This is a genomic window from Mycobacterium sp. KBS0706 (genome assembly GCF_005938675.2).
GTDB lineage: Bacteria > Pseudomonadota > Alphaproteobacteria > DSM-16000 > Inquilinaceae > Inquilinus.
This window is the reverse complement of record NZ_VCCH02000022.1, coordinates 55678-102321: the sequence shown is the minus strand read 5'-3', so window position 1 is coordinate 102321 and position 46644 is coordinate 55678. Positions and strand designations below refer to the sequence as shown.

Annotated in this window: 44 protein-coding genes (1 of these 44 only partly in view); 19 read left to right on the top strand and 25 right to left on the bottom strand. The window is 68.8% G+C overall.

The window, feature by feature from the left end:
* Positions 1-113 precede the first annotated feature (113 nt).
* On the bottom strand, positions 114-854 hold the full coding sequence (locus FFK22_RS14620) for a CDP-alcohol phosphatidyltransferase family protein (RefSeq protein WP_138889406.1): 741 nt from the start codon (positions 852-854) through the stop codon (positions 114-116).
* A gap of 137 nt (positions 855-991) precedes the next feature.
* On the opposite strand from FFK22_RS14620, the gene FFK22_RS14615 reads away from it, so the two are divergent.
* Entirely contained in the window at positions 992-1981 is a 990-nt protein-coding gene (locus tag FFK22_RS14615; RefSeq protein WP_138889407.1) for a D-glycerate dehydrogenase, read from the top strand.
* Positions 1982-2109: 128 nt separating this feature from the next.
* Here FFK22_RS14615 and FFK22_RS14610 read toward each other — a convergent pair whose 3' ends face one another.
* From FFK22_RS14610 to FFK22_RS14590, 5 genes are all read right to left on the bottom strand, one after another.
* A complete protein-coding gene (locus FFK22_RS14610) occupies positions 2110-2922 on the bottom strand; it encodes a tellurite resistance TerB family protein (protein WP_138889408.1) in 813 nt (270 codons plus the stop codon).
* A gap of 53 nt (positions 2923-2975) precedes the next feature.
* Complete coding sequence (locus FFK22_RS14605) at positions 2976-4139, bottom strand: GNAT family N-acetyltransferase (RefSeq protein ID WP_138889409.1); 1164 nt, start codon at positions 4137-4139, stop codon at positions 2976-2978.
* Between the two features lie 83 nt (positions 4140-4222).
* Complete coding sequence (locus tag FFK22_RS14600) at positions 4223-5125, bottom strand: polysaccharide deacetylase family protein (RefSeq protein ID WP_138889410.1); 903 nt, start codon at positions 5123-5125, stop codon at positions 4223-4225.
* Positions 5126-5134: 9 nt separating this feature from the next.
* Positions 5135-5779 (bottom strand): CoA transferase subunit B, encoded by a 645-nt coding sequence (locus tag FFK22_RS14595; protein WP_138889411.1) that lies wholly within the window; start codon positions 5777-5779, stop codon positions 5135-5137.
* A gap of 106 nt (positions 5780-5885) precedes the next feature.
* Complete coding sequence (locus FFK22_RS14590; protein ID WP_138889412.1) at positions 5886-6590, bottom strand: CoA transferase subunit A; 705 nt, start codon at positions 6588-6590, stop codon at positions 5886-5888.
* Between the two features lie 259 nt (positions 6591-6849).
* Between FFK22_RS14590 and FFK22_RS14585 the strand changes: the two genes are divergently transcribed.
* The 3 genes from FFK22_RS14585 to FFK22_RS14575 all read left to right on the top strand — a co-directional run bounded on the left by FFK22_RS14585 (position 6850) and on the right by FFK22_RS14575 (position 10512).
* Positions 6850-8010, top strand: a complete 1161-nt coding sequence (locus tag FFK22_RS14585) for a TRAP transporter substrate-binding protein (RefSeq protein WP_138889413.1) — start codon at positions 6850-6852, stop codon at positions 8008-8010.
* A gap of 82 nt (positions 8011-8092) precedes the next feature.
* Positions 8093-8761, top strand: a complete 669-nt coding sequence (locus FFK22_RS14580; RefSeq protein WP_138889414.1) for a TRAP transporter small permease subunit — start codon at positions 8093-8095, stop codon at positions 8759-8761.
* Positions 8758-10512 (top strand): TRAP transporter large permease subunit, encoded by a 1755-nt coding sequence (locus tag FFK22_RS14575; RefSeq protein WP_138889415.1) that lies wholly within the window; start codon positions 8758-8760, stop codon positions 10510-10512. The genes FFK22_RS14580 and FFK22_RS14575 overlap by 4 nt, the downstream gene beginning before the upstream one ends.
* A gap of 7 nt (positions 10513-10519) precedes the next feature.
* On the opposite strand, the gene FFK22_RS14570 is transcribed toward FFK22_RS14575, so the two are convergent.
* From FFK22_RS14570 to FFK22_RS14560, 3 genes are all read right to left on the bottom strand, one after another.
* Positions 10520-12406: a potassium transporter Kup gene (locus FFK22_RS14570; RefSeq protein WP_138889416.1), complete on the bottom strand. Its 1887-nt coding sequence runs from the start codon at positions 12404-12406 to the stop codon at positions 10520-10522.
* A 134-nt stretch (positions 12407-12540) separates the two neighbouring features.
* Positions 12541-13293: a glucose 1-dehydrogenase gene (locus tag FFK22_RS14565; RefSeq protein WP_138889417.1), complete on the bottom strand. Its 753-nt coding sequence runs from the start codon at positions 13291-13293 to the stop codon at positions 12541-12543.
* A 203-nt stretch (positions 13294-13496) separates the two neighbouring features.
* Positions 13497-14942, bottom strand: coding sequence for an aldehyde dehydrogenase family protein (locus FFK22_RS14560; protein ID WP_138889418.1), 1446 nt, complete (start codon positions 14940-14942; stop codon positions 13497-13499).
* Positions 14943-15067: 125 nt separating this feature from the next.
* On the opposite strand from FFK22_RS14560, the gene FFK22_RS14555 reads away from it, so the two are divergent.
* Positions 15068-16492, top strand: a complete 1425-nt coding sequence (locus FFK22_RS14555; protein WP_138889419.1) for a sigma-54 dependent transcriptional regulator — start codon at positions 15068-15070, stop codon at positions 16490-16492.
* On the opposite strand, the gene FFK22_RS14550 is transcribed toward FFK22_RS14555, so the two are convergent.
* From FFK22_RS14550 to FFK22_RS14540, 3 genes are all read right to left on the bottom strand, one after another.
* Entirely contained in the window at positions 16489-16950 is a 462-nt protein-coding gene (locus FFK22_RS14550) for an ASCH domain-containing protein (RefSeq protein ID WP_138889420.1), read from the bottom strand. The two genes, FFK22_RS14555 and FFK22_RS14550, sit on opposite strands and share 4 nt — an antisense overlap.
* A 28-nt stretch (positions 16951-16978) precedes the next feature.
* The gene (locus tag FFK22_RS14545; protein ID WP_221938597.1) at positions 16979-18190 is read right to left on the bottom strand and encodes an MFS transporter; all 1212 of its coding nucleotides are present in this window, start codon (positions 18188-18190) and stop codon (positions 16979-16981) included.
* A 238-nt stretch (positions 18191-18428) separates the two neighbouring features.
* A complete protein-coding gene (locus FFK22_RS14540; protein ID WP_138889421.1) occupies positions 18429-19283 on the bottom strand; it encodes a helix-turn-helix domain-containing protein in 855 nt (284 codons plus the stop codon).
* A 138-nt stretch (positions 19284-19421) separates the two neighbouring features.
* On the opposite strand from FFK22_RS14540, the gene FFK22_RS14535 reads away from it, so the two are divergent.
* Both FFK22_RS14535 and FFK22_RS14530 read left to right on the top strand, forming a co-directional pair.
* Complete coding sequence (locus tag FFK22_RS14535; RefSeq protein ID WP_138889422.1) at positions 19422-20333, top strand: fatty acid desaturase; 912 nt, start codon at positions 19422-19424, stop codon at positions 20331-20333.
* Between the two features lie 11 nt (positions 20334-20344).
* A complete protein-coding gene (locus tag FFK22_RS14530) occupies positions 20345-21166 on the top strand; it encodes a phosphate/phosphite/phosphonate ABC transporter substrate-binding protein (RefSeq protein WP_138889423.1) in 822 nt (273 codons plus the stop codon).
* Here the strand turns inward: FFK22_RS14530 and FFK22_RS14525 are convergent.
* Positions 21108-21488 (bottom strand): Hpt domain-containing protein, encoded by a 381-nt coding sequence (locus FFK22_RS14525; RefSeq protein WP_138889424.1) that lies wholly within the window; start codon positions 21486-21488, stop codon positions 21108-21110. The two genes, FFK22_RS14530 and FFK22_RS14525, sit on opposite strands and share 59 nt — an antisense overlap.
* A gap of 103 nt (positions 21489-21591) precedes the next feature.
* On the opposite strand from FFK22_RS14525, the gene FFK22_RS14520 reads away from it, so the two are divergent.
* The gene (locus tag FFK22_RS14520) at positions 21592-22164 is read left to right on the top strand and encodes a TetR/AcrR family transcriptional regulator (protein ID WP_138889425.1); all 573 of its coding nucleotides are present in this window, start codon (positions 21592-21594) and stop codon (positions 22162-22164) included.
* 83 nt (positions 22165-22247) lie between these two features.
* The gene (locus tag FFK22_RS14515) at positions 22248-23345 is read left to right on the top strand and encodes an alkene reductase (RefSeq protein WP_138889426.1); all 1098 of its coding nucleotides are present in this window, start codon (positions 22248-22250) and stop codon (positions 23343-23345) included.
* Positions 23346-23349: 4 nt separating this feature from the next.
* Here the strand turns inward: FFK22_RS14515 and FFK22_RS42950 are convergent, their stop codons facing one another.
* Both FFK22_RS42950 and FFK22_RS14510 read right to left on the bottom strand, forming a co-directional pair.
* Positions 23350-23511 carry a hypothetical protein gene (locus tag FFK22_RS42950; RefSeq protein ID WP_186002468.1) on the bottom strand — a complete coding sequence of 54 codons (162 nt, stop codon included), beginning with the start codon at positions 23509-23511 and terminating at the stop codon, positions 23350-23352.
* An 8-nt stretch (positions 23512-23519) separates the two neighbouring features.
* Complete coding sequence (locus FFK22_RS14510) at positions 23520-25421, bottom strand: ABC transporter ATP-binding protein (RefSeq protein ID WP_221938596.1); 1902 nt, start codon at positions 25419-25421, stop codon at positions 23520-23522.
* 47 nt (positions 25422-25468) lie between these two features.
* On the opposite strand from FFK22_RS14510, the gene FFK22_RS14505 reads away from it, so the two are divergent.
* From FFK22_RS14505 to FFK22_RS14470, 8 genes are all read left to right on the top strand, one after another.
* Complete coding sequence (locus FFK22_RS14505; RefSeq protein ID WP_138889427.1) at positions 25469-27196, top strand: long-chain fatty acid--CoA ligase; 1728 nt, start codon at positions 25469-25471, stop codon at positions 27194-27196.
* A gap of 86 nt (positions 27197-27282) precedes the next feature.
* A complete protein-coding gene (locus tag FFK22_RS14500; RefSeq protein WP_138889428.1) occupies positions 27283-27708 on the top strand; it encodes a MerR family DNA-binding transcriptional regulator in 426 nt (141 codons plus the stop codon).
* Positions 27709-27767: 59 nt separating this feature from the next.
* Positions 27768-28907: a thiolase family protein gene (locus FFK22_RS14495; protein WP_138889429.1), complete on the top strand. Its 1140-nt coding sequence runs from the start codon at positions 27768-27770 to the stop codon at positions 28905-28907.
* A gap of 160 nt (positions 28908-29067) precedes the next feature.
* Complete coding sequence (locus FFK22_RS14490) at positions 29068-31398, top strand: 3-hydroxyacyl-CoA dehydrogenase/enoyl-CoA hydratase family protein (protein WP_138889430.1); 2331 nt, start codon at positions 29068-29070, stop codon at positions 31396-31398.
* A 12-nt stretch (positions 31399-31410) separates the two neighbouring features.
* Positions 31411-33210 carry an acyl-CoA dehydrogenase C-terminal domain-containing protein gene (locus FFK22_RS14485; RefSeq protein WP_138889431.1) on the top strand — a complete coding sequence of 600 codons (1800 nt, stop codon included), beginning with the start codon at positions 31411-31413 and terminating at the stop codon, positions 33208-33210.
* Positions 33211-33512: 302 nt separating this feature from the next.
* Positions 33513-34799 carry a tyrosine-type recombinase/integrase gene (locus FFK22_RS14480; RefSeq protein WP_138889432.1) on the top strand — a complete coding sequence of 429 codons (1287 nt, stop codon included), beginning with the start codon at positions 33513-33515 and terminating at the stop codon, positions 34797-34799.
* A gap of 278 nt (positions 34800-35077) precedes the next feature.
* Entirely contained in the window at positions 35078-35539 is a 462-nt protein-coding gene (locus tag FFK22_RS14475; RefSeq protein WP_138889433.1) for a hypothetical protein, read from the top strand.
* A gap of 206 nt (positions 35540-35745) precedes the next feature.
* Positions 35746-36609, top strand: a complete 864-nt coding sequence (locus FFK22_RS14470) for a hypothetical protein (RefSeq protein WP_138889434.1) — start codon at positions 35746-35748, stop codon at positions 36607-36609.
* Between the two features lie 108 nt (positions 36610-36717).
* On the opposite strand, the gene FFK22_RS14465 is transcribed toward FFK22_RS14470, so the two are convergent.
* The 9 genes from FFK22_RS14465 to FFK22_RS14425 form a co-directional block, all read right to left on the bottom strand.
* Positions 36718-37275: a P27 family phage terminase small subunit gene (locus tag FFK22_RS14465; protein ID WP_138889435.1), complete on the bottom strand. Its 558-nt coding sequence runs from the start codon at positions 37273-37275 to the stop codon at positions 36718-36720.
* A 330-nt stretch (positions 37276-37605) separates the two neighbouring features.
* Positions 37606-38007, bottom strand: a complete 402-nt coding sequence (locus FFK22_RS42945) for a hypothetical protein (RefSeq protein WP_186002467.1) — start codon at positions 38005-38007, stop codon at positions 37606-37608.
* Complete coding sequence (locus FFK22_RS14455) at positions 38004-39071, bottom strand: hypothetical protein (protein ID WP_138889436.1); 1068 nt, start codon at positions 39069-39071, stop codon at positions 38004-38006. Before FFK22_RS14455 ends, FFK22_RS42945 begins: the two co-directional genes overlap by 4 nt.
* Positions 39072-39181: 110 nt before the next feature.
* Positions 39182-39469, bottom strand: coding sequence for a hypothetical protein (locus FFK22_RS14450; protein ID WP_138889437.1), 288 nt, complete (start codon positions 39467-39469; stop codon positions 39182-39184).
* Positions 39470-39734: 265 nt separating this feature from the next.
* Positions 39735-40985: an AAA family ATPase gene (locus tag FFK22_RS14445; protein ID WP_186002466.1), complete on the bottom strand. Its 1251-nt coding sequence runs from the start codon at positions 40983-40985 to the stop codon at positions 39735-39737.
* Entirely contained in the window at positions 40972-42120 is a 1149-nt protein-coding gene (locus FFK22_RS14440; protein WP_138889439.1) for a CHC2 zinc finger domain-containing protein, read from the bottom strand. Before FFK22_RS14440 ends, FFK22_RS14445 begins: the two co-directional genes overlap by 14 nt.
* Before the next feature lie 3 nt (positions 42121-42123).
* Positions 42124-42504 (bottom strand): hypothetical protein, encoded by a 381-nt coding sequence (locus tag FFK22_RS14435; protein WP_138889440.1) that lies wholly within the window; start codon positions 42502-42504, stop codon positions 42124-42126.
* Position 42505: 1 nt separating this feature from the next.
* Positions 42506-42748 (bottom strand): helix-turn-helix domain-containing protein, encoded by a 243-nt coding sequence (locus tag FFK22_RS14430; RefSeq protein WP_138889441.1) that lies wholly within the window; start codon positions 42746-42748, stop codon positions 42506-42508.
* A 177-nt stretch (positions 42749-42925) separates the two neighbouring features.
* Positions 42926-43525: a hypothetical protein gene (locus FFK22_RS14425; protein WP_138889442.1), complete on the bottom strand. Its 600-nt coding sequence runs from the start codon at positions 43523-43525 to the stop codon at positions 42926-42928.
* Between the two features lie 206 nt (positions 43526-43731).
* Between FFK22_RS14425 and FFK22_RS14420 the strand changes: the two genes are divergently transcribed.
* Positions 43732-44280, top strand: a complete 549-nt coding sequence (locus FFK22_RS14420; protein ID WP_138889443.1) for a thioesterase family protein — start codon at positions 43732-43734, stop codon at positions 44278-44280.
* 67 nt (positions 44281-44347) lie between these two features.
* Entirely contained in the window at positions 44348-46345 is a 1998-nt protein-coding gene (locus FFK22_RS14415) for a hypothetical protein (RefSeq protein WP_138889444.1), read from the top strand.
* Positions 46346-46490: 145 nt separating this feature from the next.
* Here FFK22_RS14415 and def read toward each other — a convergent pair whose 3' ends face one another.
* Positions 46491-46644: the 3' portion of a peptide deformylase gene (def, locus tag FFK22_RS14410; RefSeq protein ID WP_138889445.1), read on the bottom strand. The gene runs 362 nt beyond the window's last position; 154 of the gene's 516 nt are visible here — the last part of the coding sequence; its start codon lies off the right edge, out of view; it ends in the stop codon at positions 46491-46493.

Sequence of the window (46644 nt, the reverse complement as noted above, 5' to 3'; positions counted from 1 at the left end):
GACAGGGTGCGTCGAACGGCTTGCCCGATGCATAAGCATCGCGCTGCGCCGCTCTCCTGCCCTGTCGGCATTTTGAACCGGCGCAGGACGCAAGGGGGGTGGGAAATGGGGGTTCATGCCGGCACCCGCCGCCGGCGCCACAGCCAGACCACGTCGCGGCCGAAGGACCAGCCCAGCAGCGCCAGAGCGCCCGCCGCCAGCACGGCGGTCAGCGGGTGCGGCACCGGCGGTGCCAGGCAGGCGATCAGCGCCAGGATCTGGATCACGCAGACGGCCTTGCGGGCGGTACTGTCCGGCACCGGCGCGCGCAGCCAAGGCCAGGCGGCGCCGGCCAGGACGTAGAGATAGCGCATCGCCCCGATCAGCAGCACCCAGGCCCCGACCTTGTCCCATTGCCAGGCCAGCACGGACAGGACCAAGACGAAGAAGGCATCGGCCTCCATGTCGAATCGGGCGCCGAAGCGGGAGGCCAGGCCGCAGCGCCGCGCCGCCCAGCCGTCGACGCCGTCCAGCGCCAGCGCCAGCGTAGCGAATCCGGCGATCAGCCACAGGCAGTCCTCATCCGGCGCCGCCGTGCCCATCAGCGCGGCCAGCAGGCAGATCAGCACGATGCGGGCCAGCGTCACCGTGTTGGCCGCGCCGAAGCGGCGATGCGGGGCGTGGGCGGCGAGGCCGGCCAGGATCAGCGTGGCGATGCCGCCATACAGCAGCTCGGCCCGCGCCACGAAAGTGGCGCCGAGCGCGGGATCGACGGCGAGCGGCACCGCCAGCGCGGCGAGCGCAAGCGCTCCCGCCATCAGGGGCCATCGCGCCTGCCGCTGCAGCACGCCGCGTAAATCGGTCTCGTCCCGCATGATCCTTCCGCCGGTCTCCGGCACTATCCTACGCGACTCTTCGGCCGAACCGTGACGCAGGTCACAGCCGGGCACTGGACAATCGCGCGGCCGGCTTGCTCTATGGCGCAAACGGGGTTGCCGGGACTGGTTCCGCCATGGCCGAGAGAAAACGTCCGCTCGTCATCGTCACGCGCAAGCTGCCGGATGTCATCGAGACCCGGATGATGGAGCTGTTCGAGACCCGGCTGAACCACGACGACGTGGCGCTGGACCGGGAGCAGATGGTCGCCGCGATGGCCGAGGCCGACGTGCTGGTGCCGACCGTGACCGACCGGATCGACGCCGACCTCCTGGCCAAGTCCGGGCCGCAGCTGAGGCTGATCGCCAGCTTCGGCACCGGCGTCGACCACATCGACCTGACGGCGGCCAAGGCGCGCGGGCTGACCGTGACCAACACCCCCGGCGTCTTGACCGAGGACACCGCCGACATGACCATGGCCCTGATCCTGGCCGTGGCCCGCCGGCTGGCGGAGGGCGAGCGGCTGGTCCGCGGCGGGCAATGGACCGGCTGGAGCCCGACCGGCATGCTCGGCGCCCGGCTCGGCGGCAAGCGCCTCGGCATCATCGGCATGGGCCGGATCGGCCAGGCGGTGGCACGCCGGGCCCGCGCCTTCGGCCTGTCGGTGCATTACCACAACCGCAACCGCGTGCATCCGGAGGTGGAGGCCGAGCTGGACGCGACCTTCTGGCCCAGCCTGGACCAGATGCTGTCGCGGATGGACATCGTCTCGGTCAACTGCCCGCGCACCCCGGCGACCTTCCACCTGCTGTCGGCCCGGCGGCTGAAGCTGCTGAAGCGCGACGCGCTGATCGTGAACACCTCGCGCGGCGAGGTGATCGACGAGACGGCGCTGGCGCAGATGCTGAAGCAGGGCGAGCTGGCCGGGGCCGGGCTCGACGTGTTCGAGCGCGAGCCGAACGTCAACCCGAAGCTGCTGAAGCTTCCGAACGTGGTGCTGCTGCCGCATATGGGCTCGGCCACGCTCGAGGGCCGCATCGACATGGGGCAGAAGGTGATCGTCAACATCCGCAGCTTCGCCGACGGCCATGTGCCGCCGGACCGGGTGCTGGAGACCGAGTTCTAGGAGGGGATGGGCTTCCCTCCACCTGTCATCGCCGGGCTTGACCCGGCGATCCAGGGGCCACCTAGAGTAGGTTCGACATCTCTGGATGCCCGGGTCAAGCCCGGGCATGACAGAATGGGGGAACGCCCCTATCCCTGCCGCACCGTCTGGTGCAGCGAAGCGATGGTCTGGGCGTCGAGACCCAGGGCCAGAGCCAGCTGCTTCAGGAAGCGGCTCTCCTCCGGCGAATCCATGGTCACGGTCAGCAGCGCCGCGGTGTAGACCTGCGCCGCCTCCTGCGGGCCGCCGACCCCGTCCGCCAGCTGCTCCGGCGTCGCCGGGTTGTTCAGCTCCTGCTCGATGAAGGCGCGCTCCTCCGCGTCATCCTCGCCGAGATGGCCCTGGATCGCGGTGGCCTCGGCCTCGTCGATGGTGCCGTCGGCGGCCGCCGCGGCGATCATGGTGCGGATGATGCGCTGCGCGGTGTCCTGCCCCATCAGCGGCGCCGCCCGGGTCCCGCCGCCGACCGAATCGGCCATATCGAGGAACCCGCCGCCACCCGAGCCCGGGGCCACGTCATTGGAGGCCGACGCGGGCGGAGCACTGAGGCTCGCGGCGCCGCCGCCCCGATTCTGCAGCGCCTGCATGGCGATCGTGGCGATGATCGCCATCAGCCCGCCGCCCATGCCTCCCCCCAGGCCACCGCCGCCGCCTCTCTGGCCACCCGCAAGCCCGCCGAGGATGCCGCCGAGACCGCCACCGGACGAGCCGCCGCCACCCAGCCCCTCGAGCAGCCCGCCGAGCCCGCCCATGCCGCCGCCCGATCGACCCGCCGGCGCGGCGGCCATGCCGCCCCCGCCCAGCACTTGGCTGAGGATGCCGCCGATGTCGACGCCAGCCCCGCCTGAAGCGCGGCCCATGCCGCTCTGCGCCAACGCCCCCAAGAGCTTGTCGAGATTCATCGTCTCTCTCCCTCGGTTCGCGGCTGCCTGCCGGCCGTCGCGTCGTGATGCCGCTAGGAACAATCCTGCCGGAAGGGTAGGTGTTCCGCGAGGTCTTCGATGCCGGCTTCGACCGCGCGGGTCTCGCGGACCAGGAAATCGGCCACGGCGCGGCGGAAGCCGGGGTCGCGGATCCAATGCGCGCTGTAGGTGCGCACCGGGCGGTAGCCGCGCATCACCTTGTGCTCGCCCTGGGCGCCAGCCTCGACCCGCTTCAGGCCGCGGGCGATGGCGAAATCGATCGCCTGGTAGTAGCAGGCCTCGAAATGCAGGAAGGGATAGTCGCAGCCATCGCAGCCCCAGTTGCGGCCGTAGATCGTGTCGGTGCCGATCAGGTTCAGGGCGCCGGCGATCCAGCGTCCGTCCTTCTCCGCCATCACCAGGGCGATGCGGTCGGCCATGGTCTCGCCGATCCGGGCGAAGAACTCCCGCGTCAGATACGGGTCGCCCCATTTCCGATCGCTGGTGTTGATGTAGAAGCGGAAGAAGGCGTCCCAGTGCCGCGGCTTGAGGTCGTCGCCGGTCAGCACGGTCAGGCGGATGTCGCCGTCGACCGCGCGCTGCCGTTCCTTGCGGATGTCCTTGCGCCGGCGGCTGTTCAGCGTGGCCAGGAAGTCGTCGAAGCTGCCGAAGCCGTCATTCTCCCAATGGTACTGCTCGCCGATCCGCTGCAGCCAGCCGGCTTCGCCGAAGCGCGACCAGTCGGCCTCGGTCGGGAAGGTGACGTGCAGCGACGACACCTTGTGCGCCAGCGCCGCCTGCTCCAGCCCGTGGATCAGCAGGTCGGCGGTTTGCGCCGGCGCGCCGGGGCGGACCAGCAGGCGCCGGCCGGTGACCGGGGTGAAAGGCACGGCCGATTGCAGCTTCGGATAATAGTGGCCGCCCGCCTGCTCATAGGCGCGTGCCCAGCTGTGGTCGAACACGTATTCGCCGTGGGAATGGCCCTTGAGGTAGAGCGGCACGGCGCCCAGCAGCCGCCCGTCCGGCTCCTCCAGCACCAAATGCTGGGGCAGCCAGCCGGCCTCGGCGGTGGCCGACCCGCTCTGCTCCAGCGCCGACAGGAAGGCGTGCGACAGGAACGGGTTGTCCGGCCCGGCGCAGGCGTCCCAGGCGTCTGCGTCGAGGACCGAGATATCGGCGACGAGCTTGAGGCTTGCCTCGGGGATGCCGTCGGGCATGGGGCCGGTGTCTCGCATGTGCGAAAACCCTAATCTGGTCCCGACGCCCGGCAGGGGCAAGCGCGACGATCGGGCGCTGCCCGTCAGCCCGGCACCGCCCCGGGCGGCAGGGCGGCGGCATGGGCGGCGATGGCGCCGGCGGTGGTGATCCAGACCTCGCCGCGCCGGGCGGCAATATGGGCCAGGGCACGGCGCAGCTGGCGCAGCCGATAGGGCTGGCCGACGATATAGGGATGCAGCGCCACGCCCATCACCAGGGCCTGGCCGTGCGCCTGCTGCTCCAGCATCTCGTCGAACTGGCCGATCACCATGTCGGCGAAGGCGTCGGCATTCATCTTCCGGGCCACGATCGCCGGGATGTCGTTCAACTCCTGCGGGTAGGGCACCGACAGGATGCGCCCCGTCCGGGTGCGCATCCACACCGGCTGGTCGTCATGGCACCAGTCCAGCAGGTAGTCGTAGCCCGCCTCCTGAAGCAGGTCGGGGGTGCGCAGGCTCTGCGAGATCCAGGGGCCCAGCCAGCCCTTCGGCGGCGCCCCGGCATGGCGGCCGATGGCGTCGGTGGCACGGCGGATCAGCGCCGCCTCCTCGGCCTCCGGCAGCACGCCCTGGCGCTCGGAGTTGCTGTGGCCGTGGCCGACGATCTCGTCGCCGCGCGCCTGGAAGGCGGCCGGCAGCTCCGGGCAATGGTCGTAGATCGACGCGTTGACGATGGCGGAACAGGGCAGGGCCAGGCTGTCGAACAGCTCCAGCAGGCGCCAGGCGCCGACCCGGTTGCCGTAGTCGCGCCAGGCGTAGTTCAGCACGTCCGGGTGCGGCCCACCCGGCGCCAACTCGGCCCCCAGGCCCTCGCCGAACGCGAAATGCTCGAGGTTGAGGCCGAGATAGACGGCGAGGCGCGTCCCGTCCGGCCAGGCCGTGGCCGGCCGGCGGGTGATCGCGCTGTAGCCGTAGCGGTCATGGCCCGCCAGCGGCGTCTCCGCCATCGGGCGGGGTCAGGCCAGGCCGGGCCGGGTGGCGAAGGGGGCTTCGGTCTTGGCCCGGATCTCCTCGACCGTGACGCCGTCGGCGACCTCGGTCAGGGTCAGGCCCTGCGGCCCGATCTCGAACACGCCGAGCTCCGTGATCACCAGGTCGACCACGGCCTTGCCGGTCAGCGGCAGGTCGCAGGCGTCCAGCAGCTTCGGCGTGCCGTCCTTGGCGTTGTGCTCCATGATCACGACGACGCGCTTGACGCCGGCGACCAGGTCCATCGCCCCGCCCATCCCCTTCACCATCTTGCCGGGGATCATCCAGTTGGCGAGGTCGCCCTCCTTCGACACCTGCATGGCGCCGAGGATCGACAGGTCGATGTGGCCGCCGCGGATCATGGCGAACGAATCGGCCGAGCTGAAATAGCTCGACTGCGGCAGCTCGGTGATCGTCTGCTTGCCGGCGTTGATCAGGTCCGGGTCCTCCTCGCCCTCATAGGGGAAGGGGCCCATGCCCAGCATGCCGTTCTCGCTCTGCAGCGCCACGGTGATGCCGTCGGGAATGTAGTTCGCCACCAGCGTCGGGATGCCGATGCCGAGATTGACGTAGAAGCCGTCCTCCAGCTCCTTCGCGGCGCGGGCGGCCATCTGCTCACGGGTCCAGGCCATGGTCTGTCTCCTGTTCCGGGTGGATCAAACCAGACGCTTGGCTTCCAAGCGTCTGGATAATTTGATCCACAACTTAATGGTTCGTGGTTCGACCTCGGTCGAACCACTAGGCCGCGCGCGGGCGGGTGGTGCGCTGCTCGATGCGCTTCTCGTAATCCCGGCCCTGAAGGATGCGCTTCACATAGATGCCAGGAGTGTGGACCTGGTTCGGGTCCAGCCCGCCGACATCGACCAGCTCCTCGACCTCGGCGACCGTCACCTTGGCGGCGGTGGCCATCATCGGGTTGAAGTTCCGGGCGGTCATCCGGTAGATCAGGTTGCCCTCGGTGTCGCCCTTCCAGGCCTTGACGATGGCCAGGTCGGCGAACAGCCCGCGCTCCATCACATACTGGGCGCCGTCGAACTCGCGCACCTCCTTGCCGTCGGCGACGATGGTGCCGACGCCGGTCTTGGTGAAGAAGGCGGGGATGCCGGCGCCGCCGGCGCGGATGCGCTCGGCCAGCGTGCCCTGCGGGTTGAACTCCAGCTCCAGCTGGCCGGACAGGTATTGCTGGGCGAACAGCTTGTTCTCGCCGACATAGGACGAGATCATCTTCTTGATCTGGCCGCGATCGAGCAGCTTGCCGAGGCCGACGCCGTCGATGCCGCAATTGTTCGAGATCACCGTCAGGCCGGTGACGCCGCTGAGCGCGATGGCGTCGATCAGCTTCTCCGGGATGCCGCACAGGCCGAAGCCGCCGGCCATCACCATCATCCCGTCGCGCAGCACGCCGGCCAGCGCCGCCGTGGCGTCCGGATAGACCTTCTTCATCCCGTCACTCCCGTCAGCATCAACTGGGCGCCGAGGGACTAAAGCGGGGCGGCGGGCGGGAGTCAATCGAGGCCGCGCCGCACCCCGGCCGGTTTGCGGCAGGGGCCGGCGGCGGATCCCGCGACTGCGACGAAGGTCGAATCTGTGACACCAATCCTGCCGGATGATTCTTGCCATCATCTGTGACAAGCTGTGGCTTTGTTGCGCATCGAAGGCCGCCGGCTGAAGCGTCCCAAGCGCCCAACAGGGGGAGATTTCAATGACCGCCCATGATCGGGATTCCACGCCGCCCGTTGCGGCATCCAAGGGCTCGCGCCGCCGGTTCCTCAGCGGCGCGGCCGTGGCCGCCGCGGCGACCGTCGCCGCGCCGGCCATCGTCAAGGCGCAGGGGCCTGTGCATATGCGCTGGCAGAGCACCTGGCCGTCGAAGGACATCTTCCACGAATTCGCGCTCGACTTCGCCAAGAAGGTCAATGACATGACCGGCGGCGACCTCGCCATCGAGGTGCTGCCGGCCGGCGCGGTGGTGCCCGCCTTCGGCCTGCTCGACGCGGTGTCGCAGGGCACGCTCGACGGCGGCCATGGCGTGATGGTCTACCACTACGGCAAGCAGACGGCGCTCGCGCTCTGGGGATCCGGCCCCGGCTTCGCGATGGACGCCAACACGCTGCTGGCCTGGCACAAATACGGCGGCGGCAAGGATCTGCTGGAAAAGCTCTACGCCTCGATCGGCGCCAATGTCGTCTCCTTCCCCTACGGGCCGATGCCGACCCAGCCACTCGGCTGGTTCAAGAAGCCGATCGCCAAGGTCGAAGACCTGCAGGGACTGAAGTTCCGCACCGTCGGCATCTCGATCGACGTATTCACCGGCCTGGGGGCTGCGGTCAACGCGCTGCCAGGCGGCGAGATCGTGTCGGCGCTGGACCGCGGCCTGCTCGACGCCGCCGAGTTCAACAACGCCTCCTCCGACCGGGTGCTCGGCTTCCCGGACGTGTCCAAGATCTGCATGCTGCAGAGCTACCACCAGAATGCCGAACAGTTCGAGGTCCTGTTCAACAAGGCCAAGTACGACGCGCTGCCCGACAAGGTGAAGGCCATCGTCGCTAATGCGGCCGAGGCGGCATCGCAGGACATGCAGTGGAAAGCGATCGATCGCTACTCCAAGGATTACCTGGAGATGCAGAGCCAGGACGGAGTCAAGTTCTACAAGACGCCGGAAGCGATCCTGAAGCGGCAGCTCGAGGTCTATGACGAGGTAGTGAAGAAGAAGGCCGGGGAGAACCCGCTGTTCAAGGAGATCCTCGAATCGCAGATCGCCTTCGCCCAGCGGGCGACGCGGTGGGAGCAGGACACGGTGGTCAACCGGCGGCTGGCCTTCGACCACTACTTCGGAGCGAACGCGGCGGCCACCAAGCTCTGATCCCGCAGCGGAGCCCGGCGCCGTCGGACGGGTCCGCGGCGCCGTGGTTTCGTCCGAATCCTCCGGCAGCGGGCGGCATGGCATGAGCCTTCAGCGATTCCTGCATCTGGTCGACGCCATCAGCACCTGGATCGGCAAGGCCGCGGCGTGGCTGATCATCGGGCTGATGGTGCTGATCTGCGTCGAGGTGGTGAAGCGCTACCTGCTGAACGCGCCGACGGCGTGGATCTTCGACGCCAGCAACATGTTCTACGGCAGCCTGTTCATGCTGGCCGGGGCCTACACCCTGGCTCAGAACGGCCATGTCCGCGGCGACTTCCTGTACGGCTCGATGCGGCCGCGGACCCAGGCGGCGTTCGACCTGGTGCTCTACATCCTGTTCTTCCTGCCCGGCATCGCCGCCCTGGTCTATGCCGGCTACAGCTATGCCGAGCTGTCCTGGCGCATCGGCGAGCATTCGACGGTCACCGCGGAAGGGCCGCCGATCTACCATTTCAAGGCGGTGATCCCGGTGGCCGGGGCGCTGGTGATGCTGCAGGGCCTGGCCGAGATCCTGCGCTGCGTCGCCTGCCTGCGCACCGGGGTCTGGCCCAGCCGGCTCAGGGACGTCGCCGAGATCGACGTGGTCGAGGAGCAGCTGGCGCATAGCGAGCATGTGGACGAGGCGACGCGCCGGGACGCGATCGAGCGGGCGCAGAAGATCGACGAGGCGGCGCGCCAGCGCGGGGCGGGGGGAGATCTGCAGACATGAGCGACGCGGCGCTCGGACTCGCGATGCTCGGGCTCATCGTGGTCGTCATCATGATGGGCTTCCCGACGGCCTTCACGCTGATGGGCCTCGGCATGTTCTTCGGCTTTTACGCCTTCTACGACCCGTCCGAGCCGTGGTGGGACAACCGGGTGTTCGACCTGATGGTCCAGCGCACCTACGGGGCGATGACCAACGACGTGCTGGTGTCGATCCCGCTATTCGTGCTGATGGGCTATGTGATGGAGCGCGGGGCGCTGGTGGACAAGATGTTCTACAGCATCCAGCTCTCGGCCCGGCGGGTGCCGGCCTCGCTGGCTGTCGCCACCCTCATCGTCTGCACCTTCTGGGGCATCGCCAGCGGCCTGGTCGGCGCCGTGGTGGTGCTGATGGGGGTGATCGCGCTCAATCCGATGCTGCGCGCCGGCTACGACGTCCGGCTCGCCTCCGGCGTGATCACCGCCGGCGGCACGCTGGGCATCCTGATCCCGCCTTCGGTGATGATCATCGTCTATGCCGCGGTGGCCGGGCAGTCGGTGGTCAAGCTCTACGCCGCGGCGATGTTCCCGGGGTTCTTCCTGGCCCTCTTGTACCTCGTCTACATCGTCGGCTGGGCGCTGCTGCAGCCGAAGGTCGCGCCGCGCCTGCCGGAGGAGCAGACCCGGGTGCCGGTGCCGGGCTGGATGCGGGACTTCCAGGCCGCCTATTCGCGCAACATGCTGGTCGGGCTGGCGAAGTCCCTGGTCTCGCCGTCCCGCGCGACCGCGCTCGACACCGGGACCGGGCGCCTGACCTATGGCCGCCTGGCCGGCAATTTCGCCACCGCGCTGGTGCCGCTGGCGCTGACGGCGGTGACCCTGGTCGGGATCTGGTGGTACGTCGTGATCTATCCGCAGGCCTCGGCCGAGGCGGAGGCCGTGCCGGAGGGGCTGGAGCAGCTCGGCGCGCCGGTCGCCGCCGACGCGCCGGCCGCCGCCGCGGAGATGGGGCCAGGCACCGGCTTCACCATCGCCTTCGGTCTGGTCGCCGCGGCCGCGGCGGTGCTGCTGTTCCGCTACTACCGGCGCATGACCGCCGAGCGCTTCGAGATGCTGAAGCTGCTGGCCTCGTCGGTGATGCCGCTCGGCATCCTCACCGTCCTGGTGCTGGCGGTGATCCTGTTCGGCATCACCACCGCGACCGAATCCGCCGCCGTCGGCGCGGCCGGCGCCTTCCTGCTGGCGCTCCAGGCCCGCACCCTGAACTGGAAGCGGACCAAGGAGGCGGTGTTCCTGACCGCCAAGACCACCGCCATGGTGTGCTGGCTGTTCGTCGGCTCGGCGCTGTTCTCTGCCGTTTTTGCGCTCCTCGGCGGGCAGGCGCTGATCGAGCATTGGGTGCTGTCGCTCGACCTGTCGCCGGTTCAGTTCATGATCCTGTCGCAGGCGATCATCTTCCTGCTCGGCTGGCCGCTGGAATGGACCGAGATCATCATCATCTTCGTGCCGATCTTCCTGCCGCTCCTGAAGCATTTCAGCATCGACCCGGTGCTGTGGGGGGTGCTGGTGTTCGTCAACCTGCAGGCGGCCTTCCTGTCGCCGCCGGTGGCGATGTCGGCCTTCTACCTGAAGGGCGTGGCGCCGCCGCACGTCACCCTCAACCAGATCTTCGCCGGCATGATGCCGTACATGCTGGTCGTGATCCTGTGCATGGTGCTGATGTATCTCTGGCCCGGCATCGTGCTGTGGCTGCCGGAGTATCTGTACGGCAACTGACGCCCGCTCAGATCTCCAGATGCGAGCCCAGCTCGACCGCGCGGTTGGCCGGGATGCGGAAGAACTCGGTGGCGCTCAGCGCGTTGTTCGACATCAGGATGAACAGCCATTCCTGCCAGGGCGGCAGCTCCGGCCGGGCCGACGGCACGAAATACTCCCGGCTCATGAAGAAGGACGTGTCGGCCATGTTGAAGCCCAGGCCCTTGGCGGCGCAGGCTGCCAGCGCGCGGGGCACGTCCGGCTGCTGCTGGAAGCCGTAGCGCACGATCACCGTGTAGAAGCCGTCGCCGAGATCCTTGATCTCGATGCGCTGGTCGTCGTCGACCCGCGGCTCGTCGGTGGTCTCGACCTTCAGCAGCACCACGCGCTCGTGGATGATCTTGTTGTGCTTCAGGTTGTGCAGCAGGGCGAAGGGCACGACGCCGACGTTGCCGGTCATGAAGATGCCGGTGCCGGGCACCCGGTGCGCCCGCTTGTACATCTTGCCGTCGACGAAGGTGGCCAGCGGGATGGCGTCGCGGTAGCGCCGCCGGTACAGGATCTCGCGGCCCTTGCGCCACACCCACATCAGCGTCGTCAGCGCCACCGCCAGCACCAGCGGGAACCAGCCGCCATGCAGGATCTTGATGGTGTTGGCGCCGAAGAAGGCGAGGTCGATGAACAGGAACATCGCGAACAGCGGCGCCGCGGTCCAGCGGCTCCAGCCCCAGCGGTGGCGGGCCACCAGATAGGCCAGCACGCTGGTCACCGCCATGGTGCCGGTCACGGCGATGCCGTAGGCCCCGGCCAGGGCGCTGGACGAGCCGAAGCCGACCACCAGGATGACCACCGCGGCGTAAAGCGACCAGTTGATCCGCGAGATGTAGATCTGGCCCTTCTCCTCGGCCGAGGTGTGGCGCACCTCCAGCCGCGGCATGTAGCCGAGCTGGGCCGCCTGCTGGCTGACCGAGAAGGCGCCGGAGATCACGGCCTGGGAGGCGATCACCGTGGCCATGGTGGACAGGATCACCATCGGGTACAGGCCCCAGGAGGGCGTCAGCAGGTAGAACGGCGATTCGATCGCCGCCGGGTTCTCGATCAGCAGCGCGCCCTGGCCGAAATAATTCAGCAGCAGGGCCGGCCAGACGAAGCCGAGCCAGGCGATGCGGATCGGGGCACGGCCGAAATGGCCCATATCGGCGTACAGCGCCTCGCCGCCGGTGACCGCCAGCACCACCGAGCCCAGCACGACGATCGCGGCCCAGGGGCTGGTGTAGAACAGCTCGACCGCATGGTTCGGCCAGATCGCCGCCAGCACGTCGGGGCGGTTCACGATCTGGGCTGCGCCGAGCAGGCCGATGACCAGGAACCAGATGCACATGATCGGCCCGAAGGCCTGCCCGACCTTGGCTGTGCCATGCGCCTGGACCATGAAGATCAGGGTCAGGATGATCAGCGTCAGCGGGATGATGTAGGGGTCGAACACCGGCGTCGCGATCTTCAGGCCCTCCACGGCGCTCAGCACCGAGATCGCCGGGGTGATCACGCCGTCGCCGTAGAACAGCGCCGCACCGACGATGCCCAGGAGGACGATGAAATGGCCCCATCTCTTGCCGCGGCGGGCCCGGAAGGCCAGGGCGGTCAGGGCCAGCACGCCGCCTTCGCCGCGGTTGTCGGCGCGCATCACGAAGGAGACGTATTTGATCGTGATGATCAGGGTCGTCGCCCAGAAAATCAGCGACAGCACGCCCAGCACCGCCCCCTCGGAGACGCCGGGCGCCCCCGGATGGGTGAAGCACTCCCGGATGGTATAGAGCGGGCTGGTGCCGATGTCGCCATACACGACGCCGATGACGCCGAGCAGCTTGGGGGCGAGCGATTGGCTGTCGCGCGAGTCGGTAGCGAGGGTCGTCATCGCGCCTTCCTAGTCGGATGGCGCGCCGTCGACAACCCGGCCGTTGCTGGCATGCCCAATCGTCCCCTCGCTGCCTTCAGGGCCGAGGGTGCGGGGATCGCGGCGCCGAGGCAAGCCCCGCTGCGTTTGGCCTCTCAGATACAGCGGCCGCCGTCGACCTCCAGCGCCACGCCGGTGACCATCGAGGCCTCGTCGGAGGACAGGTACAGCGCGGCGTTGGCGATGTCCTCCGGCGTGCTCATCCGGCCGAGCGGGATGGTGGCCAGGAACTGGGCCCGCCGCTCCGGCGTGTCGTCGCCGAGGAAGGTCGAGGTCAGGCCGGTCTGGCCCAGAACCGGGCACAGGCAGTTGACCCGGATCTTCGGCGCCAGCTCGACCGCCATCGATTTGCTGGCGGTGATCACCGCGCCCTTCGAGGCGTTGTACCAGGTCAGGCCGGGCCGCGGCCGCAGGCCCGCGGTCGAGGCGATGTTGAGGATCGAGCCGCCCTTGGCCTGGAGATAAGGCGTGGCGTGCCGCACCGACAGGAAGATCGCCTTCACATTGACCGCGAAGATGCGGTCGAACTCGTCCTCGGTGACCTCGGCCATCGGCTTGTTGCGATGGGTGGTGCCGGCGTTGTTGACGACGATGTCGAGCCCCCCGAAGGCCTCGACCGCGGTGGCGATGGCGACCGCGGTGTCGGCGTCGCGCGACACGTCGGTGCGGACGAAACGGGCGGCGCCCGGCCGCGCCCGGTTCAGCGCTTCGGCCACGGCTTCGCCGGCTTCGGTCGACAGATCGGCGATCAGCACGCTGGCGCCTTCCTGCACGAAGCGCTCGGCGATGCCCTTGCCGAAGCCTGACGCCGCGCCGGTGACGATGGCCACCTTGCCTTCGAGCCGCATGCCCTGTCCCTCTGTCCTGGTCGTTTGGTCGTGCCGCGGGAGAGGCGCCGCTCGATGCCTGGCGCCCGGCCCGCCGTCTTTTCCGGTGAAGTCCCGGACCGTCCGAATGGCCGGACTATAGGGGCAGGGCGGCCGGGGCAGCAGGCCAATGTCCGCCGAGGAGGTATGAGCCGGGCGCGGATCTTCGGCCGCGCCCGGTCCCACTAACCGTGCCGGATCGCGATGGTCTTGGTCACGCTGAAATGGTCCAGCCCCTCCATCGCCTTCTCGCGGCCGAAGCCGGAGCGCTTCATGCCGCCGAAGGGCAGCTCGACGCCGCCGCCGGCGCCGTAGTTGTTGACGAAGACCTGGCCGGCTCGGACCCGGCGGGCGCAGCGCAGCTGGCGGGCGCCGTCGCGGGTCCAGACCCCGGCGACCAGGCCGAACTCGGTGCCGTTGGCGAGAAGGATCGCCTCCTCCTCGTCGCGGAAGCGCAGCACCGCCAGCACCGGGCCGAACACCTCCTCCTGTGCCAGCGGATGGCCGGGCGGTACCCCGCCGACCAGCGTCGGCACCTGGTAGAAGCCGCCGGCCGGGGCATTCGGGCTCAGCCGTCCCTCGGCCAGCACCGGCAGCCCGTCGGCCCGGGCCCGGTCGAGATGGCCGCGCACCCGCTCCTGCTGCCGGGCGCTGATCAGCGGGCCGCAATCCGGGTCGCGGTCCCAGGGACCGGTCTCCAGCGCCCTGAAGCGCTCTCCCAAGGCCGCCAGGAAGTCGTCGGCGATGCCGTCCTGCAGCAGCAGGCGGCTGCCGGCCGAGCAGGTCTGGCCGGCATTCTGCACGATCGCCGCGGTGACGAAGGGCAGGGCGGCCTCGGCATCGGCGTCGTCGAACACCAGCTGCGGCGACTTGCCCCCCAGCTCCATCGTCACCGGCCGGTTGAACCTGGCCGCGGCTGCCTGGATCGCGGCGCCGGTGGCGGGCGATCCGGTGAAGCTGATGTGATCGATGCCGGGATGCGATGCCAGCGCCGCCCCTGCCTCGGCGCCCAGGCCGGTGACGACGTTCAGCGCGCCTGGCGGCAGCCCGGCTTCCAGCGCCAGCTGGGCGATGCGCAGCGGCGTCAGGCAGGCATCCTCGGCCGGCTTCAGCACGCAGGCATTGCCGGCGGCAAGGGCGCCGCCGATGGTGCGGCCGAAGATCTGCGCCGGATAGTTCCACGGGATCACATGGCCGGTGACGCCGTAAGGCTCCTTCACCGTCAGCACGGTGTAGCCGTCGAGATAGGGCAGGGTGGTGCCGTGGTGCTTGTCGCAGGCGCCGCCGTAGAACTCGAAATAGCGGGCGCAGGCGGTGATGTCGGCCTTGGCCTGCTTGACCGGCTTGCCGGCATCGGCCGCCTCGAGCCGCCACAGCGTCTCGAAATCGGCCTCGATGGCGCGGCCGATCCGGGTCAGGATGCGGCCGCGCTCGACCGCCGGCATCCGGCCCCACGGCCCGTCATCGAAGGCACGCCGGGCGGCCCGCACCGCGGCGTCGATCTCGGCCGCGCCGCCGCGGGCCAGGCTGTCGAACGCCGCCCCGGTCGACGGGTCGATCACCGGAATGGTGCGGCCGTCCTCCGCGCCGTTCCAAATTCCATCGATCAGAATCGTTTTCGGACCTATCATGATTTTCTTTCCGTCTCCGGACCGTTCGTCGTGATGGGCAGGCTCGACATGTCGTTGCGCTTAAGACGAATTCTTGTTGCGGGCTATCGTTGAAGATGGATGCCTCCCTGGGCCACGATACCGCCATGGCTTCCCTTGCTGAACCGTCGGCGGCCGATCCCGCGGCCGTGCTCCTGGTCGAGGACATGCCGGCCCTGGCGCGGCTCTACATCGAGACCCTGTCCAAGGTCGGCATCACCGTCGATCATGCCGAGACGGGGGCCGATGCGCTCGCGGCGCTGGCGCGGGGGCGCTATGCGACTGTGCTGCTCGACCTGAACCTGCCCGACATGAACGGCATGGAGATCCTGCAGCACATCCGCGAGCAGCAGATCCCGGTCGCGCCGATCGTCATCACCGCCCATGGCTCGGTCAACATCGCGGTCGAGGCGATGCGGCTCGGCGCTTTCGACTTCCTGGTCAAGCCGTTCCCTGGCGACCGGCTGACCGTGACCGTGCGCAACACGCTGGAGCGGATGCGGCTGCAGCGCGAGGTCGAAGCCTGGCGCGAGGACCTCGGCCGCGACCGCTACTACGGCTTCATCGGCCGGTCGCTGGCGATGCAGGCGGTGTACCGGATCATCGATTCGGCGGCGGCGTCGAAGGCCACCGTGTTCGTCACCGGCGAAAGCGGCACCGGCAAGGAGCTGTGCGCCGAGGCCGTGCATCGCCGCAGCCCGCGCCGCGACGAGCCTTTCGTGGCGCTGAACTGCGGCGCCATCCCGCGCGACCTGATGGAATCGGAGATCTTCGGCCATGTGAAGGGCGCCTTCACCGGCGCGGTGGCCGACCGCGAGGGCGCCGCGATCCGGGCCGATGGCGGCACCCTGTTCCTGGACGAGATCTGCGAGCTGCCGCCGGAGCTGCAGACCAAGCTGCTGCGCTTCCTGCAGACCGGGCAGGTCACGGCGGTCGGCGGCAGCCGCGAGCGCAAGGTCGACCTGCGCATCGTCTGCGCCACCAACCGCGACCCGGCCGAGGAGGTGCGGCTGGGCCGGTTCCGCGAAGACCTGTACTACCGCCTGCTGGTGATCCCGGTCACCCTGCCGCCGCTGCGCGAGCGTGAGGACGACGTGCTGCTGATCGCGCATCAGTTCCTGCGCGACTATGCGGCGGAGGAGGGCAAGAGCTTCAGCGATTTCGACCTGGAGGTGGCGGAGGACCTGCAGCGCTACGCCTGGCCGGGCAATGTCCGCCAGCTGCAGAACGTGATCCGCAACATCGTGGTGCTGCATGACGGGCCGCTGGTGACCCGGGCGATGCTGCCGCCGCCGGTGCGCACCCTGATCCCGGCGGCACAGCCCAGCCGCCCGGCCGCCGAGCCGCCGCTGGCCGCCCCGAACGGCAAGGGGGCGGCGGTCCGACCGCTCTGGATGATCGAGAAGGATGCGATCGAGGACGCGATCACGGCCTGCGCCGGCAATGTGCCGCGGGCCGCGGCGCTGCTCGGCATCAGCGCCTCGACCATCTACCGCAAGCGCCTGAATTGGGAGGCCGAGGGTCGCGGCTAGCCGCGCTCCGGATAGACCAGGCGGAAGCGCTCGCAGAACACCGGCATGTCGAACGTCGGCTGGCGGCCGATCTCGGCGCAGCGGCGGCCGAAATAGTCCCAATGCGCCTCGCGCCAGAAGGCGAGCGAGCGGTCGCCTTCGCCCTCGTCATGGGCGAAGGCGGCGTCGACCCGGTCGAAGGGCAGCACCCGCACCTCGACCGTCTGCAGCACGCAATGCGGCGTGCCGGCGAAGTCGGTGATCAGGCTGTAGCCGCCCGGCTTCGGCGTGCCGGCCTCGTCGGCGCCCCAGACCAGCCCGGCGGTGGCGGTCTTGATGCCGGCCAGCACCAGGTCCAGGAGCTCGCGCGCCAGCGCCTCGCTGTCGCCGAAATGCCAGCGGTCGTGGCGCTCGGGCAGGCCGAGCTCCGGCCGGGTGCGGCGGAGGTCGCGCCACCAGGCATCGGCGATGTCGGTCATGGGCTGATCCTCCGGTGCAGGCCGGCCGTCAGGCGCGGCGCGGCACCGGCCGGCGGCAGAACAGCTCGGTCGTATACAGCAGCAGTGCCGCGGCGGGGAAGGCGAGGCCGACCCAGCTGACCAGCGACCAGCCGCCGGCGCTGAAGGTGCCGCTGGCGATGGCGGAGCCGATGGCACCGCCGGCGAAGGCGCTGGCGACGTAGAGCCCGTTCATCCGGCCGCGCGCCTCCGGCGCCAGGGCGTAGATGGCGCGCTGGCCCAGCACCATGTTGGCCTGCACCCCGAAGTCGAGCAGCACGCCGGCAGCGGCCAGCAGCACCACCGACCCGGCGGCGCCGCCAGCCCAGGCCATGGCGTAGGCGGCGGCGACCGAGGCCAGGGCGCCGAAGGTGGCGGGGCGGGTCCAGCCGCGATCGGCGATGCGCCCGGCCAGGGGTGCCGCCAGGGCGCCGGCGGCGCCGACCAGGGCGAAGACGGCGATGCCGGCCTGGCTATAGCCGAAGCGCGGGCCGGCCAGCTCCAGCGGCACCGCGGTCCAGAACAGGCTGAAGCCGGCGAACAGCGCGGCCTGGTAGGCGGCGCGGCGCTGCAGGATCGGCGTGCGGCGGAACAGGGTGGCGAGCGAGCGCAGCACCTGGCCGTAGCTCGGCCCCGGTGCCGGCCGGTACTGCGGCAGGCGCCAGGCCAGGACCGCCAGCAGGCCGGCCATCAGCAGGGTGGAGAGGAAGAAGATGGCGCGCCAGCCGAACAGCTCGGCCACCACGCTGGCGACCGGCCGGGCCAGCAGGATGCCCAGCAGCAGGCCGCTCATGATGTTGCCGACGACCCGGCCGCGGATCGCGTCGGGCGCCATATGCGCCGCCATCGGGATCAGGACCTGCGCCGCGACCGAGCTGAGGCCGATCAGCAGCGCCGCGAACAGGAAGATGCCGGCGGTCGGCGCCAGGGCGGCGATCAGCAGCGCGACCACCGTGCCCGACAGGGTCAGCACCACCAGCCGCCGATTCTCGACCATGTCGGCCAGCGGCACCAGCAGGATCAGCCCGACGCCGTAGCCGATCTGGGTCAGGGTGACCACCAGGCTGGCGGCGACGGTGCCGAGCCCGACCGACGGCGCGATCAGCGCGATCAGCGGCTGTGCGTAGTACAGGTTGGCGACGATGGCGCCGCAGGCGACCGCCATCAGGAACATCATCGCCGGCGTGATCGCCGGGACGGCAGGATGTGCGCGCTCGCCCATGGCGACGCCTCTTCGGCAACGGAAGCGGTCAGGGAAGGATCAAATATAGAACGCCCGGCGCTGCTGCGGTGCACAAAAGTCCGACATGGCTGAGTTGAGCGATCGGCGCGGCTGACAACGGCTGATACCAATGGCCTCTGAGATCGACCCTCCGGCTCTCTTCCGTCATGGCGAGGCGCGCAACGCCACGCCCCTTCGGGGCTCGCCATGACGGATCAATGGATTGAGTTCGCTGTCCTTACCCCAGCCGGGCCCGCAGCCGGCGCAGCAGCTTGGGCACGTCGGGCGGCTGGACGATGGCGCCGCGGATCAGGCTGTCGAAATGCTCCGACAGGGCGCGAATATGTTCGGTCGAGTTGAACAGGAAGTACATGCCGCCGAGATAGATCACGGCCCTGAGCGGCCCGAACACCGTCACCGGCACGGAATAGTGCTGCCTTCCGTCATAGAAGAACCAGCGGAAGGTCGGGTACAGCTCTTCCACCAGCGCGATCATGTGGTCCAACTGGCGGGCCCGGACCGAGGTGTCGAGATCGTGCCAGATGCCTTCGCCGCGGGCGAAGCCCTCGATCGCCTGGATCGAGTTGCAGGCCTCCATGTCGGTTTCCGGCCGGCGCTGATAGGCCAGGCGGGCGGCCGCGGTCTCGATCCGCTGCTCCGGCCCCGCCCCGGCGAAATGCTCCAGCTCGTGCCGGATCACGTCGCGGTTCTTCAACAGGTCGGGCAGGGTGGTCGCGACATGGCGGATCTTGTAGCCGATCGCCTCGCGGTGCCAGGCGACCAGCCGCTCGTCATCGGCCCATTGCGCGTCGCGCTCGATGGCCATGCGCTCCGGCAGGATATCGGCGGAGAGCGGGCCGCGCTGGCTCAGCCCCAGCAGCCAGTCGATGCTGACCTGGCGGGCGGCCGCGATCGCCGCCAGGGTCTCGGCCCGCGGCAGCCGGTCATTCGCCGGCGACAGGATCTGCGACAGGGTCGACCGGTCCATCCCGGCCGCGGCCGCGAAGGCGCTGCGGCTCTGGCCGGAGGCGGCGATGATCTCCTCCAGCCGGGCGCGGAAGGTCTCGATCATATCGTGGCGGGACTGCGCCATTGCGGGGTTTCCAAAACAATTTGTGCGGTTTCACAACAGTCTGGATGAGACTACATCAACCGCGTCGTTTTGTGCGCATTATCGCATTGTCCGACATGACCGTTTTGCGAGAGCCTGAATCCGAAAGGGATCGGGACGATGGCAGAAACGGTAAAGCGAGCGAATTTCGAAGGACCGACCTGGGCGGTGGCCGTCGCGACCTATGGCGGCTGGGCGGCGCTTCTGTGGTTCCATGCGGCGCTGCCGGCGCCGCTGTTCATCGCCATCGGCGCCGTGCTGCTGGCCTGGCACGGGTCGCTGCAGCACGAGACCATCCACGGGCACCCGACCCGGTCGCGCCGGATCAACACGGCGGTCGGCTGGATACCCCTGTCGCTGTGGCTGCCCTATGCCAGCTATCGCGACCTGCATCTGCGCCATCACCGCGACGCGCATCTGACCTCGCCGGTCGAGGATCCGGAAAGCTACTACGTCACCGACGACCATTGGTCGGCGCTCAGCCCGGCCGGGCGGGCGGTGCTGTACTTCAACCGCACGCTGCTGGGTCGCTTCCTGATCGGCCCGGCCCTGGCCTGGTACGGGCTGTGGGCGGAAGAGCTGCCGAAGCTGCGGCACGACCGCGAGGCGCGCATCGTCTGGGCGGCGCATCTGGCCGGTGCTGCCGTTGTGCTGGCCGTGGTCACCATCGGCTTCGGCATCTCGCCGATCCTCTACGTCGCCACCTGCTACGCCGGCACGTCGGTGTCGCTGCTGCGGTCCTTCGCCGAGCACCGCGCCGGGCCGGAAGGGCTGCGCACCGCCGTGGTGTCGTCCGGATCGTTCTTCTCGCTCTTGTTCCTCAACAACAACCTGCATGTGGCGCATCACGCCCGGCCGGGCCTAGCCTGGTACCGGCTGCCGCGCTTCGCCGCCGCCAATGACTCCGCCGGCGTCGCCGCCCGCGGGGCCGGCCACTACCACGGCTATGGCGAGATCGCCCGGCGCTACCTGTTCCGCCCGGTCGACACGCCGGTGCATCCCGATTTCGACGTCGAGCGGCGCGCCAAGTGACGGCAGCGACCATGGCCGTACCCGGCACGGTCAGCCTTCCGATGTACGATCTGCCGGAAATCCGCTGGGCCACCGATGCGCTGTGGTCGGCGGTCGCCGCGCGTCTGTCGGTCGCCGGTGTGGCGGCGCCACCGGCCCTGAGCCGCGGCCCGACGACGCATGATCTGTGGGCGGACCCGGCGCTGCTGCTCAGCCAGACCTGCGGCAACCCTTATGTCCGGACTTACCGCGACCGGCTGCGGCTGGTGGCGACGCCCCGCTACGCCGCGCCGGGCTGCGACGGCCCGCGCTATTGCAGCCAACTGGTGGTGCGCGCGGCTGCGCCGGGCGGCGGGCTGGCGGATTTCCGCGGTGCTGTCTGTGCCGTCAACGGCTGGGACAGCCTGTCCGGCTGGGTGGCTTTCGCTGCGGTGCTGCCGGAGCCGCAGTTCTTCCGCGCCGCCCTGGTCACCGGCGCCCATGCCGACAGCGTCGCGGCCGTGGCGGTGGGGGAGGCGGACATCGCCGCGATCGACTGCGTCACCTATGCGCTGCTGCAGCGGCACCGCCCCGCTTCGACGGCCGGGCTGCGCGTGATCGGCCGCACCGCGCTCGCGCCGAGCCTGCCCCTGGTGACCCGCCGCGACGTGGATGACGCGACGGTCGCGGCGCTGCAATCGGCCCTGCGCGGCGCCCTGGCCGATCCGGCGCTGGCCGAGGTCCGCGCGGCGCTGCTGATCGATGGCATCGAGATCCTGGGCGAGGCCGATTACGACGCGATCCCGCCGCAGCCGGTCAGCATTCCTCCGGTCTCCGCTCCGTCTCGCCGCTGCGCCACAGCTCCAGCGCCCTGACGGTCTCGGCCACCCGGGCCTTGGCCACCTTGGCCAGCTCCTGGGGCCGGCCCGGCCGGTTGCCCTTGTCGCCGAGCGATTCGGCGATGTCGATCAAGGCGCGGGCGCCGCAGATCGCGGCGCAGGAGCGCAGGGCATAGGCCTCCAGCGCCAGGGCCTCGCGGTCTCCGGCACCGGCTGCGGCGGCGATCGCTTCGGCGCGCTCGCGCAGCTCCTCGAGCAGGTCGTCGACCATCGCCCGGCGGGCGCCGTCGTCGAATCCGGACAGGTTGCGCTCCAGCGCCGCCGGGTCGAACTGGTATCGCGGACCGTTGCCGGTCATCCGTGCCTCCACCACCCTCTCTCATATCGCTTCGCCGGACCCCGACTTCCAGGCGCGAAGCGACGCGTCTTGTATTCCGGAACGGGCGGTCCATATTCCAGCCATGGTTTCCCCACCCGGCCGTCCCCGCGAATTCGACAAGGACACCGCGCTCGACGCGGCGATGGCTCTGTTCTGGCGCCAGGGCTACGAGGCGACGTCGCTGGACGACCTGACCCGGGCGATGGATCTCAGCCGCAGCAGCTTCTATGGCAGCTTCGGCTCCAAGCACGACGTGCTGCTGGCGGCGATCCAGCGCTACAACGACTCGCGCTTCGCCCAGCTTGAGCAGCGGGTGGCGGCCGAGCCCGACCCCGGCCGCGCCTTGCGCCTTGCGGTCGCCGGCATCTCCGGTGCCCGCGGCAGCCGCGACGGCTGCTTCCTGATCAACAGCGCGGTCGAGCTGGCGCCGCACGACCCAGAGGTCGAGGCCCTGAGCCGCCGCCATCTCGAGCGGCTGGAGGCGTTGCTGGCCGGGCTGCTGGCGCGGCAGGGCGGCGGCGACGCCGCGGCGATGGCCGCCCGGGCCCGCAGCCTGCTGGCGATCGCCTTCGGCGCCTGCGTTATGCACAAGGCGGGCACTGCACCTGCCGCGATCGACGACCTCCTGGCCGCCTCCGAGCCGCTGATGCGGTGAGGCCGGCCGGACCCCACCCTCGTGTTTTTCGGCTCGATTTTGGACCGAACAGTCCCGAATCTAGCCTTCAACCGGAGAGAATGATGACTGTCCCGAAGCTGTTCACGCCGACCCGGATCGGCGACCTGGAGCTGCCGAACCGGATCGTGATGGCGCCGCTGACGCGCAACCGGGCGCGGCCCGACGGCGACGTGCCGCACGCGCTGAACGCCGAATACTACGCCCAGCGGACCACGGCCGGCCTGCTGATCACCGAGGGCACGCAGATCTCGCCGGAGGGCAAGGGCTATGCCTGGACCCCGGGCATCCACAGCCCGGAGCAGGTGGCCGGCTGGCGGCAGGTGACCGACGCCGTGCACAAGGCCGGCGGCCGGATCGCGGCGCAGCTGTGGCATGTCGGCCGGATCTCGCACGCGGTGCTGCAGCCGGGTCGCGCGGCGCCGGTCGCACCGTCGGCGATCGCCGCCGACAGCCGGGTCTTCGACGGCGAGGGCTTCGTCCAGCCCTCGACGCCGCGGGCGCTGGAGACGGATGAGCTGCCGCGGATCGTCCGCGACTACGCCCAGGCCGCACGCAACGCCAGGGAGGCCGGCTTCGACGCGGTCGAGATCCACGCCGCCAACGGCTACCTGCTGCACCAGTTCCTGGCCGACGGCACCAACAAGCGGACCGACGCCTATGGCGGCCCGGTCGCCAACCGGGCCCGGCTGCTGCTCGAGGTGTCGGAGGCGGTGGCCGAGGTGTGGACGCCTGGCCGGGTCGGCGTCCGCCTGTCGCCCTTCTCCAATTTCGGCGACATCGCCGACAGCGACCCGATGGCGACCTTCGGCCACGCCATCGAGGGGCTGAGCGGGCTCGGCCTCGGCTTCCTGCACCTGGTCGAGGGCCAGACCGGCGGCACCCGCGAGCTGCCGCCCGGCGCCGACCTCCAGGCCCTGCGCCGGCTGTTCAAGGGCAGCTACATCGCCAACAACGGCTATGACCGCGGCCTGGCGATCAAGGCGGTGGAGACCGGCCGCGCCGACCTCGTCGCCTTCGGCAAGCTGTTCATCGCCAACCCGGACCTGGTCGAGCGGCTGCGCCGCGATGCGCCGCTGAACACGCCGGACCAGGCCACCTTCTACGGCGGCGACGCCCGCGGCTACACCGACTATCCTGCGCTGCAGCAGGCGGCCGCCTGATTGTCTAGCCCGCCTTCGGCGCCGTCACCGCGGCGGCGTCGCGGGCGGTGTCGACGCCCAGGGTGAAGCCGGCATAGAAGCCGATTCCCAGGCCGAAGATCAGCGCCCAGACGGCGAACCAGCGCATCCCGCGCAGGCGCTGCTGCAGCTTATCGGTCTCGCTCATCGGCATTCTCACATCGGCTCGGCCGCCATCGCGGCCAGCTCATCGTCATCGGCGGTCTGCATCGCCCACAGCCGGGCGTACAGGCCGCCGCCGGCGATCAGCTCCGCATGGCTGCCGACCTCGGCCACGCGGCCATGGTCCAGCACATAGATCAGGTCGGCATTGCGCACCGTCGACAGGCGGTGCGCGATCATCAGCGTGGTGCGCCCGGCCATCAGCTGGGTCAGCGCCGCCTGCACCTGCCGCTCGCTTTCGGTATCCAGCGCCGAGGTCGCCTCATCCAGCAGCAGGATCGGCGCGTTCTTCAGCATCGCCCGGGCGATCGAGAGGCGCTGGCGCTGCCCGCCCGACAGCTTCACCCCCTGCTCCCCGACCATGGTGTCGTAGCCCTTGGGCAGGCGCTGGATGAACTCGTGCGCCGCCGCCGCCCTGGCGGCATCCTCGATCTCGTCCTGGCTGGCACCGGGGCGGGAATAGCCGATGTTGGCGCGCACCGTGTCGTCGAACAGGGTCACTTCCTGGCTGACCAGCGCCATGTGGTCGCGCAGCGAATGCAGGGTCAGGCCGCGGACGTCGTGACCGTCGATCGCGACCGTGCCCTCGGTGGCGTCATAGAAGCGCGGGATCAGGTTCAGGATCGTCGACTTGCCGGCGCCCGACGGCCCGACCAGCGCCGCCGTCTTGCCGGCCGGCACTTCCAGCGTCACGCCGCGCAGCGCCGGGATCCTCGCACTGTAGGAGAAGTGGACGTCGGCCAGGGTGATGCGGCCCCGGCACTGGGTCAGCGCCATCGCGTCCGGCGCGTCGCGGATGGTCGGCACCGAATCGATCGTCTCGAACACCCGCTCGGCCGCCGCGAAGCCGGAGGACAGGGTGTTGTGCAGGTTGGCCAGCCGCTTCAGCGGCTCATAGACCATCAAGAGCGCGGCGATGAAGGCGAAGAACGACCCGGTGGTGCGCGACCCGGTGATGACCTCGTTGCCGCCATAGAGGATGACGATGACGATGGCCACGCCCGACAGGATCTCCAGGATCGGGTTGGTGGCCGAGCTGATCCGCATCGCCTTCTGCCGCAGCCGCGAGACCTCGTTGATGATCTTGGCGGCGCGGCCGGTCTCGCGCTCCTCGGCGTTGTAGGCCTTGACGTGGCGGATGCCCTGGAAGACCTGGCCGAGATGGTTGTTCAGCGAGCCGTACTGGGTGAAGGTCTTGCCGGTGATCTTGCGGATGCGCTTGCCGATCTGCATCACCGGCAGCACGGTCAGCGGGAAGATGATGAAGGTGACCGCCGCCAGCTCGATATCGGTGTAGAACATCACCGCGACCAGCGCGACCAGCGACAGCAGGTCGCGGCCGAAGCCGGTGATGCCGGTCGCCACCGCGCCGTACATCGCCTGCACGTCGTTGGTGAAGTGGCTGACCATCCGGCCCGAGGTGGTCTCATGGAAGGTGGCGAGGTCGGCCCGCACCCGGTTGCGGAACATCCGCACCTGCAGCTCGGCGATGATCAGCCGGCCGACATTGTTCAGGATCACGCCCTGGGCGTAGCCGGTGGCGGCCTTGACCACGAAGATCGTCATCACCGCGGTGGCCAGCGGCCACAGCAGGGCGCCGTTCCGGTCGGTGAAGATGCCGTCGATGACCGGTTTCATCACCCAGGCGGAGGCTGCTGTCGCGGCGGCCGTCAGCGCCATGCACAGCAGCGCCAGCGCCACCTTAGGCCAATGCGGCCGGATGTAGTTGCGCAGCAGCCGCTGGCTGATCTCGCGGTCGCTCATCCGCCGCGGCTGCGGCTTCTTGTCCTTGTGCTTGGCCAAGGTGATCCGGACTCTGGTGTCGGGCGCGCCGTTAAACCACGGCCCCGGCTCCGCATCAACCTTGCGGCCGGTTCCGCTGATCGGCACCATCATGCGATAAGGCCGTGCTGCGGCCCGAGAAAGTCCGTGGGGAGACCGAAATGACGGAGGCGTTTGCCTCGGGACGCCCGAATGCCTGGGCCAAGCTGTACCCGCCGGCCATCGACTGGAAGCAGCCGATCGAGCCGCGGCCGCTCTACGCCATCCTCGACGACGCCGTGGCGCGGTTCGCCGACCGCCCCTGCGCCACCTTCATGGACAAGACCCTGACCTACGGCCAGATCGGCGACCTGGTCGCCCGCGCCGCCAAGGGCTTTCAGGCCGCCGGCATCGGCAAGGGCAGCCGGGTCGGGCTGTTCCTGCCGAACTGCCCGTATTTCGTGATCTGCTACTTTGCGCTGCTCAAGTGCGGCGCCGTGGTGGTCAATTTCAACCCGCTCTATGCCGAGCGCGAGCTGATCACCAATATCGACGACAGCGGCACCGAGCTGATGGTGACGCTCGACCTGGCGCAGCTGCACGACAAGCTGCTGCCGCTGCTCGGCCGCACCGCGCTGAAGCGGATCCTGGTCTGCCCGATGGCGGGCGTGCTGCCCTTCCCGAAGAACCTGCTGTTCCCGATCGTCAAGCGGCGCGAGGTGGCGAAGGTCCCGAAGGACGGCCGGCACCTGCGCTGGAACGACCTGGTGCGCAACGACGGCCGCTTTGCCCCGGTGCCGATTGCGCCGCAGGAGGATCTGGCGGTGCTGCAATACACCGGCGGCACCACCGGCACGCCCAAGGGGGCGATGCTGACCCATTTCAACCTCTACGCCAACGCGGTGCAGGCCGGCTGCTGGTTCGAGGGCATGACTCCGGGCCAGGACCGGATGCTGGCCGTGCTGCCCTTCTTCCACGTCTTCGCCATGACCGTGGCGATGAACCTGGCGATCTGGGCGGGGGCGGAGATCATCATGCTGCCGCGCTTCGAGCTCGAGACCGTCATGAAGACGATCCACGACAGGAAGCCGACCCTGTTCCCGGCGGTGCCCACCATCTACACCGCGATCGCCAACTTCCCCGAGCGGGCGAAATACGACCTGTCGTCGCTGAAGCGCTGCATCTCGGGCGGCGCGCCGCTGCCGGTCGAGGTCAAGCACGCCTTCGAGGCGGCGACCGGCTGCAAGCTGGTCGAGGGCTACGGCCTGTCGGAAAGCTCGCCGATCGCCACCTGCAACCCGCTGTTCGGCGTCAACAAGACCGGCTCGATCGGCATCCCGCTGCCGCAGACCGTGATCGAGATCGTGTCGCTGGAGGACCGCAGCACGGTGGTGCCGACCGGCGAGCGCGGCGAAGTCTGCATCCGCGGGCCGCAGGTGATGAAGGGCTATTGGAACCGGCCGGAGGACACGGCGGATGTGCTGCGCAACGGCCGCCTGCACACCGGCGACGTCGGCACCATGGACGAGGACGGCTACACCTTCATCGTCGACCGGATCAAGGACATGATCCTGTGTTCCGGCTTCAACGTCTATCCGCGCAATGTCGAGGAGGCGATCTACCTCCACCCGGCGGTGGAGGAATGCATCGTCGCCGGCCTGCCGGACCCGTATCGCGGCCAGACGGTGAAGGCCTATATCAAGCTGCGCGCCGGCCAGAGTCTGACCGCCGAGGGGCTGGTCGAGTTCCTCAAGGACAAGCTGTCGCCGATCGAGATGCCGAAGCTGGTCGAGTTCCGCGACGCGCCGCTGCCGAAGACCCTGATCGGCAAGCTGTCGCGCAAGGCCGTGCTGGAGGAAGAGGCGGCGAAGGCGACGGCCGCGCCGCAGGCGGCGCGCACTGGTACCTGAGCGCTGCCGATTGACCCGGGTCTCGGGCTGCGGTACTTTACGTTTACGTAAACGGCATGCAGTGACGCGGTCGGAGGCAGAGCGCCATGGAGGCGGGCATCAGGGAGAAGGCGGAAGTCGAGCAGCGCAGCTATTCGATCGGCGATCTCGCCGCGGCCTTCGACATCACCCCGCGCAGCATCCGGTTCTATGAGGACGAAGGCCTGCTGTCGCCCGAGCGCGCCGGCCTGACCCGCATCTACAGCCATCGCGACCGGGCTCGGCTGGCGCTGATCTGCCGCGGCAAGCGCCTCGGCTTCTCCCTGGCCGAGATCCGGGAGTTCCTCGACCTCTATGACCGCGAGCACGGTCAGGTCGGGCAGATGTCCTATTTCCTCGGCCGCGCCCGGGCGCGGCGCGCCGCCCTCGAGACCCAGCTGGTCGACGTGCAGCAGACGATCGAGGACCTCAAGGGCATCGAGGACGAGATCGTCGGTTTCCTGAAGCGGGAAGGCGCGCTGCCGGAAGGCTGAGCCGCCGCCCATCCGCGGGCGCGCCCGCGACAAGAAAATCTGAGGAGCCTGAGACCACCATGGACAAGAGCGTCGTCATCGCCGGGTTCAAGCGGTCGCCGCATCACTTCGCCAATAAGGGTGACCTGCGCCGGGTGCGGCCCGACGACCTGGTCGCCGACGTGATCAAGGCGCTGGTCGCCGAGACCAAGGTCGACCCCGAGGCGATCGAGGATTTGATCCTCGGCTGCGCCTTCCCGGAGGGCGAGCAGGGCTTCAACATGGCCCGCATGGTCGTGTTCCTGGCCGGGCTGCCGCAATCGGTCGGCGGCGTCACCGTCAACCGCTACTGCGGCTCGTCGATGCAGGCGATCCACCAGGCCGCTGGCGCGATCCAGATGGGCGCGGGCGAGGCCTTTCTGTGCGCCGGGGTCGAGAGCATGACCCGGGTGCCGATGATGGGCTTCAACCCGGCGCCGAACCCGAAGCTGGCGGCCGAGATGCCGCAGGCCTATTTCAACATGGGCGTGACCGCCGAGAACCTGGCGGTGAAGTATCAGATCACCCGCGAAAGCCAGCAGGACTTCGCCATCCGCTCGCAGCAGCGGGCGGCCAAGGCCTGGGCCGAGGGCCGCTTCGCCGGCGAGGTTGTGGCGATCGCGACCAGGGACGGCACGGTCGACCGCGACGGCACCATCCGCCCGGACACCAGCCAGGAAGGCCTGTCCGGGCTGAAGCCGGCCTTCGACCAGAACGGCACGGTCACCGCCGGCACCTCCAGCCCGCTGACCGACGGCGCCTCGGCGACGCTGGTGACCAGCGAGGCTTTCGCCAAGGCGGCGGGGCTGCCGATCCTGGCCCGGATCAAGTCGATCGCGGTGTCGGGCTGCGCGCCGGAGATCATGGGCATCGGCCCGGTCGGTGCCAGCCGCAAGGCGCTGAAGCGCGCCGGGCTGACGATCGGCGACATCGACGTGGTCGAGCTGAACGAGGCCTTCGCCGCCCAGGCGCTGGCGGTCGGCCGCGACCTCGAGCTGGACTGGGCCAGGACCAACATCGACGGCGGCGCCATCGCGCTTGGCCACCCGCTCGGCGCCTCCGGCGCCCGGATCACCGGCAAGGCCGCGTCGATCCTGAAGCGGGAGGGCAAGCATCTGGCCCTCGCCACCATGTGCATCGGCGGCGGCCAGGGCATCGCCACGGTGCTCGAGGCCGCCTGACCACAACGAGACGACGTCCGCGCACCCCATCCCTTCCTCGTCATTCCCGCGAAAGCGGGAATCTCGTCGGGCCATCCGGGTCTTCAGGAGATCCCCGCTTTCGCGGGGATGACGGGCAGAGAGGAGATGACGGAGGACGCGGCACCAGGGAGCTGAGACCATGGACATCAAGCAAGTCGCGGTGATCGGCGCGGGCGTGATGGGCAGCGGCATCGCGGCGCATTTCGCCAATGCCGGCGTGCAGGTGCTGCTGCTCGACATCGTGCCGAAAGGCGCGACCAACCGGAACGCGGTGGCCGAGGGCGCGCTGGCGCGCATGGCCAAGGCCGACCCGGCGCCCTTCATGTCGAAGGCGGCGGCGAAGCTGGTCACCCCCGGCAACACCGAGGACGACCTCGGCAAGCTGGCCGGCTGCGACTGGATCGTCGAGGCGGTGCTGGAGGATCCGGCGGTCAAGCAGGACCTCTACGCCCGGATCGAAAAGGTGATGAAGCCCGGTGCGGCCGTCTCCTCCAACACCTCGACCATCCCGCTGGCGATCCTGACCGAGGGCCGGTCCGAGGCGTTCCGGCGCGGCTTCCTGATCACCCATTTCTTCAACCCGCCGCGCTACATGCGCCTCCTGGAGCTGGTGACCGGGCCGGAGACCGATCCGGCGCTGGTGGCCGCCATCCGCGGCTTCGCCGATCTCCGCCTCGGCAAGGGCGTGGTCGACTGCAAGGACACGCCAGGCTTCATCGCCAACCGCATCGGCACCTACTGGATCCAGTCGGCGGTCAACGCCGCCTTCGACCTCGGCCTGACGGTGGAGGAGGCGGATGCGGTGGCCGGCCGGCCGATGGGCGTGCCGAAGACCGGGGTGTTCGGGCTGATCGACCTGGTCGGGCTCGACCTGATGCCGCATATCGCCAAGAGCCTGCTGGCGACCCTGCCCAAGGATGACGGGTATCGCGAGATCTACCGGGTCGAGCCGGCGATCGAGACGCTGATCGCCGAGGGCTACACCGGCCGCAAGGGCAAGGGCGGCTTCTACCGCCTCAGCAAGGCCGCCGACGGTGCCCGGGTGAAGGAGAGCATCGACCTGAAGTCCGGCGCCTGGGCGAAGTCGGAGAAGCCGAAGCTGGACAGCGTCGACGCCGCCCGCAGCGGCGGGCTGAAGGCGCTGGTCGCCTTCGACGACAAGACCGGCCAATACGCCGCCCGGGTGCTGGGCCAGACCCTGTCCTACGCCGCCGGGCTGGTGCCGCAGATCGCTGACACGGTGGTGGCGGTCGATGAGGCCATGCGCCTCGGCTACAATTGGAGCTTCGGCCCGTTCGAGCTGATCGACCAGGTCGGCGCCGACTGGCTGATCGGCTGGCTGGAGAGCCAGGGCAAGCCGGTGCCGGCGCTGCTGAAGTCCGCCCAGGGCCGCAGCTTCTACCGGGTCCAGGACGGCAAGCTGCAATACCTGACCACCGGCGGCGACTATGCCGAGGTGAAGCGGCCGGACGGGGTGCTGCTGCTGGCCGACATCAAGCGGACCGCCAAGCCGATCGCCCGGAACGGCTCGGCGGCGCTGTGGGACATCGGCGACGGCGTCACCTGCTTCGAGTTCATCTCGAAGATGAACAGCCTCGACGACCAGACCATGGCGCTGCTGGGCGAGGCGATCCGCATCACCGCCACCAAATACAAGGCGATGGTGATCTACAACGAGGGCACCAATTTCTCGGTCGGCGCCAATCTCGGCCTCGCCCTGTTCGGCATCAACATCGCCCTGTGGCCGCAGATCGAGGCCTTGGTGAAGGGCGGGCAGGATGCGTACAAGGCGCTGAAATTCGCGCCGTTCCCGACCGTGGCCGCGCCCTCGGGCATGGCGCTGGGCGGCGGCTGCGAGATCCTGCTGCACGCGGCCGCGATCCAGGCCCATGCCGAGACCTATTGCGGCCTGGTCGAGGTCGGCGTCGGGCTGATCCCCGGCTGGGGCGGCTGCAAGGAGATGCTGCTGCGCGCCTATGGCCAGCCGAAGCGTCCCGGCGGGCCGATGCCGCCGATCGGGCAGGTGTTCGAGACCATCGGCACCGCCCGGGTGGCGAAATCGGCCTTCGAGGCCAAGGAGTTGCTGTATTTCCGGCCGAATGACGGCATCACCATGAACCGCGACCGCCTCCTGGCCGACGCCAAGGCCCGCGCGCTCGCCATGGCCGAAGGCTACCAGCCGCCCAAGCCGGCCGAGGAGATCCGGCTGCCGGGCCCGACCGCGCGCACCGCGCTGGCCCTGGCGGTCGCCGACCTGGCCCGCAGCGGCAAGGCGACGCCCTACGACATCGTCGTCTCCGACAAGCTGGCGACCGTGCTATCCGGCGGCGACACCGAAATCACCGAGATGCTGACCGAGGACGATGTGCTGGCGCTGGAGCGCGAGGCCTTCACCACGCTGGTCCGGGCCCCCGGCACCATCGCCCGGGTCGAGCACATGCTGGCCACCGGCAAGCCGCTGCGGAACTGAGAGGATCTGACGATGCCCAGCTACAAGGTTCCGCTCGACGACATCCGCTTCGTGCTGCACGAGCTGCTGGACGCCGACCGGCTCGCCCAGCTGCCCGGCTATGAGGAGGCGACGCCCGACACCGTCGACGCCATCCTGGAGGAGGCGGCGCGCCTGGCCGAGACCGAGCTGGCGCCCTTGAACCAGCCGGGCGACGAGGAGGGCTGCCGCTTCGAGAACGGCGTGGTCTACACGCCCAAGGGCTTCAAGGAAGCCTACCGCACCTTCGCCGAGGGCGGCTGGACCGGCCTGTCCGCCGACCCGGCCTTCGGGGGCCAGGGCATGCCCAAGGCGGTGAATGTCGTGATCGAGGAGGTGCTGTCCTCCGCCAACTCCTCCTTCGGCATGTATCCCGGCCTGTCGCAGGGCGCCTACAACGCGCTCGCGGCCTATGGCGACGACCGGCAGAAGGCGACCTACCTGCCGAAGCTGGCCGGCGGCAGCTGGTCCGGCACCATGTGCCTGACCGAGCCGCATTGCGGCACCGATCTCGGCCTGATCCGCACCAGGGCGGAGCCGGCCGGCGATGACACCTACAGCATCACCGGCACCAAGATCTTCATCTCGGCCGGCGAGCACGACCTGACCGAGAACATCATCCATCTGGTCCTGGCGCGGCTGCCCGACGCCCCGGCGGGCATCAAGGGCATCAGCCTGTTCGTGGTGCCGAAATTCCTGCCGAAGGAGGAGGGCGGGGTGGTCGTCGCCGGGGCGCGCAATGGCATCGCCTGCGGCTCGATCGAGCACAAGATGGGCATCAAGGCCTCGGCCACCTGCGTGATGAATCTCGACGGCGCCACCGGCTGGCTGGTCGGCGAGAAGCACAAGGGCATGCGGGCGATGTTCGTGATGATGAACACCGCCCGGCTCGGCGTCGCCATGCAGGGACTGGGCATCGCCGAGGTCGCCTACCAGAACGCCGTGGCCTATGCCAAGGACCGGCTGCAGGGCCGCGCCCTGTCCGGCCCGAAGGCGCCGGACAAGCCGGCCGACCCGATCATCGTCCACCCGGATGTGCGCAAGAACCTGCTGACCGGTAGGGCCTTCGCCGAGGGCGCGCGGGCGCTGGGCTACCTGGTCGGCATGAACATCGACCTCTACACCAGGCACCCCGACCCGGCAGCCCGGCAGAATGCCAACGATTTCGTGTCGCTGATGACGCCGATCCTCAAGGCCTATTTCACCGATATGGGGCTGGAGGTCGCGGTCCGGTCGCAGCAGGTGCTGGGCGGTCACGGCTATATCCGCGAATCGGGGATGGAGCAGTTCGTCCGCGACGCCCGCATCTTCCAGATCTATGAGGGCGCCAACGGCATCCAGGCGCTGGACCTGGTCGGCCGCAAGATGCCGCAGGACATGGGAAGGCTGCTGCGCAGCTTCTTCCACCCGGTCGACGCCTTCATCCGCGAGGCGGCGGAGGACGAGGCGATGCTGGAGTTCGTAGGCCCGCTGGCCAAGGCCTTCGGCAAGCTGCAGCAGGCCACCGCCTGGATCGCCCAGAAGGGCCTGAAGGACCCGGAGGAGGCCGGCGCCGCATCGTCCGACTACCTCAAGCTGTTCGCCCTGGTGGCGCTGGGCTGGATGTGGGCGCGGATGGCCAAGGTGGCGCTGGAAAAGGCGCCGGATGCGGGCGACCGCGCCGGCTTCTACGACGCCAAGCTGAAGACGGCACGCTTCTTCATCCAGCGCATGCTGCCGGAGACCGGCTCGCTGTTCATCCAGATCATGGCCGGCAAGGCGCCGCTGATGGCGCTGGAGGCCGAAGCGTTCTGATCCCGCAGGGGCGGGCGGTCCTGAACCGCCCCCTCACCCGAAATCGCTGGGCGATTTCGACCTCTCCCCAAGGAGAGGTGTACGGGCGCGGCTCCTTGTTTCCCCTCTCCTCGGGGAAAAGGCGGGAACGATTGCGACAGGACCGGACAGGATAGGACGGAAGCAGACATTACTGAGCCATATCAAGGTGTTAGATCGCATTTCGGTGTGGTCATGAATGGCCAGGAAGGGGCAGGCGCGGACACTGGTAAACCAGCATTCGGAATGCTAACTAGGGGCTAGCATTCAATCACGAGGCTGCCATGCGCGCCACCCTGTCGAAGACGATGATGCCGAAGCTGAAGCCGGCGGCGAAGGACTATCTGGTCTGGGATGATCAACTGATCGGCTATGGCTGCAAGGTGACGCCGGCTGGCGGGCGGGTGTTCCTGGCGCAGTACCGCCCGGCCAAGGGCGCCAAGCCGAAGCGGGTCACGATCGGCCCCTTCGGGGTCTGGGCCGAAGAGGCGGCGCGGCAAGCGGCGGCGGACATTCTGTTGACCGGCAAGCACCAGCGCAAGCCGGTCGCGGACACCCACCGCAAGCGCAAGAGCCGCAGGGGGGCGCAAGCCGCGGCCGGGCCGGTCAAGGGCACGGTCGGCTGGGCGTTCGACCGCTACGAGGCCGAGAAACTGGCCCGGCTGCGGTCCGGTCCCGAAATCGCCCGGACCTTGAAGGTGGACATGCTGCCGGCCTGGAAGGATCGGCCGCTGGCCAGTCTGACGCGGGCCGATCTGGTCGAGTTGCGCGACGGCGTGCGGGACCGCGGCGCCAAGGTCGCGGCCGACCTTCTGGCCCGGCGGGTGCAAACCTTCCTGGATTGGGTCGCGGACCACGAAGGGGTGGACGTGGCGATGTGGCGGCGGGTCAAGCCGAAGGAAGAGCGCCGCAGTCGCGAGCGCACGCCGCAGCCCTGGGAATTGCGCCTGATCTGGCGCGCCTGCACCAGTCTCGGCGGTCCCTATGCCGATGCGGTCAAGGTGCTGGCCCTGACCGGCGCCCGCCGCGATGAAGTCGGCGAAATGCCCAAGGCCGAGGCGGACCTCGACGGCGCCCGTTGGATCATTCCGGCAGAGCGGGCCAAGAACGGGGTCGAGCATTTCGTGCCGCTCAGTGGGCCGACGCTGGCGATCCTGCGGCCTCGGGTCGAGGCGGCGAAGGATTGGCCCTTCTCGGCCACCGGGCGCCGGCCGCTCAACGACTGGTCCGACTTCCGGGTTAGGCTTGATGCCGAAGTCGAGCGCCTTGCCGCGGACGAGGGCCGGCCGGTGTTGGCGGTGGTGGATGATGTGCCGCGGCGGGTGCTGCCATGGGTCTGGCATGATCTGCGTCGCACGTTCTCAAGCGGCCTTGCCGCGCTCGGCGTACCGCAGGACGTGCGGGACCGTGCCTTGGCCCATGTCGGCGAAAGCCGGCGCGGCGTGCGCGGGCACTATGAGACCTTCGAATTCGAGGCCGAGCGTATCGCCGCCCTCGATGCCTGGGGGCAGCGGGTCATGCAGATTGTGGCCGTGGGCGGCGAACAGCAGCCGGCCAGGGATGCGGCCTGACAGCCCCGGCTTGACGGGCGGGCCGGCGCGGTAGGCGGCGCTGTCATCGGCCCGGCGCCTGGGGTTTTACGATCCTGACCATTATTTGCCGACCGAAATCTAGGTCACAGATTTGTGAACTATAAGTCGGGGTGGCCTTCGTCAGAGACCACAATAGTCGTCACGGACCAACAATATCCCATTGCCCAGAAGCTTGGGCTGTGCTGCCTTTCCTCTCGGGGCGATGCGTCGGCGGCCCTCGGCGTAGTGCAGCGACGATCGACAGACAGGGAAACGCCATGACCGACATCACCGGCCGCGATCATCACATCATCGTCCGCGCCCTCGCCTATGCCATTACGATCATCGACAGCCTGCCGCCGGAAGCCCAGGAAGCGAGCGACTGCGACGACATGCGGACGCTGCTGGCGGCGCTGTGCCCGAACGCGCGGGATCGGCAGTGGGAAGTTTACAACGCCCGCAACCATCTCAGCCATGGCGGCAAGATCGACGGCTTCGACTGGGCCGCAGCCCGGGCGGTGCAGATCGATGGCACCCATGGGGTGCAGCCACACCAGCGATTGACGCTGTTGGATGATCTGATCCGGTTCGCACGCGGGCAGGACATCCCGGCGGAAGAGATTCCGGACATGATCCCGGCCTTCTGCCGCCCGGGGCTGTGGGTGGAACTGGTCCGCGACGCCGGTAGTGAACCGGCCTTGAAGGCAATGATCCGGGATCGGCTGCAGGATAGCGCCTGAATTTGTCCGCGGCCGGACGGAAGGGAATTCCCCGGCTGCGTGACGGTCGGCGAATTCGGGCGCATCGCGGCGCAGACGGGAAGCGAGAGTAGCGGCGTGGCTGGCCCATGCTATACTGCCTTGCATTACGTCCGTACGGCTCGGCCGCTTTTCGTGAGTGGCAGACCGGCGAAGGGGGACGCCAGCATTGTTAGCGAGGGCGATTTATGTGGGAATCGATAGTCAGTTTAATTGTTGGCATTCTTGCGTCCCAAATTATTAGTAAATACTACTATAAGAGAGGACTAAAGAAACATCTAACACCATACGTGAAGTTCTCGTCATCCCCACTCGACGGAGTCGATCCTGGCGTAAGAAGCGCTATGGAGATAACTTATCAGGGACAGAGACTAACGGCGTTTCATGAGATCCAGTTTTTGGTGGCCAACACTGGCGACAAAGCAATTCGTGATATAATAGACCCACTATCAATTGATATCCCAGACGATTGCTTGCTGCTAGATGCAACAATACTATTCGCTTCGCCAGAAGGAAGAAAAGTTGACGCTCAGTATGATCCGGATGCGCGCCGGGTGGCGTTTGATTTCCTACTTCTTAATCCTAGAGATTTCTTTATTGCTAAGTTGCTTTTTGATGGCAAGCCAAAGGCTGATGATTTTAAGTTTAAGATAACCGTGGATGAGATTGACCCCGTTCTTGATGTTCAGGAACTACCTTATGACGCCTTGAATACCACTGGCGATCACGATCCGTTCAAAAACGCGAACAGAGTCGGCGGGATAATTATCACATTGATTGGGGTTGCAATATTATATTTGGGCCTGACTGGATACGGCCTGCTTCCGCCCTTCAATATCATTAGGCCTTGGGAATTCTTTGTTGATGCCGGGGTGCTCGGTCCCAGCGTTCTCATTGGCGCAATAGTTGGATTTCTAATCATGATAGGCGGCATTGCGCTCGCGACCTCATCAGTCTGGGACGCATTCACGCGCCATAGGAAGCTTCGGTTTAGAATTCCTGACGATCCATCCCTGAAGGTCCGCAGCATCACCGACAGATATCACCCATAAGCACGTTGAGACAGGTTGCCGCCCGAGCCATCCGAACGGAGTGATGTCGGGAGCATGCAAGTCCGTAAAGGGTCGCAAAACGGCTCGGGCAGCATAGCCCTAGATACCTCAGTGCTTCGCTGGCGCGGGCGATGCCGTACAGGGGTCGGAATCCTCGTCCGGCAGGTCGGCCCCGTCGTCGCCGCCCAGCAGGCCATAATACTTCGAGTCCGGCGGCACCGGATCAGCCTTCCGGGCCTCGACGCGGGTCCTGCCGCTAGGCGTCATGCCCCATTCCGAATAGGCCCGTTGCACCGCCGCGTTGAGCCGGCGCCACTCGGCCTGCAATGGATGCACCATGGTCCCGCCATGCGCCGTTGCGGCAGTTAGGGCGGCGGCGGCGCCGTCCTGCGCCTCGATCTGCCGCAGCCGGTCGCGCACCGTGTCGAGCCGGGCCACCAGCTCGACCAGGGCGCCATACGCCGGCCCGTCATCGATGCCGAGCAGGCCTTGGGCGGCGAGAGAGGCCCCCAGCCGAACCCACACCCGCAACTCGGCCGGGCCAATGTCCTCTGGCGGCGCCGGGATGCCCGGCCGCCCTTGCGGCTCGTGGTGATTCTGCTTCTTGTGCGACCGGGTGCCTTCAAGGCGGCGGATCGCGGTCGGCTTGGGCCTTGGTCCTCTCACGGATCACCTCGGGTCAGGGCGGCGTCACACCGGGGTCGGGCCAGGGTCACGCCACTGTTAGGCATTGTTAAAAAACGCAAAATTCGGGCAGAGCACCGCAAGATTTAGTGTTCCGAAAACCCGGCGCCACGAGAAGGACTTTGCCCGCGCCGCCCCCGTGCCCGATCGCGACCAGTTCGCAGATACCCCCCGCCTGTGCCGGATAGGCCCCCGTCGAGTCAGAGCGGGGCGTACAGGGCCCTCGCGTGGTCGGCCGCTGTCCCGCGGCACGGGGAAAGGCGCGACCGGCCTCAGCGACTCTGCAAACGCGATTGAGGGGCATCGGCCCAATCATTTCCTGCCGTCGCGTCCGCGCTTCACCATCAAGGTCCAGGATCGATCCTGGCCCGGCCGTGACTTGGTTTCGGAATTCGCGTGCCATCCCGAGCCCTCATGCGTCACCACGTGGCCGGCGGCGTAGAAGTCGCCGGCCTTCCACACGCCGCGATATGTGATGCCGCGCCGTTGCTCGGCTTCCTTCAGCCGCGCCTTGAGCCCCGCGACCTCGCGCTTCAACGAGGCAAGCTCGCCGCCGGCCAGATCGACGACGCGCACCAGTCCGATGGCCAGCATGTGAATGGCCTTGCGGCTGCCCGGATCCTGCGCGGGATGCCGGGCCAGCACGGCATCGACCATCCCGATGATGTCGTCGGACTCGGCGTTACGGGCAGGGTCGGGCGCGGCCTCGCTCACGTGGTCGCCCCAATCCCGGTGATTGTCGCCGCGGCGCCCGCGCGCAACGGCACCGCGCCGGCATAGGCTTCGAGCCGCAGCGCCCGGCTGTTCGACTGAAACAAGCTGGTCAGGCTGGCCGCGGTCGGCGTCAAGCTGTCGATGCCCGGATCATCGTCGAGCATCAGCGATGCCTGCGTCGCTTCGTCGAGTTCGGTCGGCGCGACATCACCGGCCACCGCGCTGCCATCGATCAGCACCAGCACGCCCGGATCGGTCGCCGCCGACAGCGACAGCGGCAGCCCCGGCAGCAGCGAACCGCCCGCGATCAGATCGACATTGGGGAACAGCCGTGCGCCCGCCGTGTCCGTAGTCGTGGCCAGGATCATCGCCGTGGGCTGGTCACAGGCCGCGACGGGGCGGGTTAGGCCGGTCGGGCTGGCGATAGATGCGAGCGCCTGTTGCAGCACCGCGAGCGGCGCCGCCGGATTCCAGGCGAAGGTGGGGGGCCCGCCGAGCACGGCCGCAAACAGCAGGGTGTCGAGCCCGACCGCGATCCCGGCCTCAAGCGTCGCCGTCAGGAAGGCCGGGCCGCCGGGCGCGAGGCTGCGCCAAAGTTCCTCGGTGCTGACGGTGATGCAGGCCACCTTCTGCGGCGGGATGGTCGGCGCCGCGAAGGACATGGCCTTGACCGGCTTGCCCCTGCCTTCGGGCGTGGTCGCCGCGGTGGCGATAGCGGTCGCCGTCACCGGCAGGCTATCGAGCGGGACGCGAATCATGAGGTTGTCGCCGAGCAGCCGGGCGAAGACGCTACGCGGCGCCAAGGTCGGAATGTAATCCACCGCAAGCTGGCGAAGGGCGGCCGAGTTGGCGAGCCCAGCGGCCGGAACAGCGGCCTTGAGCGCGGCCTGGGCCCGCGGCGACCCGGCCCGGCCGGCATGGGCGGCGGCGGCCTGCGGCGAGCCGGCGCCGATCGCGAGCCCGCGGGCGGCGGCGAGGAAGTCACGGCCGACATTGCGGCGGCGGTGCGCATGCCACGCCGCGATGTCGCTGGGGTGGGACGAGCGGGGCAGGTCGTCAAGCATCGGCGCCTCTTCGGTAGAGCCGGCGCCGCGGACGGGACGAGGGCCGCGACGCCGGCCAGGGTGGCGACGCTGGGCCGCCGACCGAATCATGTCACGGTACCCTGATACCTTCAAGCGGTGCCGCTGCCGGCGGCCATGAGCCGCGCCAGTTCGGCCAGCATGGCATCCGCCACTAGGTCGGCGGCCTCATCGACCATCGCCCCCGGCAGCGGCGTGTTATGCCGGGCCAGCAGCAGCCCGACATCGAGCACGGCCCGCCGCAGCACCAGCCGGCTTTGCTCGATCGCGTCCGGCTGGTACTCGGGCGGAAACATCACGAGATTGGCCGCGGTCCGTGCGACGACGGGCGCAAACTTGCCGGCCAGGATGGCGGCAGTCCAGGGGGTCGGTGTTGTCATCTCGCTTCCTCATTCATTGCCTCTCGGCCAAGTCGCTGTTTGGCCTTGAAGAAGAAGGTTCGCCGTTTCGTTCTTCCCTTCTTCCTTCCCTTCCAGGCCGGACAGCGGAAAAGCACGGTCTGTACAAGTCGGACACACGGACAGACCGGACACCACCCTTTAGGGTGTGTCCGGTGTCCGGGGGGCCGGCCGTAGTACAGCCCGTGGAATTGTCCGTCCGGCTGTTTGAGGCTCGGACAGTCCGGACAAAGAGCGGTTTGTCCGGTCATCCGGTGGCCTCATCGGCCGGCTTGACGATCCAGACGAAGCCGGTCCAACCCGCGATCCAGGCGCCGAGATGCAGCGCCTTTTCCGCCCGCCGGAAAGCCTTGTCGCGGGTGTCGGGCTTATCGTCATCGGCCCGGAAGCCGGTCGAGTAGGCTTCCTGCTTCCAGGCCTCGCGCTTGACCACCAGATGGATTGACGGCGGCACCCGGCTGGGCGGCAGCTTCAATTCGGCGGGCGTCTGGCCCTGACGCGACAGCGCCTCATGCAGGCTGCGCAGCGCCAGCACCATGTCCGGCGTCATCGTCTTCTTGGCCGGTTCCGGCGCTTCGGCCCGCTCGGGCTCGTCCCGGTCAGGGTGCCGGACCACACAGGACGACACCTCAACGCCGTCGCTGTCCTGGCCCAACTCGATCACCTCGACCCGGAACGGGAAGCTGCGCCCGTCAACCCCGTCGCGGTTCTTGCGCACCCGCGCCGTGGCCCGCAACTCGCGCCCGTTACGCGACACCTCGATTTCGGTATCAATCGCCGCCGGCAGCGCGTTGGCCCCGCGGGCGCCGCGTTCCACCACCTTGCCGCTGTGATGAACGATCAGGACATGAGCGCCGGTCCGCCGGGCGATAGCGCCGATCGACTGGACGAAGGCGTTCATGTGCCCGGTGTCGCTGTCGCTCTCACCACCGAAGCAGCGGGCCAGGGTGTCGATCACCACCAGTGCCACCTTCTGCCCGTACCGCGCCGCCGCCACCTCGCAGGCTTCCAGCACCAGGTCCATTCCCTCGGCCCCGTGCACCAGGTCAACCGGCTCAGTCACGGTGACGAAGGTGGTTTCATCGGTGACCGGGCAGGCTTCCCCGTCATGACCGCGGCGATAGGCCGTGATCCGGTTGCACACCCCGGCCCCGCCCTCGGCTGCGAGATAGAGCACCAAGCCCTGCTTCACCGGCAGGCCGCGCCACGGCCTGCCGCGGGCGATGGCGAAGGCCAGATCCAGCACCAGGAAGGATTTCAGGCTGGCCGGCGGGCCGTAGACGCAGGACAGCCCGCCTGCGCCCAGCAGGCCGCGGACCAACCCAAGCGACGACGCGATCATGTCCATTCCCGCCAGCCCCTTGGCGTTGAGCCGACACTTCAGCCGCGCATCGGCCCGGCGCTGGTCCTGGCGCTGGCGGGCGAAGGCCTCATCGGCGCCCTTCCTCGGCCCTTCCGGATCGTGCCGGAACCAGTCATTGGGATCACCGCGGCCCATCGGCGCCCCCATCCCACACCGCAAAGGTGGTTCCGCGCCCGGCATCATGCCAGCGCCGCAGACAGGCCTGCGCCGCCGGCTCGCCGATCGGATCGGGGTCGGCGAAGACGGTCAGATGCTCGATGCCGTCCAACAGCGGAAAGCGTTCGATCATCCCGGCCGACAAGCAGGACCAGACGGGGGCCCAGCCGCTGGCCAGGATCGCGAGGCCGTCTTCCAGGCCTTCGCAGATGCCGAGCCCCATGGTCACGGTCGAGCCGTGCGACAGCCGCACCACCCCGGCCGGGCCGAGCATCCCGCGCTTGCCCTCGCCGCCGCCCTTGAACGGCCGAACCTCGATCGCGCCGGCTTCCGAGATGAAGGTGCGATGCACCCCCAGCTTCTGCCCCGACTTCGGATCGCGCATCAGCGCCAGGATCATCCGCTCGACCGGGTGCCACCTCACGGCATGATCAAGGCCTTCCAGCGCCTCGACCGGGATGCCGCGCTGGAAGGTCAGATAGACCGATGCCGGGGTGCCCAGGATCGGCACGGCCTCTGACCACAAGCGGAAGGCGACGGCCATGCGGCGCGCCACCTTGTCATCGTCACTCGTCCTGCGCTCGCCCTCGACCCGCGGCGCCGGGGTGTGCTGCCGCCCGTCGAGCATCGCCACCGCCCGGCGGACATCGATGCCGTAGAAGGTTCGCACGAAATCCACCGCGTCGCCGTGCGCCTGACAGCCGAAACAGTGGTAATGCGCCTTGCCGCCCGACCCGGCCGGATAGACGCGGAAGCTGGGGTTGTCGTCTTCGTGAAACGGACAGCCGGCCAGCCATTCGTTCCCGTCCCGCTTCAAGGCAACGCCGGCCGCCGCGATCACGTCGGGCAGCGAGCATTCTTCGGCCACCTGCCGGATCGGCTTCCTGGCCCGCCGCACCTCGGCCCAGTCCCGGTCGGCCAGCCGCTCGACCCGCCGCCGCTCGTTTTCGCGATCCTTCATCCGGCGCAGATGCTCGCCATGAACGCGAAGGCGATTTGACGGCGCCAGCGCTGCGGCGATATCGTCCTTGCCGTCCCCGTGGATATTGCCCTGATCTTCGGTCCCGGCCTCCGCTCCGCTGCCACCGGGGCGGGGGCCCTTGCTGTTCGTCATCGCTTAGCCCCCCTTGGCCTGGGAAATCGGCCCCTGGAAGGCCGGAACGGGGCTGGGGGTGTCCTGGGTGCCGGCGGACCCAAAACGGCCGCCCTCGGGGCAGCCCCCGGGGTTAGACGGCCTGTAACGGCGGTACAGGGGATACCCCCCGATGCCGTCTTCCTCGACCGTCCACTCGGCATAGTGGTGAATCGAGTCGATCCGCATGCCGTAGCCCTTGCCATCCCACGTGTAGGCAGGCCCGTCCGGGCAGCGGGCCGCGACCAACCGGCGGCAGAGGCTGCACAGGTCGCGGTCCTTGAAACCCCAAGCCGAATGCAGCGGCGGCAGCAGCCGGCCGGCGCGGACCGGGCGGCGCTGGATGTCGATACGAAGCGGGTCCATGCTACACACCCGCCTTGGGTGCGCGCGGGATGCGGCGGTACTGCATGACCGGGCGCTGCGGCTCGTCCGCCTTCGCCGGGTGGGTCAGCCGCGCCTTGTAGGCCAGATAGGCATCCTCGGGCACCCGGACGTTGCGGCCGAACACGGCGACCGGCAGTTCCTTGCGGGCGATGATCCGGGTCACGCTCTTGACGCTCACGCCGATGTCCTCGGCGATGTAGCGCATCGACAGGTAACGGCTCATGGGCCGGCCCTCCTCTGGTGAGAAAGGCCGATAAACTGTGCCAGCTATTTGGCCCGCCGGAAGACTGAAAACCCGGCCAACAGCCGGGTCAAATCAGAGCCATCTCTCGCATGTGCATCCAAGCATTGCCGCGGGGCTTTCCGATTTGGCCCGCTGTATGGGCCTCGTCATATCAGTTTAGCGGGTCAAATCCCGTCCGCGCTTGCCTGCCATGATCGAGGGTTCGAGCTTGCGTGCTGCCCGCCAAGCGCGTTCGGCCGGGTTCTGCTTCACGCTGAACTCGTCGATAGCCGCCGCCACGGCGTCCCCCGCCTCAGGCCAGGGCTCGGCCAGACCTTTGGCGATCAGCCATTCCATCACCTCGACCTCGCGCAGCGACAGCAGTCCGCGCCACAACTTCAAGGCCGCCAATAGTTGCGGGCAGTCGAGCATGTGCGGCAGGTTCGGCGTGCCCAGCGGGAACCGTTGGCTCGATACATCAGCGACGGTCAGGGCGCGGCATGCAATATGGTCGAGAAGAGGCTTGAACTCCCCATCGCCGACATGGGTATACGCCGCGATCGGCGGCACAATAACCACCGCCGGGCCCGCGTCGTCGGCTGCGGCCGTGACCGGGCGGTCACCATCGATCCGCATGCGGTAGGTCCGCTCGTAGATCGCGCCCGCTGCCGCTGTGAGAGCGAGTTGGGCCGCCATCTGCGGCGTTGTCCGCAGCGCCGCCCGGATCACGGCCACCCCTTCTTGCGCCCAGACGAGCGTGCCATGGTTCTTGATCATGCCCCGACGATGCCGCGATTCGTGCTATCGAGCATAGGGGCCATGTGGTTTTGGAATGCTAATGCCGCGGAATGCTGGACCATAAGTCATTGACACGAAAGAGGAAATTGCCTCGACCCCGCCGTATCGGGGAGAGGGAGGGGCCCGCTGCGTCGGCAACGGGAGGGTGAGGGGGCGTTCGCGCCGACGCAGGAAGGGCACGGCCCATGAACCTCTATCTCCGCCTCATCCGGGTCGTGGTCGCGGCGCTGTTCGGGCGCCGGCTGAGCCTGTTCGACGACAGCGTGGTGCGGTTCCGGGTCTGGCCGAACGACCTCGATTTCAATCTGCACATGAACAACGGCCGGTACCTGACCATCATGGATCTCGGCCGCACCGACCTGATGCTGCGGATCGGGCTGGTCGGCCTGCTGTGGCGCCGGCGCTGGGCGCCGGTGCTGGGCGGGGCGACGATCCGCTACCGACGCTCGCTTGCCGCCTGCGCCGGCTACCGGCTGCGCAGCCGGCTGCTCGGCTGGGACGAGAAGTGGCTGTATCTCGATCAAAGCTTCGAGGACGCGAGCGGCGCCGTCGCCGCCCATGCCGTGGTCAAGGCAGTGTTCCGCCGTCGCGGCGGCACGGTGCCGACGGCGGAGATCGCCGCCGCCTTCGGCTGGACCGGTCCCCCGCCCGAATTGCCGGCCTATGTCCAGGCTCTCCGCGACGGCGAGGAGGCGATGCGCGAAGGCCTGCGCGAAGGGCCCCGCGCCGCCTGATCTTCGCCTTGTTCCCGCCGCGAGGCCGGGCCAGTCTGGCGCCCGAGTCCGACGGGGGAGGGGACGGATGAGAGTTCTGGCAGGCTTTGTCATTGCCGCATCGCTTGCAGCCCTGCCCGGATTGCCCGCCGCGGCGGCCGGGTCGCCCGATGCTAAGGCGCTGGCCGAGGCGATCACCACGCTCTACGTCCCGCTCGGCTTGACCCGGGCCGTGATCGCCAGCTGCGATCGGACCGATGCCCCCGGCGCTGCAGCCCATGCGGCGGCGCTGGAGGCGTGGCGCAAGGCGAACGACGCCGACCGGCTGGAGCGGCTGGTGGAGCGGGTCATGGCGCAGTACGACGCTTTCGCCAAGGCCCGATCGAAGCTCGACGCCGCACTGCAATCGCAGGCCGACGCGCTGGTGCAGAAGACGCCGCTGGCCTGCGGCGCCCTGCCGGCGGTGTTCGGTGGCAAGTCGTTCGCGCTCGCCGCCAATGCCGGGCCGGCCCGTGGCGTGCTGGAGGCCTTTGTCGGGACCGAGCCGAAGCCGAAGACGCTGTACACGGTGGGCCAGCTCTCCGCCCTGGCAGCCGAGGCCCGGCGCCAGGCGCCCGGCGACGAGGACGAGAAGACAGACTGGGCCTCCAACCTCCTGGGCCGGCTCGGGGTGATCGCCGTCTCCGGCCGGGCCGTCGACGACGACCGGCTGCAGCAATGGACCGTCGACCAGCAGTCGCTGTGGACCGCGTCCTGCGACTTCGACGACGAGGCCGAGGAGACGCTGTTCGCCCGGGAGCAGGGCCGCGACGTCGTCGTCGCCGGCCGGATCGGCCGGGTCTACGACTTCAAACTCGTCACCCTGGAAGGCTGCCGGGTGCTCGACGGGCCGGAGGGTATCGCCAAAGCGAACATCCCGGAGGAGACTGGCCTGACGGCCAAGCCGAAGACGCTGTTCTCGATCGCCCAGCTTTCGGTCGTGGCGAAGGAGCTGTTCCGGCGCACCCCCGGCCAGAAGGACGACGACAAGGTCGATGCCGTCACCACGGCGATGCAGCAGCTCGGGCCGATCGCGCTCAGCGGCCACTCCGACGGCGACGACCGGCTGCAGCAATGGCTGCCGGAGAAACGCTCGATCTGGAGCGCCAGCTGCGACTTCGCCGACGATGCCGAGAAGAAGCGGTTCGAGCAGACGGACGGCAAGGACGTCACCGTCATCGCCCGGATCAGCCGGGTCTATGCCTTCGAGGTGTTCAACCTGTCCGACTGCCGGCTGCTGGACGACCCGTCGCGCCTCGCCCGCTCCGACCTGCCGGAGGACGGCGGGCTGGAGTACCGGCCGCCCGGCGCGGAGGAAGTGAATGCCGGGCCGGATAAGGGCGTCCTGGCCGGGCAGATCGAGGCGATGCTGTTCCGCGAGCAGTTCCAGCTCGGCATCAACCCGACCGGGGGCACCTACACCAACCGCAACGAGGAAAGCTTCCTGCTGCTGAAGGACGGCACCGCCTATCGCTACGAGTTCGACTACCCCCCGACCGATCTCGACGCCGACCAGGTCCGCCGCCGGGCGCCGCAGGACTGGTCGCGCTGGGAGCGGCCGGGCGAGAAATACGTGATGACCGCGGCGGCGGGGGAGAAGGCGGACCTGCCGAGCTTCACCGTGCTGAAGCCGTTCCCGCCCGACGCCCGGCTGGACCGCAGCTACTACTATCTGAACGTGTCGATGGGCGGCGTCACCCGGCGCATCGACCTGAAGTTCCGGCCCGACGGCACCTTCGAGCGGCACCAGGGCGGCAGCTTCTTCATGCAGAGCATGGCCGGGACCGGGCCGGATGGCGGCTCGGTCGGCGTCTCCGGCGGGGGCATGGCCGCCGTGATGAACGAGAACGGCTTCTCGATGGGCGGGGCGCTGAAGTCGCGGGACACGGCCGGACGCTATCGGCTCGACGGCTACACGCTGCAGCTGACCGCCGACGACGGCACGGTGACCCGGCTGCGCATCGGCGTCCCCGGCGACGACGTCAAGGCGCCGGGGACGCTGAACATCGGCGGCACCAGCTACTGGGACGCGGCGAAGGAGAAGTAGGGAGGGGGCTGTTCCGCTCCCCCCCTTTTGTCATGCCCGGGCTTGACCCGGGCATCCAGAGTCTGTCGAGACCTTCTGGATTGCCGGGTCAGGCGCGGCAGTGACAGAAAGGGAACAGGAGTGGGTCTGCGAGAGCCCCGCGCCGTTACGACGCGTGGTCCTTCTTCCACTTCTGGACCTTGCGCAGGATCATGTTCCGGCGCAGCGCCGAGATATGGTCGACGAACAGCACACCGTTCAGATGGTCGATCTCGTGCTGCACGCAGGTGGCCAGCAGGCCGGTCGCCTGCATCTCCTGC

Bases quoted from the DNA above. Each gene is read 5' to 3' on its own strand.
- FFK22_RS14620 (WP_138889406.1), bottom strand. From the start codon at position 854: ATGCGGGACGAGACCGATTTACGCGGCGTGCTGCAGCGGCAGGCGCGA.
- FFK22_RS14615 (WP_138889407.1), top strand. From the start codon at position 992: ATGGCCGAGAGAAAACGTCCGCTCGTCATCGTCACGCGCAAGCTGCCG.
- FFK22_RS14610 (WP_138889408.1), bottom strand. From the start codon at position 2,922: ATGAATCTCGACAAGCTCTTGGGGGCGTTGGCGCAGAGCGGCATGGGC.
- FFK22_RS14605 (WP_138889409.1), bottom strand. From the start codon at position 4,139: ATGCCCGACGGCATCCCCGAGGCAAGCCTCAAGCTCGTCGCCGATATC.
- FFK22_RS14600 (WP_138889410.1), bottom strand. From the start codon at position 5,125: ATGGCGGAGACGCCGCTGGCGGGCCATGACCGCTACGGCTACAGCGCG.
- FFK22_RS14595 (WP_138889411.1), bottom strand. From the start codon at position 5,779: ATGGCCTGGACCCGTGAGCAGATGGCCGCCCGCGCCGCGAAGGAGCTG.
- FFK22_RS14590 (WP_138889412.1), bottom strand. From the start codon at position 6,590: ATGAAGAAGGTCTATCCGGACGCCACGGCGGCGCTGGCCGGCGTGCTG.
- FFK22_RS14585 (WP_138889413.1), top strand. From the start codon at position 6,850: ATGACCGCCCATGATCGGGATTCCACGCCGCCCGTTGCGGCATCCAAG.
- FFK22_RS14580 (WP_138889414.1), top strand. From the start codon at position 8,093: ATGAGCCTTCAGCGATTCCTGCATCTGGTCGACGCCATCAGCACCTGG.
- FFK22_RS14575 (WP_138889415.1), top strand. From the start codon at position 8,758: ATGAGCGACGCGGCGCTCGGACTCGCGATGCTCGGGCTCATCGTGGTC.
- FFK22_RS14570 (WP_138889416.1), bottom strand. From the start codon at position 12,406: ATGACGACCCTCGCTACCGACTCGCGCGACAGCCAATCGCTCGCCCCC.
- FFK22_RS14565 (WP_138889417.1), bottom strand. From the start codon at position 13,293: ATGCGGCTCGAAGGCAAGGTGGCCATCGTCACCGGCGCGGCGTCAGGC.
- FFK22_RS14560 (WP_138889418.1), bottom strand. From the start codon at position 14,942: ATGATAGGTCCGAAAACGATTCTGATCGATGGAATTTGGAACGGCGCG.
- FFK22_RS14555 (WP_138889419.1), top strand. From the start codon at position 15,068: ATGGCTTCCCTTGCTGAACCGTCGGCGGCCGATCCCGCGGCCGTGCTC.
- FFK22_RS14550 (WP_138889420.1), bottom strand. From the start codon at position 16,950: ATGACCGACATCGCCGATGCCTGGTGGCGCGACCTCCGCCGCACCCGG.
- FFK22_RS14545 (WP_221938597.1), bottom strand. From the start codon at position 18,190: ATGGGCGAGCGCGCACATCCTGCCGTCCCGGCGATCACGCCGGCGATG.
- FFK22_RS14540 (WP_138889421.1), bottom strand. From the start codon at position 19,283: ATGGCGCAGTCCCGCCACGATATGATCGAGACCTTCCGCGCCCGGCTG.
- FFK22_RS14535 (WP_138889422.1), top strand. From the start codon at position 19,422: ATGGCAGAAACGGTAAAGCGAGCGAATTTCGAAGGACCGACCTGGGCG.
- FFK22_RS14530 (WP_138889423.1), top strand. From the start codon at position 20,345: ATGGCCGTACCCGGCACGGTCAGCCTTCCGATGTACGATCTGCCGGAA.
- FFK22_RS14525 (WP_138889424.1), bottom strand. From the start codon at position 21,488: ATGACCGGCAACGGTCCGCGATACCAGTTCGACCCGGCGGCGCTGGAG.
- FFK22_RS14520 (WP_138889425.1), top strand. From the start codon at position 21,592: ATGGTTTCCCCACCCGGCCGTCCCCGCGAATTCGACAAGGACACCGCG.
- FFK22_RS14515 (WP_138889426.1), top strand. From the start codon at position 22,248: ATGACTGTCCCGAAGCTGTTCACGCCGACCCGGATCGGCGACCTGGAG.
- FFK22_RS42950 (WP_186002468.1), bottom strand. From the start codon at position 23,511: ATGAGCGAGACCGATAAGCTGCAGCAGCGCCTGCGCGGGATGCGCTGG.
- FFK22_RS14510 (WP_221938596.1), bottom strand. From the start codon at position 25,421: ATGATGGTGCCGATCAGCGGAACCGGCCGCAAGGTTGATGCGGAGCCG.
- FFK22_RS14505 (WP_138889427.1), top strand. From the start codon at position 25,469: ATGACGGAGGCGTTTGCCTCGGGACGCCCGAATGCCTGGGCCAAGCTG.
- FFK22_RS14500 (WP_138889428.1), top strand. From the start codon at position 27,283: ATGGAGGCGGGCATCAGGGAGAAGGCGGAAGTCGAGCAGCGCAGCTAT.
- FFK22_RS14495 (WP_138889429.1), top strand. From the start codon at position 27,768: ATGGACAAGAGCGTCGTCATCGCCGGGTTCAAGCGGTCGCCGCATCAC.
- FFK22_RS14490 (WP_138889430.1), top strand. From the start codon at position 29,068: ATGGACATCAAGCAAGTCGCGGTGATCGGCGCGGGCGTGATGGGCAGC.
- FFK22_RS14485 (WP_138889431.1), top strand. From the start codon at position 31,411: ATGCCCAGCTACAAGGTTCCGCTCGACGACATCCGCTTCGTGCTGCAC.
- FFK22_RS14480 (WP_138889432.1), top strand. From the start codon at position 33,513: ATGCGCGCCACCCTGTCGAAGACGATGATGCCGAAGCTGAAGCCGGCG.
- FFK22_RS14475 (WP_138889433.1), top strand. From the start codon at position 35,078: ATGACCGACATCACCGGCCGCGATCATCACATCATCGTCCGCGCCCTC.
- FFK22_RS14470 (WP_138889434.1), top strand. From the start codon at position 35,746: ATGTGGGAATCGATAGTCAGTTTAATTGTTGGCATTCTTGCGTCCCAA.
- FFK22_RS14455 (WP_138889436.1), bottom strand. From the start codon at position 39,071: ATGCTTGACGACCTGCCCCGCTCGTCCCACCCCAGCGACATCGCGGCG.
- FFK22_RS14450 (WP_138889437.1), bottom strand. From the start codon at position 39,469: ATGACAACACCGACCCCCTGGACTGCCGCCATCCTGGCCGGCAAGTTT.
- FFK22_RS14445 (WP_186002466.1), bottom strand. From the start codon at position 40,985: ATGGGCCGCGGTGATCCCAATGACTGGTTCCGGCACGATCCGGAAGGG.
- FFK22_RS14440 (WP_138889439.1), bottom strand. From the start codon at position 42,120: ATGACGAACAGCAAGGGCCCCCGCCCCGGTGGCAGCGGAGCGGAGGCC.
- FFK22_RS14435 (WP_138889440.1), bottom strand. From the start codon at position 42,504: ATGGACCCGCTTCGTATCGACATCCAGCGCCGCCCGGTCCGCGCCGGC.
- FFK22_RS14430 (WP_138889441.1), bottom strand. From the start codon at position 42,748: ATGAGCCGTTACCTGTCGATGCGCTACATCGCCGAGGACATCGGCGTG.
- FFK22_RS14425 (WP_138889442.1), bottom strand. From the start codon at position 43,525: ATGATCAAGAACCATGGCACGCTCGTCTGGGCGCAAGAAGGGGTGGCC.
- FFK22_RS14420 (WP_138889443.1), top strand. From the start codon at position 43,732: ATGAACCTCTATCTCCGCCTCATCCGGGTCGTGGTCGCGGCGCTGTTC.
- FFK22_RS14415 (WP_138889444.1), top strand. From the start codon at position 44,348: ATGAGAGTTCTGGCAGGCTTTGTCATTGCCGCATCGCTTGCAGCCCTG.